Annotated in this window: 49 protein-coding genes and 1 riboswitch (1 of these 50 running past the window's edge); of the genes, 15 read left to right on the forward strand and 34 right to left on the reverse strand. The window is 73.0% G+C overall.

The annotated features are described in order from the left end of the window. Positions 1-14 precede the first annotated feature (14 nt). On the reverse strand, positions 15-938 hold the full coding sequence (gene nudC / locus QQX10_RS09060; protein WP_301119820.1) for an NAD(+) diphosphatase: 924 nt from the start codon (positions 936-938) through the stop codon (positions 15-17). Between the two features lie 94 nt (positions 939-1032). Between nudC and QQX10_RS09065 the strand changes: the two genes are divergently transcribed. Next, on the forward strand, positions 1033-1959 hold the full coding sequence (locus QQX10_RS09065) for a phosphotransferase (RefSeq protein ID WP_301119818.1): 927 nt from the start codon (positions 1033-1035) through the stop codon (positions 1957-1959). Between the two features lie 5 nt (positions 1960-1964). On the opposite strand, the gene QQX10_RS09070 is transcribed toward QQX10_RS09065, so the two are convergent. From QQX10_RS09070 to QQX10_RS09080, 3 genes are read right to left on the reverse strand one after another with little or no spacing between them, the layout of a single operon-like run. Then, a complete protein-coding gene (locus tag QQX10_RS09070; protein ID WP_301119816.1) occupies positions 1965-5207 on the reverse strand; it encodes an ATP-dependent helicase in 3243 nt (1080 codons plus the stop codon). Next, positions 5204-8371 carry a UrvD/REP family ATP-dependent DNA helicase gene (locus QQX10_RS09075; protein WP_301119814.1) on the reverse strand — a complete coding sequence of 1056 codons (3168 nt, stop codon included), beginning with the start codon at positions 8369-8371 and terminating at the stop codon, positions 5204-5206. The genes QQX10_RS09070 and QQX10_RS09075 overlap by 4 nt, the downstream gene beginning before the upstream one ends. Before the next feature lie 37 nt (positions 8372-8408). Beyond that, complete coding sequence (locus QQX10_RS09080) at positions 8409-9287, reverse strand: DUF3152 domain-containing protein (protein ID WP_301119812.1); 879 nt, start codon at positions 9285-9287, stop codon at positions 8409-8411. 50 nt (positions 9288-9337) lie between these two features. Between QQX10_RS09080 and QQX10_RS09085 the strand changes: the two genes are divergently transcribed. Beyond that, a complete protein-coding gene (locus QQX10_RS09085) occupies positions 9338-9556 on the forward strand; it encodes a DUF3107 domain-containing protein (protein WP_301119810.1) in 219 nt (72 codons plus the stop codon). Between the two features lie 198 nt (positions 9557-9754). Continuing rightward, complete coding sequence (locus QQX10_RS09090) at positions 9755-11371, forward strand: DEAD/DEAH box helicase (RefSeq protein ID WP_301119808.1); 1617 nt, start codon at positions 9755-9757, stop codon at positions 11369-11371. Between the two features lie 171 nt (positions 11372-11542). On the opposite strand, the gene QQX10_RS09095 is transcribed toward QQX10_RS09090, so the two are convergent. Next, positions 11543-12367 carry a PHP domain-containing protein gene (locus QQX10_RS09095; protein ID WP_301119806.1) on the reverse strand — a complete coding sequence of 275 codons (825 nt, stop codon included), beginning with the start codon at positions 12365-12367 and terminating at the stop codon, positions 11543-11545. Positions 12368-12424: 57 nt separating this feature from the next. Between QQX10_RS09095 and QQX10_RS09100 the strand changes: the two genes are divergently transcribed. Further along, positions 12425-13789: an aminopeptidase P family protein gene (locus QQX10_RS09100; protein WP_301119804.1), complete on the forward strand. Its 1365-nt coding sequence runs from the start codon at positions 12425-12427 to the stop codon at positions 13787-13789. A gap of 3 nt (positions 13790-13792) precedes the next feature. Here QQX10_RS09100 and QQX10_RS09105 read toward each other — a convergent pair whose 3' ends face one another. Further along, complete coding sequence (locus QQX10_RS09105; protein WP_301119802.1) at positions 13793-14659, reverse strand: DUF3800 domain-containing protein; 867 nt, start codon at positions 14657-14659, stop codon at positions 13793-13795. Between the two features lie 107 nt (positions 14660-14766). On the opposite strand from QQX10_RS09105, the gene QQX10_RS09110 reads away from it, so the two are divergent. Then, on the forward strand, positions 14767-15741 hold the full coding sequence (locus QQX10_RS09110; RefSeq protein WP_301119800.1) for an LLM class flavin-dependent oxidoreductase: 975 nt from the start codon (positions 14767-14769) through the stop codon (positions 15739-15741). Positions 15742-15750: 9 nt separating this feature from the next. Here the strand turns inward: QQX10_RS09110 and QQX10_RS09115 are convergent, their stop codons facing one another. Then, on the reverse strand, positions 15751-17151 hold the full coding sequence (locus QQX10_RS09115; protein ID WP_301119798.1) for an aminotransferase-like domain-containing protein: 1401 nt from the start codon (positions 17149-17151) through the stop codon (positions 15751-15753). A 98-nt stretch (positions 17152-17249) separates the two neighbouring features. Here QQX10_RS09115 and QQX10_RS09120 point away from each other — a divergent pair, with 98 nt between their 5' ends. The 3 genes from QQX10_RS09120 (at position 17250) to QQX10_RS09130 (ending at position 20587) form a co-directional block, all read left to right on the forward strand. Beyond that, a complete protein-coding gene (locus QQX10_RS09120) occupies positions 17250-18677 on the forward strand; it encodes a pyridoxal phosphate-dependent decarboxylase family protein (RefSeq protein ID WP_301119796.1) in 1428 nt (475 codons plus the stop codon). A 64-nt stretch (positions 18678-18741) separates the two neighbouring features. After that, positions 18742-20031 carry a magnesium transporter MgtE N-terminal domain-containing protein gene (locus tag QQX10_RS09125; RefSeq protein ID WP_301119794.1) on the forward strand — a complete coding sequence of 430 codons (1290 nt, stop codon included), beginning with the start codon at positions 18742-18744 and terminating at the stop codon, positions 20029-20031. Beyond that, complete coding sequence (locus tag QQX10_RS09130) at positions 20024-20587, forward strand: DUF1003 domain-containing protein (RefSeq protein ID WP_301119792.1); 564 nt, start codon at positions 20024-20026, stop codon at positions 20585-20587. The genes QQX10_RS09125 and QQX10_RS09130 overlap by 8 nt, the downstream gene beginning before the upstream one ends. Before the next feature lie 7 nt (positions 20588-20594). Here QQX10_RS09130 and QQX10_RS09135 read toward each other — a convergent pair whose 3' ends face one another. Then, on the reverse strand, positions 20595-21218 hold the full coding sequence (locus tag QQX10_RS09135; protein ID WP_301119790.1) for a hypothetical protein: 624 nt from the start codon (positions 21216-21218) through the stop codon (positions 20595-20597). 181 nt (positions 21219-21399) lie between these two features. On the opposite strand from QQX10_RS09135, the gene QQX10_RS09140 reads away from it, so the two are divergent. Continuing rightward, positions 21400-22524: an Mrp/NBP35 family ATP-binding protein gene (locus QQX10_RS09140; RefSeq protein WP_301119788.1), complete on the forward strand. Its 1125-nt coding sequence runs from the start codon at positions 21400-21402 to the stop codon at positions 22522-22524. Here QQX10_RS09140 and QQX10_RS09145 read toward each other — a convergent pair. Beyond that, a complete protein-coding gene (locus QQX10_RS09145; protein ID WP_301119786.1) occupies positions 22521-23099 on the reverse strand; it encodes a hypothetical protein in 579 nt (192 codons plus the stop codon). The two genes, QQX10_RS09140 and QQX10_RS09145, sit on opposite strands and share 4 nt — an antisense overlap. An 80-nt stretch (positions 23100-23179) precedes the next feature. Between QQX10_RS09145 and QQX10_RS09150 the strand changes: the two genes are divergently transcribed. After that, entirely contained in the window at positions 23180-24406 is a 1227-nt protein-coding gene (locus QQX10_RS09150) for a galactokinase (protein WP_301119784.1), read from the forward strand. Positions 24407-24410: 4 nt separating this feature from the next. On the opposite strand, the gene QQX10_RS09155 is transcribed toward QQX10_RS09150, so the two are convergent. The 5 genes from QQX10_RS09155 to QQX10_RS09175 form a co-directional block, all read right to left on the reverse strand. After that, the gene (locus QQX10_RS09155) at positions 24411-25211 is read right to left on the reverse strand and encodes an exodeoxyribonuclease III (RefSeq protein WP_301119782.1); all 801 of its coding nucleotides are present in this window, start codon (positions 25209-25211) and stop codon (positions 24411-24413) included. Positions 25212-25286: 75 nt separating this feature from the next. Next, complete coding sequence (locus QQX10_RS09160; protein WP_301119780.1) at positions 25287-26165, reverse strand: bifunctional methylenetetrahydrofolate dehydrogenase/methenyltetrahydrofolate cyclohydrolase; 879 nt, start codon at positions 26163-26165, stop codon at positions 25287-25289. Then, entirely contained in the window at positions 26165-27457 is a 1293-nt protein-coding gene (glyA, locus tag QQX10_RS09165) for a serine hydroxymethyltransferase (RefSeq protein ID WP_301119778.1), read from the reverse strand. Before glyA ends, QQX10_RS09160 begins: the two co-directional genes overlap by 1 nt. A gap of 52 nt (positions 27458-27509) precedes the next feature. Further along, positions 27510-27596: riboswitch (ZMP/ZTP riboswitch) on the reverse strand. Positions 27597-27639: 43 nt separating this feature from the next. Beyond that, positions 27640-28470 (reverse strand): hypothetical protein, encoded by an 831-nt coding sequence (locus QQX10_RS09170; RefSeq protein ID WP_301119775.1) that lies wholly within the window; start codon positions 28468-28470, stop codon positions 27640-27642. Positions 28471-28496: 26 nt separating this feature from the next. After that, positions 28497-29030 (reverse strand): GNAT family N-acetyltransferase, encoded by a 534-nt coding sequence (locus QQX10_RS09175; protein ID WP_301119773.1) that lies wholly within the window; start codon positions 29028-29030, stop codon positions 28497-28499. A gap of 98 nt (positions 29031-29128) precedes the next feature. On the opposite strand from QQX10_RS09175, the gene purU reads away from it, so the two are divergent. Further along, complete coding sequence (gene purU, locus QQX10_RS09180) at positions 29129-29974, forward strand: formyltetrahydrofolate deformylase (protein WP_367281270.1); 846 nt, start codon at positions 29129-29131, stop codon at positions 29972-29974. A 194-nt stretch (positions 29975-30168) separates the two neighbouring features. Here purU and QQX10_RS09185 read toward each other — a convergent pair whose 3' ends face one another. The 9 genes from QQX10_RS09185 to QQX10_RS09225 form a co-directional block, all read right to left on the reverse strand. Continuing rightward, a complete protein-coding gene (locus QQX10_RS09185) occupies positions 30169-31044 on the reverse strand; it encodes an N-acetylglucosamine-6-phosphate deacetylase (RefSeq protein WP_301119769.1) in 876 nt (291 codons plus the stop codon). Between the two features lie 10 nt (positions 31045-31054). Then, positions 31055-31837, reverse strand: coding sequence for a glucosamine-6-phosphate deaminase (locus QQX10_RS09190; RefSeq protein ID WP_301119767.1), 783 nt, complete (start codon positions 31835-31837; stop codon positions 31055-31057). Beyond that, positions 31830-32723: an ROK family protein gene (locus QQX10_RS09195; RefSeq protein WP_301119765.1), complete on the reverse strand. Its 894-nt coding sequence runs from the start codon at positions 32721-32723 to the stop codon at positions 31830-31832. Before QQX10_RS09195 ends, QQX10_RS09190 begins: the two co-directional genes overlap by 8 nt. 1 nt (position 32724) lies before the next feature. After that, complete coding sequence (locus tag QQX10_RS09200; protein WP_301119763.1) at positions 32725-34143, reverse strand: glycoside hydrolase family 3 protein; 1419 nt, start codon at positions 34141-34143, stop codon at positions 32725-32727. Then, positions 34140-34979: a carbohydrate ABC transporter permease gene (locus tag QQX10_RS09205; RefSeq protein WP_301119761.1), complete on the reverse strand. Its 840-nt coding sequence runs from the start codon at positions 34977-34979 to the stop codon at positions 34140-34142. The genes QQX10_RS09200 and QQX10_RS09205 overlap by 4 nt, the downstream gene beginning before the upstream one ends. Next, positions 34976-35929 carry a carbohydrate ABC transporter permease gene (locus QQX10_RS09210; protein WP_301119759.1) on the reverse strand — a complete coding sequence of 318 codons (954 nt, stop codon included), beginning with the start codon at positions 35927-35929 and terminating at the stop codon, positions 34976-34978. The genes QQX10_RS09205 and QQX10_RS09210 overlap by 4 nt, the downstream gene beginning before the upstream one ends. A 122-nt stretch (positions 35930-36051) precedes the next feature. Continuing rightward, positions 36052-37365 (reverse strand): extracellular solute-binding protein, encoded by a 1314-nt coding sequence (locus tag QQX10_RS09215; RefSeq protein WP_301119757.1) that lies wholly within the window; start codon positions 37363-37365, stop codon positions 36052-36054. Positions 37366-37421: 56 nt separating this feature from the next. Continuing rightward, complete coding sequence (locus tag QQX10_RS09220; protein ID WP_301119755.1) at positions 37422-38597, reverse strand: ROK family transcriptional regulator; 1176 nt, start codon at positions 38595-38597, stop codon at positions 37422-37424. 203 nt (positions 38598-38800) lie between these two features. Continuing rightward, a complete protein-coding gene (locus tag QQX10_RS09225) occupies positions 38801-41443 on the reverse strand; it encodes a glycosyltransferase (protein ID WP_301119753.1) in 2643 nt (880 codons plus the stop codon). A gap of 170 nt (positions 41444-41613) precedes the next feature. Between QQX10_RS09225 and QQX10_RS09230 the strand changes: the two genes are divergently transcribed. Continuing rightward, positions 41614-42306: a sulfotransferase family 2 domain-containing protein gene (locus tag QQX10_RS09230; protein ID WP_301119750.1), complete on the forward strand. Its 693-nt coding sequence runs from the start codon at positions 41614-41616 to the stop codon at positions 42304-42306. 22 nt (positions 42307-42328) lie between these two features. Here the strand turns inward: QQX10_RS09230 and QQX10_RS09235 are convergent, their stop codons facing one another. Beyond that, positions 42329-43318: a malate dehydrogenase gene (locus QQX10_RS09235; protein WP_301119748.1), complete on the reverse strand. Its 990-nt coding sequence runs from the start codon at positions 43316-43318 to the stop codon at positions 42329-42331. Between the two features lie 93 nt (positions 43319-43411). Continuing rightward, positions 43412-44629, reverse strand: coding sequence for an NADP-dependent isocitrate dehydrogenase (locus tag QQX10_RS09240; protein ID WP_301119746.1), 1218 nt, complete (start codon positions 44627-44629; stop codon positions 43412-43414). 159 nt (positions 44630-44788) lie between these two features. Here QQX10_RS09240 and QQX10_RS09245 point away from each other — a divergent pair, with 159 nt between their 5' ends. Beyond that, positions 44789-45637 (forward strand): aquaporin, encoded by an 849-nt coding sequence (locus tag QQX10_RS09245; RefSeq protein ID WP_301119744.1) that lies wholly within the window; start codon positions 44789-44791, stop codon positions 45635-45637. A 144-nt stretch (positions 45638-45781) separates the two neighbouring features. On the opposite strand, the gene QQX10_RS09250 is transcribed toward QQX10_RS09245, so the two are convergent. The 3 genes from QQX10_RS09250 to purN are packed head-to-tail and all read right to left on the reverse strand — an operon-like array spanning position 45782 to position 48248. Next, on the reverse strand, positions 45782-46042 hold the full coding sequence (locus QQX10_RS09250) for a DUF3017 domain-containing protein (protein WP_301119742.1): 261 nt from the start codon (positions 46040-46042) through the stop codon (positions 45782-45784). Between the two features lie 8 nt (positions 46043-46050). Then, positions 46051-47607: a bifunctional phosphoribosylaminoimidazolecarboxamide formyltransferase/IMP cyclohydrolase gene (purH, locus tag QQX10_RS09255; protein ID WP_301119740.1), complete on the reverse strand. Its 1557-nt coding sequence runs from the start codon at positions 47605-47607 to the stop codon at positions 46051-46053. Next, on the reverse strand, positions 47604-48248 hold the full coding sequence (gene purN, locus QQX10_RS09260; RefSeq protein ID WP_301119732.1) for a phosphoribosylglycinamide formyltransferase: 645 nt from the start codon (positions 48246-48248) through the stop codon (positions 47604-47606). Before purN ends, purH begins: the two co-directional genes overlap by 4 nt. Positions 48249-48297: 49 nt before the next feature. Here purN and QQX10_RS09265 point away from each other — a divergent pair, with 49 nt between their 5' ends. Next, a complete protein-coding gene (locus tag QQX10_RS09265) occupies positions 48298-48711 on the forward strand; it encodes a hypothetical protein (RefSeq protein ID WP_301119730.1) in 414 nt (137 codons plus the stop codon). On the opposite strand, the gene QQX10_RS09270 is transcribed toward QQX10_RS09265, so the two are convergent. The 5 genes from QQX10_RS09270 to QQX10_RS09290 all read right to left on the reverse strand — a co-directional run bounded on the left by QQX10_RS09270 (position 48698) and on the right by QQX10_RS09290 (position 54325). After that, a complete protein-coding gene (locus QQX10_RS09270) occupies positions 48698-49924 on the reverse strand; it encodes a cell division protein PerM (RefSeq protein ID WP_301119727.1) in 1227 nt (408 codons plus the stop codon). The two genes, QQX10_RS09265 and QQX10_RS09270, sit on opposite strands and share 14 nt — an antisense overlap. 182 nt (positions 49925-50106) lie before the next feature. Next, positions 50107-50988: a succinate--CoA ligase subunit alpha gene (gene sucD / locus QQX10_RS09275; RefSeq protein ID WP_301119725.1), complete on the reverse strand. Its 882-nt coding sequence runs from the start codon at positions 50986-50988 to the stop codon at positions 50107-50109. An 11-nt stretch (positions 50989-50999) separates the two neighbouring features. After that, a complete protein-coding gene (gene sucC / locus QQX10_RS09280; RefSeq protein ID WP_301119723.1) occupies positions 51000-52172 on the reverse strand; it encodes an ADP-forming succinate--CoA ligase subunit beta in 1173 nt (390 codons plus the stop codon). Positions 52173-52325: 153 nt separating this feature from the next. Beyond that, positions 52326-52973 (reverse strand): response regulator transcription factor, encoded by a 648-nt coding sequence (locus QQX10_RS09285; RefSeq protein ID WP_301119721.1) that lies wholly within the window; start codon positions 52971-52973, stop codon positions 52326-52328. Then, complete coding sequence (locus QQX10_RS09290; RefSeq protein WP_301119720.1) at positions 52970-54325, reverse strand: sensor histidine kinase; 1356 nt, start codon at positions 54323-54325, stop codon at positions 52970-52972. The genes QQX10_RS09285 and QQX10_RS09290 overlap by 4 nt, the downstream gene beginning before the upstream one ends. Before the next feature lie 237 nt (positions 54326-54562). Between QQX10_RS09290 and QQX10_RS09295 the strand changes: the two genes are divergently transcribed. Further along, positions 54563-56701 carry an MMPL family transporter gene (locus QQX10_RS09295; RefSeq protein WP_301119719.1) on the forward strand — a complete coding sequence of 713 codons (2139 nt, stop codon included), beginning with the start codon at positions 54563-54565 and terminating at the stop codon, positions 56699-56701. A 54-nt stretch (positions 56702-56755) separates the two neighbouring features. On the opposite strand, the gene QQX10_RS09300 is transcribed toward QQX10_RS09295, so the two are convergent. Then, a protein-coding gene (locus QQX10_RS09300) for an L-lactate dehydrogenase (RefSeq protein ID WP_301119717.1) crosses the window boundary here: on the reverse strand, positions 56756-56983 show its end. The gene runs 723 nt beyond the window's last position; 228 of the gene's 951 nt are visible here — the last part of the coding sequence; the start codon falls outside the window, past its right edge — the gene reads right to left on this strand; the stop codon is at positions 56756-56758.

Genomic DNA, 56983 nt, shown 5'->3' on the forward strand with positions numbered 1-56983 from the left:
GCGAGGGTGCCGGTCTAGACGTCGACCGGGCCTCCGGCGCGCGGTTCCGGAAGCGGCCCGCCGTACCACTCCTCCAGCATCCGGCGCGCGACCGAGCCCTTGGGCGCGAGCACGATGATCCCGTCGCGCACCTGGGGACCGATCTCCTCGCGCGCCACGAATCTCGCCTCCGCGATCTCGAGGCCGTCGACCTCGATCGCTGTCGTCGCGGTGCGGGCGCGGAACGCGACCATGACCGAGGCCGGGAACGGCCAGGGCTGGGAGCCGAGGTACTCGACGTCGGTCACCTCGAGCCGCGCCTCCTCCCACACCTCACGGTGGACCGCCTGCTCGAAGGTCTCACCCGGTTCGACGAATCCCGCGAGGTGCGAGAACCGTCGAGGGGACCAGTGCGCGGCATGAGCGAGGAGCAGCCGGTCGTCCGGGTCGGTGACCGCGACGATCATCGCCGGGTCGGTCCGCGGGTAGTGGTCGCGTCCGCAGGTGTCGCACCGGCGTACCCAGCCGCCCAGGGTCGGGGCGGTCGGTTCGCCGCAGAGCGAGCACCGCGGGTGGCTCGCGTGCCACTGGGAGATCGCGATCGCGGTGGTCGCGAGCTCGTGATCGCGCGCGCCCTCGGCGCCCCGGTCCCAGAAGCCCGCGAGGAGGTCCCTGAGCCCCCGCATCGTCTCCCCGCCGATCCCGTCGTGGTCCGTTCCGAACGCGGGGTCGGAGGGCACGAGCGCGACCAGGTCGCGGGTGCCGTCCCGTCCCAGGTAGACGCGCAGATCCGCGGGGGGCTGCGATGCGGGCGCGAGCTCGATGAGCCGCCCCTCCGCAGCAAGCACGCGCCCGTCGCGGACCACGATCGCGTCGCATGCGGCGAGGTCGACGGCGTCTCGGCGCTCCGCGGCGCGGTCGACGGTCGAGGGCAGGTCCAGGGGCCAGGGATTCCTCACCCGATCACCGTACCCGTCGCCTCCTCCCGGACCGTGCGGGACCCGTGCGGCGTGGAGCGTGGCGTGCACCCCGTTCACGCTCTACCGTGAGGGCGTGCCCCGCTCACCTCTCGCGCTCGCCGCCCTGGCCTCGGTCGCCGTGCCCGGGCTCGACGTCTACGACGTGCTGCGCAGCCCGCACACCGACGCCGACTTCGAGGTGGTCGTGGTGAAGGACGCCACCGGCAAGCGCTGGCTGGTGCGTGCTCCCAAGCGGGCCGCGGCGGGCGCGGCGCTCGAGGCCGAGAAGGGGCTGCTGTCCGCCCTGGCCCGGGCGAAGGAGGCCGGGCTGGTGACCTTCGACGTCCCCCATCCCGTCGGGGCGGTCGAGCTCGGTCGCGACGAAGGACGGGCCGTGGTCTACACGGAGGTGCGCGGCGCTCACCTCATGCTGGCGGCCGTGCAGCCCGGACCAGGACTGGCGGCGTCGCTCGGACGCGCGCTCGCGCAGATCCACGAGCTCCCGATCGCCGTGGTCGAGGACCAGGGCCTCGCGTCGTACTCCGCCGAGGAGTACCGCGAGCGCCGGCTCGCGGAGCTCGACGCCGGGATCCAGACCGGCAAGGTCCCGCCACGGCTCGCCGACCGCTGGGAGCACCAGCTCGAGAACGTCTCCTGGTGGCGCTTCGACCCGACCGTGGTGCACGGCGACATGGGCGAGCACCAGCTGTACGTCGCCGACGACGAGGTGGTGGGGATCGTCGACTGGATGGACGCCCGCGTCGCCGACCCGGCGGACGACCTGGCGTGGCTGGTGGCGTCCGCAGGCGAGGACGTCCTCGACTCGGTGGTCGAGGCCTACACCGTGAGCCGGCGCGAGATGCGCGATCCTCACCTGATCGACAGGGCGCGGCTCGCGTCGGAGATGGCCCTGATGCGCTGGCTGATGTACGGCGTCCGCACCGACAACGCCGACGTGATCGCCGACGGCGAGGGCATGCTCGCCGATCTCGAGGCGATGCTGTTCGACACCGAGGACTGAGCCGGTCAGCTCCTGCCGCGGATCAGGCCCTCGATCTGGTCGCGCGAGAGCAGCTGCTCCGGGAACACGGTGCGCCCGTCCCTGACGTAGTGGAAGGCCGCGTCCACGTCCTCCAGCGCCGCGCCCGTGTAGGTCGCCCAGGCCAGGCGGTAGACGGAGAGCTGCACCTCGCGTGCGGCGCGCTCGGCCGGGTCGCGCGGGGGTGCCCCCGACTTCCAGTCGACCACGGTGACGCGCTCGAGCCCGTCGCCGGGCGGGAACACCGCGTCGATCCGCGAGCGGACGGTCACGCCGGCGAGGGGGACCTCCACGTCGACCTCGATGTGGCTCGGCGTGCGGAGCCGCCACGGCGACGCCTCGAACGCGGCCTTGAGCTCCTCGATGGCGTCGTCGTCCTCGCCCGGGCCGAGGTCCGCCAGCTCGATCAGCGGCGTGTGGCCGTAGCGCGACTCGATCCAGGCGTGGATGAGGCTTCCGCGGCGGGCGGCATCGGTCGGCTCCGACGGGAGCGGGCGGCGCAGCTGGGCGGCGAACGCCTCGCGATCACGTCGGATGGACACGAGCGCGGACGTCGAGAGGTGGGCGGGCGTGCGCACGTCGCCCGCCCCGGCGCGACGCTGAGCGCGCTCGGTGAGCATGGCCTCCACCTGCGCGCCGGATGGGAGCGCGGCCCATGCAGGCGACGGGTCGCCGGACGCCCGGATGCGCTCGACGCGGCCCGCCAGCTCCCGCCTCGCGAGCTGGGCCGGGGTCGGCGGACGCGGCCACGTCTCGGGCGGCGCGTGGCGCTCGTTGCGCGCGTCGTCCGCTGGCGCCGGCGCCCACGCCGAGGTATCGATGAGGCCTGCCTCGACGAGCTCCTCGAGGTAGCTCGAGGGCCGGCGCGGCTTGACCCCGTCGGTGAACCAGGAGGCCGAGAGCAGCACGTGCGACCGCGCGCGCGTCACCGCGACGTAGAAGAGTCGGCGCTCCTCCTCGACGCGGTGGGACCCGCACTCGCGCTTGAACTCGCCGATCGACGCGGCGAACGTCTGCTGATCGATCGCCTCGCGCCACTCCCACAGCGGCAGGTCGTCCCGGTCCAGCCGGAGCTCGTAGGGGAGCTCGAGCCCCCGACCCGAGTACCAGCCGCCGTCGGAGTACCAGTCGCGGGTGGGGGTGGGCGCGTCGACGGACGGGAAGTGCCCGTCGACCAGCCCCGGCACCGCGACGACGTCCCACTCCAGACCCTTCGAGGCGTGCACGGTCAGCACCTGGACGGCGCCGGGCTCGGGCTCCTTGACCGGCAGCTCGAGCCCGGACTCCTCGCCCCGGGCGGCGTCGAGCCAGGCGAGGAAGGCCCCGAGCGTCACGTGGTCCGCGCCGGCGGCGAACTGGCGCGCGGCATCGATGAAGGCGTCGACGTTGCGCGCCGCACGACCGTCGGGGCGAGCGACGGCGGCCTCGATGTCGAGGCCCCAGGCGCGCTCCGCGGTGAGGATGAGCTCGCCGAGGGGCAGGTAGGTACGGGTGCGGATCGCGTCGATCGCGTGGTGGAGGGCGACGAGCCTGGCGCGTGCGACGACGCCGAGCTCGCGTCCGTGACGGGACCGCCAGCCCGGCGGCGGCGGCGAGGCGATCGCGTCGACGATCCCCGCCTCGGTCTCGCGCTGCTCGCGCGGGCCGGCGAGCTCCTCCGCCCAGTCATGCAGCGCCGCGAGATCTCGGATCCCGAGCGCCATGCGCTCCGACGTGAGCAGGCGCATCGCCGAGTCTCCGCGGGAGGGGTCGTGCGCGACCTCCAGGAGCGCGACCAGGTCCGCGACCTCCGGGGTGTCGACCAGCCCGCCGAGGCCGACCACCTCGTAGTCGAGCCCGGCGGCGGCCAGGGCCTCGACCACGGGCGTGAACTGCGCCTTGCGCCGGCACAGGACCGCGGCCGTGGCGGTGGCCTCGTCATCCGTCAGCTCCGCGAGGCGCGCCTTGAGCCACTCGACCATCCGCGACGCCTCGACCACGTGGTCCTCGGCGACGAGGCTCGCGACGGCGGGTGCGCGGCGGGTGGGCTCGGGACGCCCGAGCTCCTCGCCGCGCGACCGGAGCGGGTCGACGTGGACCCGTGAGGACTCACGGAGCGGTCGTGCGGCGGCGTTGGCGACGTCCAGGACCGCGCGCTCGTTGCGCCACGAGACGGACAGGCTCGCCACCTGCACCTCACCGGGGCCGCCGAACTCCTCGACGAACATCGGCAGGGCGCTCTCCGACGCACCACGGAATCCGTAGATGGCCTGGTGGGGATCGCCCACCGCCATCACGTGGTGCGACCGGCCGAACAGCCGGGCGAACAGCCGGAGCTGGCCGGGCGACGTGTCCTGGAACTCGTCGAGCAGGATCGCCCGATAGCGGCCCCTCTCGATCGCCCGGACCGCGGGCAGGCGCGACAGGTCGACCGCGAACCCGACCTGGTCCGCGAAGTCCAGCTGCGACGCCGCGCGCTTGCGCCGCTGGAACTCGGCGACCAGGTCGGCCATGCCCGCAAGGGTGCGGAACCGGGTCAGGGACTTCGCATGGGCGTTCGGCGTGCCGTTGCGGGTCACGAGCGGGCCGGGCACCGTGTCATCACCCTTCCCCGGCAGCGCCTCGATCCAGGCGATCGCCTCCCGCGCCCAGCTCCGCAGCTCGGCGGGGGTGCTCTCGTGATCGCGGAGCTGGCCCGCGAGCCTGGGGATCGCGGCCGTGAGCGTGCTCAGCGCGGCGTCGACATCGAGGTCCTCGGTCCACGAGCCGACCACGTCGTCGGCCAGCTGCCACAGCGCTGCCTGCGTCAGCGTGGCGGCGTCCGGGTCGATGCCGAGACGCAGGCCGTGCTCGGCGACCAGCTGGGCGGCGTAGGCGTTGTACGTCGAGACAGCGACCGGGGGGCGCCCGGCGTCCGCCCCGAAGACCGTGGCGATCCGCCGTTCCGCGCGTTCGGCGATCTCGGCCGCGGCCTTGCGCGTGAACGTCAGGCACAGGATCTCGTCCGGCGCGATGGGGGTGCCGAAGAGGCGCTCCGCATGGTCGAGGAGCGCGACGATCCGCATCGACAGCGTCGCCGTCTTGCCCGATCCGGCCCCGGCGACCACGAGCATCGGCTCGAGGCCCGCCTCGATCACGCGCGCCTGCTCGGCCGTGACGGAGATGTCGGGATCGACCAGGGCCATCAGCTCGGCGGCGGTGCGCGCGCGCCCGCGAACGGTCCCGTCCTCCACCGGGTCCTGGGCCGTCATCCGTCGCTCACCTGACGCCCCTCCGGCCACGCCGGGCAGCTGCGCCTCACCGGGCAGAATGTGCAGCTCGGGTTGGGCGTGGCGAGGAACTCGGGCCGCGCCATCACCTCGACCGCGTCCGCGAGGCGGGCACGCGTCGCCTCGAGATCCACGGGCGGCTGCGCGCGCTCCCCCGCCGCCTGCGCCGTCGTGCCGAGGAAGACCAGCGACGCTCCCGAGGCGGCCTCGACACCGGGGAACGCACCGTGGGCGGCGGCGAGCTGGTACATCGCGAGCTGGGCGTGATCCTCGGCCTCCTTCTGAGTCACGGGGCTCCCGGTCTTGAGGTCCACGATGCGCGCGGCGGCGTCGTCGACCTCGACCCGGTCGGCGCTGCCCGCGAGCCTCGCCCCGCCGATGTCGACGGCGAACGGCTGCTCGACGCGCACCTCGCCGGGGACTGTCGCGACATAGCCCGCGAGGCGCCTGACCATGTCCTCTGCGCGCTCGCGGAGGCGTCGATCGGGCCACGTCTCCGTCCCGGCCACGTCGCCCCATCGCTCGTCGAGCGCGTCGAGCAGCTCGACGGCGGTCCCGTGCGGGAGCTCCGCGGCGATCTCGTGGACCACCGTGCCGAGCGTCTGCTTCTCAGTCGCCGACGGCGTGCCGCCGACGCTCTGCAGGGCCCACCGCAGGGCGCACGTCTCGAGGGACTCGAGCTTCGACGGGGACACCCGCACCGGGGTGCCGTCGTCCCACATGCCGACCGAGGAGGACGTGGGCGGGACCCCGTGCCACTCGCGCGGATCGGCGCCGGCGACGTCCGCATCGGCGAGGCGCGCGACGAGCGCGGCATGCCCGTCGCGCTCCGTGGGCGCGAGGCCCGGGTCCGTCGCCGCGACACGCGCGTGAACGACCGCTCCTCGCAGGTCCGCCACGGTCACGATGTCGTCGGCACGCTCGGCTCGCACCCCGGCGGCCTCCCCGCACCAGGCGAGATAGCGCGACGGCCGGGCGTCCTCGCCCTCCTCGCACGAGAGGATCAGCATGCGACGTGCCCGGGACACCGCCACCGCGAAGGCCCGCGTCTCGTCGTCGAGCACGGCGCGGCGGGACTCCCGTGCACGGACGGCTCGGTCGCCGTCGGGGATCGGCGCGCGGTCGGCGCGACCGGCGAGCACGTCGGCGAGGTGCTGCGCGCCCAGGACCGAGTCGCGCAGCCGCAGGTCCGGCCACACGCCCTCCTCGAGCCCCGCGACCACGACCACGTCCCATTCGCGACCCGACGCGGACGCGGCCGTCGAGAACGCGACGGCATCCTCGACCCGGGCCCGCGCGCCGAGCGAGTCCGCCGCGAAGTCCTGTCCCTCGAGGTGCTCGACGAACGACGCCACCGAGGCGTGCGGCATCCGCTCGGCGAAGCCCTGGGCGGCGCGCAGCAGCGCGATCACCGCGTCGAGGTCCGCGTCGTCCCGCGCGGAGCCCGCGAGCGCGGCGGCGCGCCAGGAGTCGGCGACGCCGAGCGCGGCCCAGGCCGCCCATGCGACCGTTCCCGGTGACGCGCCCGGGAGGCGCGCGGCCTCGGTCGCGTCGGCGAGCGCGCGCGTGGCGCGCTCCGCGATCCGTGCCTCCGCGGACCTCACGGCCGCCCATCCGTCCTCGCGTGCCATCGCGTCCACGAGCAGCTCCGCGGAGCCTCGCGTGCCCTCGGACTCGCGCTCGACCCTGACGAGGGCGCGTCGCAGGCGGCGCAGCGCGACCGGGTCGAGTCCGACGATCCGCGAGGTGAGGAGCTCGACGGACTGCTCCTCGGTCCACTCGGGACGGTCGCCGCGGGCGGCGCTCGCCGCGCGTCGCATCAGCGTGAGGAGGGGCGCGACCGCAGGCTCGAGATGGAGCGCGGTGCCCTCGCCCAGCGTCTCGCACGGGATGTCGAGCGCGGCGAGGTCGGCGCGGAGCTCGCGCAGCCGCGACGTCGACCGCGCGATCACCGCCATCTCGCCCCACGGCACCGGCGGGGCCCCGTCGAGCCCGTGGCGGGCCGCACGCAGCGCGCCCGCGATCGCCCGCGACTGGGCGTGGCGATGCGCGGCGGTCACGATCCTGACAGCGCCACGCGCATCGTCGACCGTCTCGGCACGCCCGCGCGGCGACCCCTCCCCGACGGTGCGGATCCGGGCCGTCGCCGCCGCCGTCACCGCCGCGAGGGCTCCCGCCTGGCGGTGCGACGGGCCCAACCGGTGCAGGCGCGCTCCCCAGCCTCGCGGCGCCGGAGCCGTCGCATCGTCGAGGACCCGGGGCATCGCGCCGCGGTAGCCCTGCACGGACACGTCGGCGTTGCCGAGCAGGACAAGACTCGCGCCCCGCGCCGCGCATGCGCGCAGCAGGTCGACGCCTGCGGCGGTCAGCTCCTGCGCCTCGTCGACCACGACGAGGTCCCACTCCGGGGCCTCGCCGTCGGCCAGCTCCTCCCAGGACCGCAGCACGTGGGCGGCCTGCGCGACCACGACCGCCGGGTCGAAGCGGTCACCCTGATCCGGGGTGGAGGCGAAGGAGCCGAGCACCTGGTCGTACTCGCGCATGACCTCCGCGGCGGCCTCCCACTCGGGCCTGCCGACGTCGCGCCCGAGCTCGGCCAGCTCGTCGGGGATCCGCCCCGCCTCGCTGGCGCGCATGATGACGTCACGGAGCTCGTGACGGAATCCCGCGAGCGCGGTCGCCTCGGGCGGCACGAGTCCGTTCCAGTCCGGGGCGGCGCCCTCGCCGCGCGCATGCCCGTCGAGGAGCTCCCGGAGGATCTGGTCCTGCTCGGCTCCGGTCACCAGCCGGGGCGGCGGCTGGCCCCCGGCGACGGCGAGCGCGGTGAGGATCGCATGGGACGCCGAGGCGGCCGTGCGCACGACGGGGGCGCCGACCGGCCGGTCCAGCAGCAAGGAGACCCGGTCCCGCAGACGCGCGGCGCTCGCCCGCGTCGCCGCGAGGACCAGGACGCGCGCGACCGGGGTGCCCGCTGCCACCGCCTCCAGCGCGGTGGCAGCGGCCACGGTCGTGGCGCCGCTGCCCGGCTCGCCGACCACCACGTGGTGGCCTCCGTCGGCCACCGCCGCGAGCGCCGCGCGCTGGTGCGCGTCCAGCTCCGGCACGCGTGGCGGCGCGGCCGGGGGCACGAGCCGCAGCGAGGTCATGCGGCCATGGAAGCACGCGGGTCGGACATCGCGACCATCACGCGGACGCCGAGGGCTCCGGCACCGGGGCGTCCGGGAACGGCCAGGGATTCACACTGCACTCGGCCGGCATGGTCTCCTGGACCACCATCACCGAGGCCTCGCCGGACGTGCACGTCCCTGCCTCGTCTCCGAGGACGTACCCGACCGAGTGGGCGAGCTGGTACCGACGCGACCCGGTGCGGTCGTCCTCGTAGCGCGACAGCCCGGCGGCCCAGTCGTAGAGGGACAGCGGCACGATCCCCTGCGCCTCGCACGTCAGGTCCGCGGTCGACGACGGGCTCGTCGCGCCGTCCGCGTCCGCCGCGGCGTCGGAGTCGGTCGGCACGCACAGGCCGGCCGCCGTGACCGGGCTCGCGAGGACGATGCGGATGTCGGCGGCGCCGTCGGTCAGGACGAACTGCTGGCGCCCCTCCGATCCCCATCCGCGCGGGTCGTTCAGGGTGTCCATGACGAAGTCGCGGAAGGCCGTGGTGGCGACGTCGAGGCCGTCCTCGACGTCGATCCTCACGTAGCGCACGGGACCGCCCCCGTCGACCTCCGCGGTGGTGCCGGGGACGGCGGAGAAGGTGCCGTTTCCCTCGTCGGGCACCACCAGCGAGATGAGGCCCGCGAGCCCGTCCGCCTCGTCGAGCTCGCGGTCGATCGGCGCGAGGGGCCCCACCGACACGGTCGGGGTCGCGCTCGCGCTCGCCGACGGCGACGCTGACACCTCCGGCGCCGCGGTCCAGCGGGCGTAGAGGCCGGGGACCAGGCCGGTCGCGTAGCCGGCGCCGATGCCGAGGCCGAAGGCCGCGATCACCGTCACCACCGACACCCACAGCCTCGGACGGCGGATTCGCCTGCCCGCGAACAGGCCCCTGGACCCTCGCTCCATCGCTCTAGGATAGGGGCCTAGACCCCGCCTGAAGACCGAAGGAGGCCCTGATGGAGATCAGGATCGGCGTGCAGAACGTGTCCCGCGAGATCTCGCTGGAGACCGACCTCACCGCGGACCAGGTGGCTGACGCCGTCGCCGCCGCGGTCGGGGGCGGGACGCTCGACCTCACGGACACCAAGGGCCGCCGGATCGTCGTGCCCTCGGGAGCGCTCGGCTACGTCGACATCGGCGAGGAGACCAAGCGTCGCGTCGGTTTCGGCGCCTGAGGGCGACCGCCCCTATCCGCACCCGGGTGCCACCCGGTACACTTGGCCACGACCCGGGGCTGACCGGTCGTCATGTGTGAATGCGGAACCGCCTGAAGACGGCGGACGCGCGCGGCCGCTGGCCGCGACCCGGATGATTCGCGATCGGCTGCCCGCCGTACCGGCGCCTTCCCAGCGCCCCCTCTCATTCGGAGCACCATGACCGAGACGCACGCCAGCGTGCAGACGCCCGACCGGACGTTCGCCGACTTCGATGTCGACCCCCGCATCGTCCAGGCCCTCGCCGACAAGGGCATCACCACCCCCTTCCCGATCCAGGCGATGACCCTGCCCGTGGCCCTGTCCGGCCACGACATCATCGGCCAGGCCAAGACCGGCACCGGCAAGACGCTCGGATTCGGCATCCCCGCGCTCCAGCGGACCGCCGCGCCGGGCGAGCCCGCGTACGACGCGCTCGGCGACGCGCAGGGCAAGCCGCAGGTGCTCGTCGTCGCGCCGACCCGCGAGCTCGCCGTGCAGGTCGCCGGCGACCTCGAGACCGCGTCGCGCAAGCGCACCGTGCGGATCGTCCAGATCTACGGCGGCCGCGCCTACGAGCCTCAGATCGAGGCCCTGCAGAAGGGTGTCGACGTGGTCGTCGGCACGCCGGGGCGCATGATCGACCTGCTCAACCAGGGCCACCTCGACCTGCGGTACGTCAAGACCGTGGTGCTCGACGAGGCGGACGAGATGCTCGACCTGGGCTTCCTCCCCGACGTCGAGAAGCTGCTCGCGGCGACGCCCGCGTCGCGCCACACCATGCTGTTCTCGGCGACCATGCCGGGCGCGGTGGTCGCGCTCGCCCGCCGGTACATGACCCAGCCCACCCACATCCGCGCGGCCGACCCGGACGACGACGGCGCCACGGTCAAGGCGATCAAGCAGGTGGTCTACCGTGCGCACGCGCTCGACAAGATCGAGGTGCTCGCGCGCATGCTGCAGGCCGACGGCCGCGGCCTCACCGTGGTGTTCGCACGGACCAAGCGCACCGCCGCGAAGGTGTCCGACGAGCTGCGCGACCGCGGTTTCGCCGCCGGCGCGATCCACGGCGACCTGGGCCAGGGCGCGCGCGAGCAGGCGCTCCGCGCGTTCCGCACCGGCAAGATCGACATCCTGGTCGCCACCGACGTCGCGGCGCGCGGCATCGACGTCGACGACGTGACGCACGTGGTCAACTACCAGTGCCCCGAGGATGAGAAGACCTACCTCCACCGCATCGGCCGCACGGGCCGCGCGGGCAAGACCGGCACCGCGGTCACGTTCGTCGACTGGGACGACATCCCGCGCTGGTCGCTGATCGACAAGGCGCTCGACCTGGGCTACCCGGAGCCGCAGGAGACCTACTCCACGTCACCGCACCTGTACGAGGACCTCGGCATCCCCGCCGGCACCAAGGGCCGCCTGCCCAAGGAGGCGCGCACGCGTGCCGGCCTCGAGGCCGAGGTGCTCGAGGACCTGGGCGAGACCGGCAAGCACACCGGCGCGCCGTCGCACGGCGGTCGCGACGGTGGTCGCGGCGGCCGTTCGGGTGACGATGCGGGACGTTCCGGCGGGCGCGGCCGTGGTCGCGGCGGACGCGGCGGCTCGGGCCGGGGCGGCCAGGGCGGTCGCGGCCAGGGCGGCCAGGGCGACGGCGCACCGCGCGAGCCCCGCGTCGAGGGCGGCGCCGGAGCCGACGGCGAGGCCAAGCCGCGCCGGAACCGCAACCGCCGTCGCCGCCGCTCGGGCGGCGCGGGCACGGGCGACGCCGCGCAGGCGCAGCCGGCCGGCGAGTAGCACACGCACCAGCAGGGGCGGGATCCGTACGGGTCCCGCCCCTGCGGCGTCTGCGCCGACACGTATCTCTTCAGGGGGCGCCGCGGGCGCGCGAGATCGACACGATCCGCTTCATGGGACGAGGCCGGAGGCGCGAGGGCGCGGATCCGGGGCGGGCTCGGGTCGCGGACCCTAGCCCCGCTGGGCTCGCAGCGCCTCGTATGCCTCCGGTGACGTGAGGTTCTCCCCGAGCCGGTTGAGCTTGCCGTCGCCGTGGTAGTCCGAGGAGCCGGTGGGGACCAGTCCGTGCTTCGCGGCCAGGTCGTGCAGCCGGGTCCGGGAGGCGTCGTCGTGATCGCGGTGATCGATCTCGAGGCCCGCGAGGCCCGCGGCGGCGAGCGACCGGATCACCCGGTCGGGCACCACCTTGCCGCGCGCGTGCGCGGCCGGGTGGGCGAACACCGGCACCCCGCCCGCGGCGCGGATCACGCGCACCGCGTCGTGGACGTCGGGCGCGTAGTGCGGCACGTAGTAGGCCGAGCCGTTGTGCAGCACGTCGGCGAACACCGCGTCGCGGGACGGGAAGCACCCCCGCGCGACCAGCGCGTCCGCGATGTGCGGCCGTCCCACCGTCGCGGCGTCGCCCGAGAACTCCATCACGTCGTCCCAGGTGATCGGGTAGTCGGCGGCGATGAGCCCCACCATCTCCCGCGCCCGGGTCAGCCGGGCCGCGCGCGTGCGGGCGAGCATCGCCACCAGGTCCTCGTCGAAGGGACGGGGCCACAGCGCGAGCATGTGGATCGAGACCCAGCGGTCCTTGGCGGAGATCTCGATGCCCGGCACGAAGCCGAGCCCGAGCCCCGACGCGACCTCGGACGCCTCGCCCCAGCCGTCGATCGAGTCGTGGTCGGTGAGGGCCACGATGTCGAGCCGCGCCTCGTACGCCTCGTGCATCACCTGCTCGGGCGTGCCGGTCCCGTCCGACACGGTCGAGTGGGTGTGGAGGTCGATGCGCACGGCTCCAGCGTAGGCGCTCGGACCTGGGGCCGGTCCCGCTCGTGCGACCATGTCCGGGTGAGCGACAAGGACCAGACGAACAAGGCCCGCACCGGGCGCCCCACCACCACGGAGTTCAAGGACTTCATGGGAGCGCACTGGGCGCCGCACGAGGACGTCGAGGTCACCAGGATCGCCGCGGCGCCCTACGCCGCCGCCCGTCGCGAGCGCCTCAGCGCGCGCTTCCCCGGCGAGCGCATCGTCGTGCCGGCGGGCACCCTGAAGACGCGCTCCAACGACACGGACTATCGTTTCCGCCCCTCCTCGGACTTCGCGTACCTCACCGGTCTGGGCGTGGACCACGAGCCCGGCGCGATCCTGGTGATGGAGCCGCGTGAGGCCGGCGGGCACGACTCGACGCTGTACCTGGTCCCGCCCGCGCAGCCCGGCGACGAGGGCTTCTACTCCGACCCCGCCGCGGGCGAGTTCTGGATCGGGCGCCGCCCGGGCCTCGAGGAGTTCGCGGCCATGACCGGGATCGCGACGGCGCGCCTGTCCGAGCTGCCCAAGATCCGCACCGCGAGCCAGCCGCACAAGAAGGTCCGCGTCGCGCTCGCCGAGATGCGGTTCGTGAAGGACGAGTACGAGGTCCAGCAGCTGCGCGACGCCGTGGACGCCACGGTCGCCGGCTTCGAGCGCGCGATCGGACAGCTGCCCCGCGCCATCGCCCACAAGCGCGGCGAGCGGGTCATCGAGGCGACCTTCGACGGCCATGCTCGCGAGGAGGGCAACGCGGTCGGCTACGAGACCATCGCCGCGGCCGGACCGCACGCGACCACCCTGCATTGGATCGCGAACACCGGCCAGGTGCGCGAGGGCGACCTGCTGCTGCTCGACGCGGGTGTCGAGGTCGAGAGCCTCTACACCGCCGACGTCACGCGCACGTTCCCGATCGGGGGCGAGTTCACGCCGCTCCAGCGCCGCGTCTACCAGATCGTCCTCGAGGCGGCCGACGCGGCGTTCGCCGCGGCGCGCCCCGGCGCCCGGTTCCTCGACGTGCACTTCGCCGCGGTCGAGGTGATCGAGAAGCGCCTCACGGAGTGGGGCATCGCCCCCTCATCCGAGGACCCGGAGTCGAAGCTGTTCCGGCGCTGGATGGTGCACGGCACCTCGCACCACCTCGGGATCGACGTCCACGACTGCGCCGAGGCGAAGCGCGAGCTCTACATGGAGGGCGTGCTCGAGCCGGGCATGGTGTTCACCATCGAGCCGGGCCTGTACTTCCAGGAGGGCGACCTGGCCGCCCCCGAGGAGCTGCGCGGGATCGGCATCCGCATCGAGGACGACGTGCTCATGACCGAGGACGGTGTCGAGAACCTGTCCGCGGCGCTGCCGCGCGACCCCGATGCCGTCGAGGCGTGGATGCGGAGCCTCCGCGGCTGACGGTCACGCGACCGGCGGGTAGCGCCCCGGGTCCGGATGCACGATGATCCCGCCACGCTGCACCTTGGTGGTGTTCCAGTGCTCGGCGAAGCATGGCTCGATCTTGTCCCACAGGAAGTTCGCCCCCTGCGGCGGACCCCCGACCTTGTACCACTCGTAGGTCGCGTAGGCCACCAGGTCGGGGAGCTGGATCAGCTCGCGGTCCCACGTCGACAGCGACGAGTCGATCCACACGGGCTTGTCGATGAGGAGCCGGAAGTTGGGCTTGGTGCTGCGGCGTGCGGCGAGCCCGTCGAGGTCGCCCTTCATGGCACCGGACCTGAAGTACGCCTCGTGCTCGTCCTGCTGGTCGGCCACGAAGAGCCCGCCCTCGCCCTCGTTGACCTGGTCGAGGGTGAGGGCGACACGCTCGTAGAGCCGCGAGTAGGCGGCGCCGATCACCGTCGACGTGTCCTCCCGCTCGACCATCGCGAGCTTGTCCACCACCGTCGCGAACACCAGCGGACGGAACTTCGCGAAGATCTGTCCCAGGTTGTGGAGGAGCTCGTCCACCTTGTCGCGCGCCAGCAACGCCGAGTAGCCCGCGGGGAGGCGGCCCATCCGCTCGCCGTCGCGGTGGCGCACCACGTGCGCGAGGAACGTGCCCTTGAGCTCGGTGTCGTTCCACGGCCGGTCCATCGCGCCCTCGCCGAAGCAGCGGTACTTCGCCTCCCGCAACTCGAGCGCGAGCCGCGCGCGGGACGAGTCGTGGATGCCCACCGCCGCGAGCACGAACAGGTCGCTCGAGCCCTGCGGCCGCGTGCGGCCGTGCCGCGGGGTGGTGAAGCTCATCGACGTCCCGCCGGACTCGTCCACGTAGAACAGCAGCATCGTCAGCCCTCCTTCTCGCACGCTACCCGCACGGCGGGATCGGGCGCGCGGTGACGATGCTCCGGCCGCCCGGGCATAGCCCGCGCCGGGCGGGCGTTGGGCCGGGCATGCCCCGCCTCTCCATGCTCGACCTCGCCTTCATCCCGCCCGGCGGCTCCGCCGCCGCCAGCCTCGCCCACTCGGTGGACCTCGCCCGGGTCGCCGAGCGCGCCGGCTACACGCGCGTCTGGTACGCCGAGCACCACGGGATGGCGACCATCGCCTCGTCCGCTCCGGCGGTGGTCATCGCGCACGTCGCGGCGCACACCTCGACCATCCGCCTGGGGGCCGGAGGCGTGATGCTGCCTCACCACTCGCCGCTCGTGATCGCCGAGCAGTTCGGCACGCTCGCCGAGCTCCACCCCGGGCGCATCGACCTCGGGCTGGGGCGCGCGCCGGGCGGCGATCGCGCCGTGTACACGGCGCTGCGACGGTCTCCGGAGGCCTCGGACCGCTTCCCCGCGGACGTGGTCGAGCTGCAGGGGCTACTCGCGGGCGACGACCGTTCGGACGGCGTCCGAGCCACCCCAGGCGCCGACACCCGCGTCCCGCTGTACGTGCTCGGATCCTCGCTGTTCGGCGCGCAGCTCGCCGCCCGGTTGGGCCTGCCGTACGCGTTCGCCTCGCACTTCGCGCCGCAGGCCCTCACCGAGGCCGTCGCCCTGTACCGCGGCACCTACCAGCCGTCGCCCGCGCATCCGGCGCCGTATGTGATCGCCGGGGTCAACGTGGTCGCCGCCGAGGACGGGGACGATGCGCGGGAGCAGCTCGCAGCCGCCCGGCGCCAGCGGGTGCGCTCGATGATCGCCCGCGGCCCCGTCGCGAGGGACCACAGCGACCAGGAGATCGACGCGTTCCTCGCCACACCGCAGGGCGCGTCCATCGCCACGATGATGTCGAAGGCGGCGGTCGGGACCCCCGCCGAGGTTCGCGCGAGCCTCGAGTCGTTCGCGGAGGAGGCCCGCGCCGACGAGCTCATCACCGTGCACCCGTCGCTCGACCCGGCGGCACGGCTGCGGTCCGTGGAGCTCGCCGCGGCGTGAGGCCGGACGTCAGGCCGCGCGCTCCGCGAGGGTCTTGATGCCGAGCCGCATCTGCTCGGGCGGCAGGTAGAACGGCAGCCGGAAGCGGTCCGATCCCTGACCAGGCACCACGCAGAAGGCAGCGCCGGCGACCACGGGGACGCCCGCGCGCTCGGCGCGCTCGGCGAAGCGCTCGGCGGAGACGCCGGGCATCCGCACCCACAGGCTCGGACCCCCCGCGGGCCGCACGTGCTCCCAGTCGAGTCCGGCCTCGCCTATCGCGGCCTCGGTTGCCGCGAGCGACTCCCGCAGGCTGTCGAGGCGCCACGCGAGCGCCGCGTCGAAGTGCTCGCGCAGCAGCACCGCGCCCATGCGCTGGAACATTGCCGGGCTGCCGAGATCCATCGCCGCGCGCCGATGACGCAGCTGCGCCGCCAGGGTCGCGTTCGTGTGCAACCAGCCGATCCGCAGCCCTCCCCAGAACACCTTCGACATCCCGCCGATGGTCACCACCGACGCACGCGTGCCCAGCGAGGCGAACGGGCGCCGCCGACGTCCGTCGAGGGCGAGCTCCCCGATGGTGCGGTCGTCGATCACGGTGGTCTCGCTCGCCGCGGCGGCCTCGAGCAGGCGGACGGCCTGCTCCTCGGCGAGAGCCGTCCCGGTCGGGTTGTTGAACGTGGTGACGTACGCGACGTCGGGCAGCGCCGCACGGAGCATCTTGACCGCGCCGTCGACGTCGAGCCCCCGCTCCGTCATCGGCAGCGCGAACGGGCGCGAGCCGGCCGCGGCGATGGCGTCGAAGACCCCGGGGTAGGTCACCCCCTCGAGCGCGACCGGCGTGTTCGGCCCGGCGAGCGCCGTGAGCGCCAGCCACAGCGCCTGCTGCGCGCCCGCGGTCACCACCACCTCGTCGGGCCGCGCGGGGACGCCCGACGCGCGCAGGTGGTCGGTGATCGCCAGGGTGAGGTCGCGGTCCCCCAGCGCCGCATAGCCGTTGCCGATCGCGGCCAGCCCTCCGAGGAAGGCCTCGGGGCGGGCCAGCGCCTCGGCGACCACCGGGGCGGGCGGCGGCGAGGCGGTGTTGAGGGCCACGAGCGGCTCCTGCTGGCCCACGAGGATGCGCGAGAAGCGGTCCTGCGCGGTGAGCGCGGAGACGCCGCGCGACCGCGTGCCCAGGCGAGGCGCGGAGCCGGGGGACGCGTCGAGCCATCCCTGGTCACGCAAGCGCTGGTACGCGGCGGTGACCGTGTTGCGGGAGAGGTGGAGGCGGGTCGCTAGCGCGCGCTCGGACGGCATCCGCGCGCCGTGCTCGAGCGAGCCGGCCTCCGCGAGCGCCACGATGGCGTCCGCGAGCTGCTGGTAGAGCGGGCCCGTGCCCGAGCGCCAGTGGTCGAGGACTCCCGAGAGCTGGTCGGCGGTGGTGCGCATGGGTCCATCACAGCGCGAAGTGGCCCCCGAGAACAAGGGCCAGGACCTTTGGTTCTGGCCCTGGAGCAGCGGTGCCACCGCAGGCATACGATCGGGAGATGGACGCCCCGGAACCCACCGTCGCCGCCGTGCCCGCGAGTCTCGCCGCACGCGCCACGCTCGTCTCCGATGCCGCGCGCCGCGCGAGCGCGTACCTGACCGGCCTCGAGCATCGTCCCGTCGCCCCGCCCGCCGATGCGGTCGCGGCGCTCGCGGCCTTCCGCCGACCTCTCCAGACGGCGCCGCGCGACGCCCGCGACGTGCTCGCGGAGCTCGACGCGCTCGGCTCCCCGGCCACGATGGCGCAGGCGCGCGGACGGTACTTCGGGTTCGTCAACGGCGGCGTCGACGCCGCCGCGGGCGCCGCCTCCGTCCTCGCCGGACAGTGGGATCAGAACGCCGCGCTCCCGGTGATGTCACCGGTCGCCGCGGTGCTCGACGAGGTCGCCGCCGCATGGGTGGTCGACCTGCTCGGACTCCCGGCCGGGGCGACCGCGACGTTCACCCCGGGCGCGACCCTCGCCAACCTCACGGGGATCCTCGCCGGCCGCGACGCGCTCCTCGCCCGCGCCGGCTGGGACGCGTCCGCGCAAGGACTGTTCGGCGCGCCCCCGATCCGCGTGATCACCGGCGAGGAGTGCCACGTCTCGGCGCTCAAGGCGCTGCGCCTCGCCGGGCTCGGGGTGGACCGCGTGGAGCGGGTCCCCACGGACGCGACCGGAGCGGTGATCGCCGATGCCTTCCCCGGGGACACCGACCACCTCACGCTGGTGGTGCTGCAGGCCGGCAACGTCAACACAGGCGCCTCGGATCCGTTCGCGCGGATCATCCCCCGGGTTCGGGAGCGCGGCGGCTGGGTCCACGTCGACGGCGCCTTCGGCATGTGGGCAGCCGTCGCTCCGGGGCTGCGAGACGCCGTCGCCGGCATGGAGCTCGCCGACTCCTGGGGCACCGACGCCCACAAGTGGCTGAACGTGCCGTACGACTCGGGCATCGCGATCGTCCGCGAGCGCGCCGACCTCGAGCGCGCGATGTCGATGCGTGCGGCCTACCTCCCGGAGACGGGCGACCGGGAGGCCATGCATCTGGGGATGCAGATGTCGCAGCGCGCCCGCGGGATCGAGACGTGGGCGATGCTCGCCGCGAACGGGCGCGACGGCGTCGCCGACCTGATCGGGCGCACCTGCGCCCATGCGCGTGACCTGGCGGCGCTTCTCGAGGCTGGCGGCGCGGAGATCCTGGCGCCGGTCGCGCTGAATCAGGTGCTGGTCGCCTTCGGCGCCGCGACGGGCGGCACCGGTGACGATGCGGTGACGGACGCGGTCATCGGCCTCGTGCAGCAGGAGGGCGCCCTGTGGGCCGGAGGCACGGTCTGGAAGGGTCGCCACGCGATGCGACTGTCCGTGTCGGACCAGGCGACCACGCGCGACGACGTCCACGTGAGCGCCTCCGCGATCCTCGACGCGTGGACCCGGGTGCGCGGCTGACGCGCGCGTCCGGCCCCGCGCCGGGGTCCCCGGTCGTGCCGGATCGCGGGACTACGCTGGGCGCATGAGCACCGCAGTCGACCGCGTCTACGTCGCGCGTCTCGCGGGCACCCCGGTCTTCGATCCCATCGGCGACGCGGTGGGCCGCGTCCGCGACGTCGTCGTCGTCGTCCGGCGCACCGGTGGCCAGCCGCCGACGGCGGTCGGCCTGGTGGTCGAGGTGCCGGGTCGCCGGCGCGTCTTCATGCCGCTCACCCGCGTCACCTCCATCTCCCCGGGCCAGGTCATCTGCACCGGGGTGGTGAACCTGCGCCGCTTCAAGGCCCGCCAGGGCGAGTCCCTCGCGATCGCGGAGCTGTTCGAGCGCTCCGTGAAGCTCAAGGAGGACCGCTCGACGGCGTACATCGAGGACATCGCGATCGAGCAGGACAAGCTGAAGACCTGGCGCGTCACCAAGCTCTACGTGCGCCGGGCGGAGCGGCGCAGGGGCGTCCTCGGCTTCTCGCGCCGTGGCGAGTCCCTGGTGGTCGATGCCGACCAGGTGACGGGTCTGTCCGTGCGCGACAAGAACCAGGGCGCCGCGCTGGTCATCGAGGCGTTCCAGGACCACAAGCCCGCCGACCTCGCGGCCGCGCTCATGGAGATGGCGCCGTCCCGCTCCGCGGAGATCGCCGCCGCTCTCGACGACGAGCGGCTCGCCGACGTGCTCGAGGAGCTGCCCGAGGAGGACCAGATCACGCTCCTCTCGACGCTCAAGTCCGAGCGTGCCGCGGACGTGCTCGAGGCCATGGACCCCGACGACGCGGCGGACCTCCTCGGCGACCTGCCGGCGGCCAAGGCGGCGGCGCTGCTCGAGCTGATGGAGCCCGAGGAGGCCCGCAACGTCGAGCAGCTCCTGGGCTACGAGGACGACACGGCCGGCGGCCTCATGACGACCGAGCCCGTCCTCGTGGGTCCCGAGACCTCCGTCGCCACATGCCTCGCGCTGGTGCGCAAGCAGGAGCTGGCGCCCGCGCTCGCCTCCATGGTGTTCGTGGTGCGGCCGCCCCTGGAGACCCCCACGGGTCGGTACATCGGGATGGTGCACATCCAGCGCCTGCTCCGCGAGCCGCCGCATGACCCGATCGGCAACTTCGTCGACCCGGCGATCGCACCTCTGCACCCGGACGACCGTCTGTCCAACGTCGCCCGCCGCATGGCCGCGTACGACATCCTCGCGCTGCCCGTGGTGAGCGACGACCACCGCCTCGTCGGCGCCGTGTCGATCGACGATGTGCTCGACCACCTGCTGCCCAGCGACTGGCGCGAGCACATGGACGAGGACGAGCCCGCGGCGGGAGGTGCCCGTGGCTGACGCACGTCTCGACCGCCCCAAGGGCGCCGAGCGCGGCCTGTTCCGGCGCCGCTCCAGCAACTCCGACCGCGTGGGCGTGGTGTCGGAGGGCATCGCGCGCTTCCTCGGCACCCCCCGCTTCCTCGTGTACCTCACGGTCTTCTGCGCCGCGTGGCTCGCGTGGAACACGTGGGCGCCCGAGGGCCTCCGCTTCGACTCGGCGGAGTTCGGCTACACCCTGCTCACCCTGATGCTGTCGCTGCAGGCGTCCTACGCCGCCCCGCTCATCCTGCTCGCCCAGAACCGGCAGGACGACCGCGACCGCGTCGCGGCGGAGCAGGACCGTCAGCGGGCCGAGCGCTCCCTCGCGGACACCGAGTACCTCGCCCGCGAGGTCGCGGCGCTCCGTCAGGCGATCAACGAGACCGCGACCCGCGACTTCGTGCGCTCCGAGCTGCGCGCGCTGCTCGAGGAGCTCCGCGCCGAGGACGAGGCGGAGGAGGACGCCGGGGAGCGCCCCGAGCCCGCGCGCAAGCCGGCGCGACGTACCAAGGCCACGCCGACGCGCCCCTCCTGAACCGCGCTCAGCCCCGCCGACGCTCGCTCACGAGCTGGGCGACCACCACCGGCAGCACCGCGATCACGAGGAACACGTAGGCGACGGGCTGCGAGAACCAGTCCGCCACCAACGCGTGCACCTCCATCCCGGTGACCTGGACGGCCCCGTCCGCGACGCGCCCCGCGGCCGCGCTCGCGGCGAGCGTCGAGGCCCACAGCACCGCGACGCCGTACTCGAGGGCCGCGATCGCGCCGGCCGCGAGACCGAGCCGAGCCGGCATCGCGCCGACCACCCCGGTGACGCCGAACCCGACGGCCGCCCCGATCAGCGGCGAGACCGCTCCGCCGATCGTCGTGTCGACCACCAGGACGAGGCCCACCACCGCGGCGGCGACGAGCCCCAGACCCGCACCGGCGAGCAGGCCGGCCCCGGGCGCGCGCCGGGGCTGCGCAGGCTCCGCCACCACCGCCTCCGGGAGCCGCGGAGACGAGTCGATCTGCAGCTGCACCGCGTCCCACGCGGGCGGCATCGACCGGATGCCCGGCTGCTCGTCCGGCAGCTCCTCGGGCATGAACAGGCGCGGCGGGCGTTCGCGCGCAGGCTCGGCTGCGCGCGCGCTCGCAGGCGCGACGGAGTGATGCTCCGACATGTGGTTCCCCCCAGCATGGTGACGCCACGATGCGTACGACGTGCCCCCTCAGGCACTTCTCGCACCGTATCGTCCCGCGACGTCGTGCGCGAGCATCCTGTGACGAACGCCGCATCGGCGCGTCGTCGACCGCCGCCCGGTCCGCACCGGAGCCGGGCGCGCACGGCCTACGATGGACGCCATGCCTACCGCCGATCTCATCCGCGACGCCCTCGCGACGGTCATCGACCCGGAGATCCGCCGGCCCATCACGGAGATCGGCATGGTCCGCTCCGTCGAGGTCGACGGCTCCACCGCGGTCATCGGTATCGACCTCACCACCCAGGGCTGTCCGATGCGCGACCGGATCACGGGCGACGTCGACGCCGCGGCGCGCACGGTTCCCGAGGTCGTCGACGTCCGCATCGAGCTCGGCGTCATGAGCGACGAGCAGCGCCAGGGGCTGCGCGCGCAGCTCCGCGGCGGCAAGCCCGAGCCCGTCATCCAGTTCACCCAGCCGGGCAACATGACGCGGGTCTACGCGATCGCCTCCGGCAAGGGCGGCGTCGGCAAGTCGACCGTGACCACCAACCTCGCCGCGGCCATGGCGCAGGACGGCCTGAAGGTGGGCGTGCTCGACGCCGACATCTTCGGGTTCTCGATCCCCGGCATGCTCGGGGTGACCGGCCAGCCGACCCGGCTCGACGACATGCTCCTGCCGCCCATCGCCCACGAGGTGAAGGCCGTCTCGATCGGCATGTTCGTGCCCGAGGGCCAGCCCGTCGTGTGGCGCGGCCCGATGCTGCATCGCGCGATCGAGCAGTTCCTCGCCGACGTGTACTGGGGCGACCTCGACGTCCTCCTGCTCGACCTGCCGCCGGGCACCGGCGACATCGCGATCTCGACGGCGCAGCTGCTGCCGCACGCGGAGATCGTCGTGGTGACCACGCCCCAGTCGGCCGCGGCTGGCGTCGCCGAGCGAGCGGGCGCGATCGCGACCCAGACGTCCCAGAACGTGGTCGGCGTGATCGAGAACATGGCCTGGCTCGAGCAGCCCGACGGCTCGCGCCTCCACCTGTTCGGCGAGGGCGGCGGCTCGACGGTCGCCTCGCGCCTGTCGAGCGTGCTCGGAACGCAGGTGCCGCTGCTCGGGCAGGTCCCGCTCGACATCGCGGCCCGCGAGGCCGGCGACGCAGGCACCCCCGTGGTGGTGTCCGACCCCGACTCGACGGCCGCCCAGGCCCTCCGCGGCGTCGCGCGCACCCTCACGTCGCGCCGTCGCGGCCTCGCGGGACGCTCGCTGGGCGTCACGCCCGTGAGCCGCTAGGAGTCGTCGTCGCGCGGGCCCCAGCCCGCGATGATCGCGGCCACCAGTCCCGCGAGCACCCCGCCCGTCGACACGGCGGGCGTCGCGAGCGCGGCGAGCAGCGCATCGTCGAAGCCGGGTCCGCTCAAGCCGATCATGTCCAGCAGGCGGCCCGCGCCGATGCCGTCGACCGCGCCGGTCACGGCCATCACGTGGATCCCGACCACCGTGCCCACGAACGCGACCGCCTGCGCCCCGATCCCGCGCGAGCGCGAGAGGTAGCGCACCGTGAACCCCACCGCGGCGGTGATCAGCACGCCGAGCACCACCATCGCGTAGAGGTTCGGCTCCGACGGCACGAGCACCGCGAGCAGCAGCCCCACCGCGATCCCGACGACCAGGGCGGCGACCAGCGACCCCATGCGGTTGCGGCGCATCCGCTCCAGCACGGAGGGCGCGGCGGCGGCCGGGATCGCCTCGGTGGGCGCGGGCGGCGCCGGAGGCACCGTGGGCGGCAGGTCCGGGGCAGGATCGGCGGCCGCCTCGAGCGGGGCGGCGTCCTCCGGATCGACCGGCTGGGCGGGCTTGCGTGGCATCGGGACCTCCTCGCGCGAACGCCTTCATCATGTCACGGCGCCCGCGCCACCCCAGCGTCCCTGCTGGCACAATTGGCCGCGTGAGGGACGCCGCCACCTCCGCCGACGAGCCCGTCTGGCTCGAGCCCTGGTCGCTCGACGAGGGCTCCGACCGCGTGCGCGCGCTCTTCGCCGATGCGTTCGAGGGCGATCCCGACGCGGTCGCGTCCTCGCCCGGCCGGGTCACCGTGATCGGCGACCACACCGACTACACCGAGGGCCTGTCCTTGTGCGTCCCGATCGCGCACCGTACGTTCGTCGCCGTCCGCCGCCGGCACGACCAGGCGCTGAGGATGGTGTCAGGCAACCCGCCGCCGACCGAGCCGCGCCGGTGGGAGGGTGCGGTCGAGGCTCTCCACCCGGGGTCCGGCATCGACTGGCCCGACTACGTCTCCGGCGTGATCTGGGCCATGGTGGAGCGCGGGTACCCGGTCAGCGGTCTCGACATCGCGATCGTGGGCTGCGTCCCGCTCGAGGCGGGCCTCGGCTCCTCCGCGTCGCTCACGACGGCCGTCGCACGCGCGTGCGACGAGGCCTGGGGCCTGGCGCTCGACAGCGAGGCGGGCGCGATCGAGCTCGCCGAGCTCTGCTGGGAGGCCGAGAGCGCGTACGTGGGCTTCCCCTGCGGCAGGCTCGACACGCACACCGTCCTCCGCTGCTCGGCGGATGAGGCGGTGGTGCTCGACTTCGCGACGGCGCCGCCGACGCTCACCCATTACCCGCTGTACTTCCACGACTACGGCCTGCGCCTCCTCGTCATCGACACGGGCGAGCGCCGGGACGACTGGATGGACGCGTTCAAGCGTCGCAGCCGGGACGCGGCGCTCGCGGCGGAGGCGCTCGGCGTGCGGTCGCTGAGGGAGCTCGCCGACGCCCCGGACGGCGTCGAGCGCGTGGCCGGCATCGAGGACCCGGTGGTGCGCCGCCGCGCGCGGCACGTCATCACCGAGGACCGCCGGGTCCAGGAGGCCGCGGCGGCGCTCGGCGGCCTGGGCCCCGCGCACGACCGGTTCACCGAGATCGGGACGCTCATGCTCGCGTCGCATCGGTCCCTGCGCACCGACTACGAGGCGTCGACCCGGCAGCTCGACGCGGCCGTCGACATGGCGTTCGCCGCGGGCGCGCTCGGCGCCCGCACCATCGGCGTCGGCTTCGGCGGCGGGGCGCTCGCGCTGGTCCGGGCGACCGACGCCGACCGGGTGGCCGACCTGGTCGACGCGGAGTTCGTGCGCCAGGGCTTTGCGCAACCCACGTTCGTCCTGGTGTGACGGTCTACAGGGCGTAGTCGACGACGAGCGGCGCGTGGTCCGTCCAGCGCGAGTCCCAGGACTCCTGCCGGTCGACCCGCACCGCCGTGGCGGCCTCGGCGAGGACGGGCGAGGCGAACTGGTAGTCGATCCGCCATCCCGCGTCGTTGTCGAAGGCCTGACCGCGCATGGACCACCAGGTGTACGGGCCCTGACGGTCGCCCTCGAGGGTCCGGTGGATGTCGACCCACCCGGCCTCGGCCCAGCGGGTCAGGTACGCGCGCTCCTCCGGCAGGAAGCCCGCCGACTTGAGGTTGCCCTTCCAGTTCTTGATGTCGCGCTCGTCGTGCGCGATGTTGACGTCGCCCATCACGACCACGCGGTCGAACTCCTCGCGGAGCGCCTCCATGCGCGCCGTCGCGGCGTCGAGCAGCGCGTACTTCTGATCCATCTTGGGCGTGCCGGCCTCGCCCGAGTGGTGGTAGACCGACACCACCCTCACGGGGCCCGCCGGGGACTCGACGGTGGCCTCGATCCAGCGCCCCGTGTGGACTGGCTCCCCCATCTCGCCACCGAGGGCGTCGACCCCCGCGAGCACACCGTCGAGCGGCGTGCGCGACGCGATGGCGACGCCCGCGCGGCCCTTGATCTCGCAGGCCTGCTCGACCACGTGCCAGCCCTCGCCGAGCAGGCCCGCGGTGATCTCGAGCGGCGCCCGCACCTCCTGGAGGCACACGACGTCGCAGCCCGCTGACGCGAGCCACTCCCCCATGCCCTTCTTGGCGGCGGCGCGGACGCCGTTGACGTTGACGGAGGCGATTCTCATGGCCTAGAACCTACCCGGTCCCACCGACGGCGGACGCCCGCGCATCGTCCCGCCCGCGCGGGACGATGCGGCGGTTCAGGCGAGCGCCCGCTCCGCGCTCTCGACCACGTTCGCGAGCAGCATGGCGCGGGTCATCGGGCCCACGCCACCGGGGTTCGGCGAGTACCAGGACGCCTTCTCACGGGCCTCCGCGGCGATGTCGCCGGCCACCTTGGACCTGCCCGTGACCGGGTCGGTGACGCGGGACACGCCCACGTCGATGAGCACGGCCCCGTCCTTCACCATGTCGGGGGTGACGATGCCGGGCACGCCGGCGGCGGCGACGATCACGTCCGCCCCCCGGGTGTGAGCGGCGAGGTCGGCGGTGCCGGTGTGGCACAGCGTCACCGTCGCGTTGACGTCCTTGCGGGTGAGGAGCAGGCCGATGCTGCGCCCCACGGTGGTGCCGCGCCCGATGACCACGACCTCCTTGCCGCGCAGGTCCACGCCGTGGCGCGTGATGAGCTCGATGATGCCCTTCGGCGTGCACGGCAGGCTGGACTCGACTTCTTCGGAGATGCGCAGCACCAGGCGACCGAGGTTGGTCGGGTGGAGGCCGTCCGCGTCCTTGTCGGGATCGATCAGCTCGAGCACCCGGTTGGTGTCGATGCCCGCGGGCAGGGGGAGCTGCACGATGAAGCCGGTGCACGCGGGGTCGGCGTTGAGACGCGCGACGGCGGCCTCGATGTCCTCCTGGGTGGCGCTGGCGGGAAGGTCCTCGCGGATCGACGCGATGCCCACCTCGGCGCAGTCGGCGTGCTTGCCGTTGACGTACCAGGTCGAGCCGGGGTCCTCGCCCACGAGCAACGTGCCCAGGCCGGGCACGACGCCGCGCTCGCGCAGCGTCGTGACCCGGTCCGTGAGCTCGGCCTTGATGGCGGCCGCGGTGGCCTTGCCGTCGAGGATCTGCGCCATTACTGGGCGAGGCCCTCGTACAGCGGGAACTCGTCGGCCAGCTTCGCGACGCGGGCGCGCAGCGCGTCCACGTCGGCGCCGCCCTTGAGCGCCGTGGCGATCACGTCGGCGACCTCGGTGAACTCCTCGGCGCCGAAGCCGCGGCTCGCGAGCGCGGCGGTGCCGATGCGGACGCCGGAGGTCACCATCGGCGGGCGGGGGTCGAACGGGACGGCGTTGCGGTTGACGGTGATGCCGACCTCGTGGAGGAGGTCCTCCGCCTGCTGGCCGTCGAGCGGCGAGTTGCGGAGGTCCGCGAGCACCAGGTGCACGTCGGTGCCGCCGGTGACCACGTTCACGCCCGCCTCGATCGCGTCCGGGGACGTGAGGCGCTCGGCGATGATGCGCGCGCCCTCGAGGACGCGCGCCTGGCGCTCCTTGAACTCGTCGCCCGCCGCGGCCTTCAGGGCGACCGCCTTCGCCGCGATGACGTGCATGAGCGGGCCGCCCTGCTGCCCGGGGAACACCGCCGAGTTGAGCTTCTTCGCCAGCACGGTGTCACGCGCGACGATCATGCCCGAGCGGGGGCCGCCGATGGTCTTGTGGATGGTGGTCGACACCACGTCCGAGTGCGGCACCGGGCTCGGGTGGAGCCCCGCGGCGACCAGCCCGGCGAAGTGCGCCATGTCGGTCCACAGCTTGGCACCCACCTCGTCCGCGATCGCGCGGAAGGCGGCGAAGTCGATGTGGCGGGGGTACGCCGACCAGCCGGCGATGATCACGTCGGGGCGCTCGGCGAGGGCCTGCTCGCGCACCTGCTCCATCTCGATCCGGTGGGTCTGCTCGTCGAGACCGTAGGCGGCGACGTCGTAGAGCTTGCCGGAGAAGTTGAGCTTCATGCCGTGCGTGAGGTGGCCGCCGTGGGCCAGCGACAGGCCCATGATCTTGTCGCCCGCGTTGATGAGGGCGTGCAGCACGGCCGCGTTGGCGGTCGCACCCGAGTGCGGCTGGACGTTCGCGTACTCCGCGCCGAACAGCGCCTTCGCGCGCTCGATGGCGATGCTCTCCGCGACGTCGACCTCCTCGCAGCCGCCGTAGTAGCGGCGGCCCGGGTAGCCCTCGGCGTACTTGTTCGTCAGGACGGAGCCCTGCGCCTGCAGGACCGAGCGGGGCACGAAGTTCTCGGACGCGATCATCTCAAGGTAGTGCCGCTGACGGTCGAGCTCGCGGTCGAGGACCTGGGCGATCTCGGGGTCGAAGTCCTGCAGCGTGGCGTTCATCACCGCTGCGGTGGCGCTGGAGTCGGTGCTCATGGTGGCCTCTCTCATCACGCCGGCGGGTCGCCGGCATCCCTACGTTCCGGTGACCAGTGGCCCAGGCGTGCGACCAAGAGTCGAGGTGCTGCTCGCCGCTCCCTGTGGGTGACCCACTGCGCCAGTCGCGACGAGGGAGAGTGTACCAACCGCCGCCTCTCGCGCCACCGGTCCGGGACGCGTCAGCGGGCGTCGGGGCCGCGAGGCGCACGAGGCACGTCGCCGGGCGCGTCCACCGTGGCATGGACGATCTCGTCATGCACCAGCCGATCCATCGCAGCGGGCACACGATGCCCGTGCGCACCCCCGATGCGGTCGCGCAGCCGATCCCACCGCGCCTGATACTCATCGGAGAAGCGGTGCAGGGCACGCGTCATCTTCGCCTCGCCGTAGAAGCGCCGGGCCCAGAACGAGGTGGGCTTCGCCAACCGGAGACCGCACACGAGCGAGACCAGCGGGACGACGATGCCGATCAGGCCGAGGTGCCGCTTGCCCTTGAGGAACGCGACCACCACCCACGTCAGATGCAGCGCGACCGCGACAAGGTAGACCGCGACGCTGCCCGCGTCGTCGGGAGCGATCCCGATCGGGCTGACCTGCACCAGGAACGCGGCACCGACCACTGCTGCCACGAGGATCGCGTCGATGGACTTCCGGCCCTCCGCGGACCAGTAGACGTCCTCGAGGTGCAGCCAGAGCGCGAACTCGTCGAGGGCGAGCGCTGCGCCCGCGCCGAACAGCGCCGCGAGGATCTCCTGCCATGGCGAGCCGGGAGCGAAGCGGAAGGCGAGCAGGCCGGTCACCAGCACCAGCAGGATGCCCCACACCTGGTGGTGGACGTGGACGCCGCCGATGTGGATGTTCGAGACCACCCCGCCCCCGCCGGAGGCCTCACGGGTGCGGATGCGCCGGGTCACCCAGCGTGTCGCGGCGAAGGTGGCCAGGAAGCCGATCAGCAGCCAGAGCGCGGGCGCACGGCCGGTGTCGACCACCAGGTCCTGGTACCAGGACATGACCCACGCCTCCCCGCGTGGCGGCCTCAGTTCTCGCCGCGGCCGACCTCGTCCTCGCCCTCGTCGTCGACGATCGCGCCGGATTCGAGCACCTTGCGCAGGTAGGCGTACGTCAGGTCGCCGGCGACCTGGTCGAACTGGTGCTCGTAGCCGTTGTCGTTGTACAGGGCGATGTTGTGCTTCGAGTTCTGGCCCGTGAACGCCCAGACCTCCTTGACACCCTCGGGCAGGAAGCGGAGCACGGCGAACAGCAGCTGCGTGCCGATGCCCTTGCCCTGCAGGTCGGGGGTGACGGCGAGGCGGCCGATGGTCGCCTTGTCGTCCTCGATGCCGACCCGGATGGAGCCGACCAGCCGGTGGCCCTGCCACGCGCCGAGCGTCACCACGTCCTCGGACTGCAGGTCGACGACCAGCTCCTCGAGGGTCTGCGTGAGCGCGGGGATGTTGGGGTCGTTGAAGATCTGCGCCTCGGAGACGAACGCCGCCCGGCGCACGGTCAGCAGCTCGCCCGCGTCCGCCGCGGTGATCACGTCGATCCGGATCTGGTCGCCCTCGCTCATGCCCCTATCGTGGCATGCCGCGCGCCGGACCCGGGCGTCCGACGCGGAAACGTGACCCGCGCATCGTCCCTGCCATGCGCCTCGGTACCCTTGTCCGCATGACGTCGTCCTGGGTCCTCAGCCTGTCCTGCCCCGACCAGCCCGGAATCGTGCACGCGGTGTCCGGCGCGCTCGCGGAGCACGACGGCAACATCACGGAGTCCCAGCAGTTCGGCGACCCGGACACCGGGCTGTTCTTCATGCGCGTCGAGTTCGCCTCGGCCGCACCCCAGGGCGAGCTCGAGACCGCCATCGGGCGCGTCGGCGACCGCTTCGGCATGACCTGGCGCCTCGACGTCGCGGGCCGGCGGATGCGCACCATCGTGATGGTCTCGAAGTCGGCGCACTGCGTGAACGACCTGCTGTTCCGCGAGCGCGCCAAGACCCTCCCGGTCGACATCGTCGCGGTGGTCGGCAACCACCCGACGCTGCAGGACCTGGCCGCGTTCTACGGCAAGCCGTTCCATCACATCCCCGTCACCGCGGACAGCAAGCCCGACGCCGAGGCGGCGCTGCTGTCGCTGGTCGAGGAGCTGGACGCGGAGCTGGTCGTGCTCGCGCGCTACATGCAGATCCTGTCGCCCGACCTGTCGGAGGCGCTGCGCGGACGCGCGATCAACATCCACCACTCGTTCCTGCCGAGCTTCAAGGGCGCGCGCCCGTACTTCCAGGCGCACGACCGCGGCGTGAAGCTGATCGGCGCCACCGCGCACTACGTGACGTCCGACCTCGACGAGGGGCCGATCATCGAGCAGGACGTCGAGCGCGTCGACCACACCTACACGCCGGAGTCGCTCACGGCGATCGGCGCGGACGTCGAGCGGCGCGCGCTGGCACGCGCGGTCCGCTGGCACGCGGAGCACCGGGTCCTGCTGGACGGCCACCGCACCATCGTCTTCAAGTAGGCGGGCCCACCCACACCACTCCGCATCACCAGGCATCCCGGACGCTCAGCACCTACCGCCCCGCCTGCGCCGACCGCCGGATGCGATCTACCAGCCATGCCGTTCCGCACAGCGAGCGGAAGAGCTGCCCGGATCTGGAGCGGTAGGTGCTGGTGGTCCGGGGCTGTGGAGCCGGTCGGTGCCGGCGGTCCGGGTCAGAGGCCGATGACCCGCGCCGGGACGGATGATGCGGCGGCGACCGCGTCCTCCCGCGCGACCCCGGCGGCGACGCACACCTCGACCGCACGGTCGAGCGTGAGGGTCGAGCCGGCCAGCGTGTCGGTGCCCGCGAGCACCGCCCGTCCGTCCGACGTGACGTCCACGTCGAGCCCGCCCAGCAGGTAGCGGCCCGGCGCGGCCGCGGCGGCGCTCATCGCGTCGGTCACCAGCACCACCCGCCCTGGGGCCGCTCGGAACAGCGTCGCGATGTTCGCCGGCGCCACGTGGATGCCATCCGCGATCACCTCGATCGACACGCGCGGGTCCTCGATCGCGGCGCCCAGCGGCCCCGGCTCGCGCCCCGCGATGGGCCTCATCGCGTTGAAGCCGTGCGTGATCAGCGACGCGCCCGCGTCGAACGCGGCGCGCGCCTGGTCCGCGGTGCACTCGGTGTGCCCGACGGCGACGACCACGCCGGCGTCGACCAGCGTCCGGATCGCCTCGACCGCGCCCGGGAGCTCCGGCGCGACGGTGATCTGCCGCAGCGTGCCGTCGCACGCGTCCAGCAGTGCGGCGACGGCGGCCGGCGCCGGCGCCGCCAGCGCCGACGGGTCGTGCGCGCCCTTCCTCGCGGGCGCCAGGAACGGGCCCTCGAGATGGATCCCGACCAGCGCATCGTCGAGGCGCATGGCCTCGCGGATCACAGCCGCCGCTCGCGCGACGCCCTCGATCGGCATCGACACCAGGGAGGCGACGATGCGCGCGGTCCCGTGGGCACGGTGCGCGTCCACCGCGGCGAGCGTGCCGTCGACGGTGTCGCCGAAGTCGTGCCCACCGCCGCCGTGGCAGTGGATGTCGACGAGCCCGTCCATGGTCACGACCCTAGATCCCCTGCCACTCCGGCTTGTTGTCCTGGGCCCAGCGGTAGTACTCGCGGAACCGCAGGCGCGACGCGGCGGCGGGGTCGACCACCACGGTGACGCGGGGATGCAGCTGGATGGCCGAGCCCGGCATCGAGGCGGAGACGGGTCCCTCGACGGCGGCTGCGAGGGCCTCGGCCTTCCCCTCGCCGAAGGCGAGCAGCACCAGGTGGCGGGCCCGCAGGATGGTGCCCAGCCCCTGGGTCACGCAGTGGATCGGCACCTGGTCGATCGAGTCGAAGAATCGGGCGTTGTCCTCGCGCGTGCGCTCCGTGAGCGTCTTGACGCGCGTCAACGACCCGAACGACGAGCCCGGCTCGTTGAACCCGATGTGGCCGGTGGTGCCGATCCCCAGCAGCTGGAGGTCGACGCCGCCGTGAGCCGCCAACGCGGCCTCGTACCGGTCACCGGCGGTCTCGATCCCGTCGAGCGCGCCGTCGGGCACGTTCACCCGGGCCGGATCGAGCCCGAGCGGGACCGTGACCTCGCGGTCGACCACGGCGCGGTAGCTCTCCGGGTGGCCCGCGGGCAGCCCGACGTACTCGTCCAGCGCGAAGGCCGTGATCCGCGCGAAGTCGGTGCCCGCGGCGGCCTGGGCGCGCAGGCCCTCGTACACGGGCAGCGGGGTCGAGCCCGTCGCGACGCCCAGCGTGAACTCCGGCCGGGCACGGACCTCGGCGGCGATATGCGCCGCCACGAACGCGCCGGCAGCGGCCGGCGACTCCAGGACGATGACCTCAGCCATGTCCACCTCCTCGCATCGCGGCGCCGATCGCGGCGACCGGCACCTCCAGCTCCAGCGGCCGCATCCGGGCGGCCAGGTCGAGCGACGCGAGGAACGGGCTGGTCGCCGCCCACGCGTCGAGCAGGCGTCGGGCCCCGCCGATGAGCTCGTCGCCCCAGGCGGTCATGCCGCCGGCGACGACGACCTCATCGACGTCGAGCGTCAGCACCAGGACGCGGACCGCCGAGGCGAGACCGAACATCGCGCCGTCGCAGATCGCCCGCGCACGGGCGTCGCCCGCGGCGGCGGCGGCGACCACGTCCGCCCCCGAGGCGCCGTCGACGCCCCACTGCAGGGTCAGTCCCGCGCCGGACGCATAGGTCTCGAGGCCGCCGGGAAGGCCATCGGAGCCGATCGGTCCCGCCGGGTCGACCGAGACGTGCCCGATCTCGCCCGCCGCCCCGCGGGAGCCTCGCCAGAGCCGCCCGTCGAGGACCAGCCCCGCCGCGAGCCCGGTGCCGAGGTTGAGGTACGCCATGGAGCGCTCGCCCCCGCCGGCGAGCAGGTACGCACCCAGCGCGGCCGCGTTCACGTCGTTGTCGACGGTGGGCCGCGCCCCGAGCGCGGCCTCGATGGCGCCGGCCAGGTCCAGGCGGTCGACCTGGAGGTTGAGCGCGTGGCTCACCACCCCGTCGACCACGGTGCCAGGCGTGCCGATGCCGATGGTCAGGGAGGCCGGCTCCACGCCCACCTGGGCGCAGGCGTCGCGCGCGGCCTCGAGCGCCGCCGCGATCACCGCGGCGGCGCCCCGCCCCGAGGGCAGCGTCCGTCGCGCGCGCACCGCGCCGTCGGCGTCGACCACGACCGCGTCGGTCTTGGTCCCGCCGATGTCGATCCCGAGATGCATGTCAGCGTCCGATCAGCTCGAGGAGCGCGCCGCCCACCAGGCGCGACGCTCCGTAGGTGGCGACGTCCGCCCCGGCCTCGCCGGGCCAGCCCATGTCGACGGCGACCACGTCAGCCCTCGCGCGGACGGCGTCCAGCGCCGCCAGCGCCCACGGGTGACGATGCGTGTCCTTGCCGACCACGACCGCCAGCGCACCGTCGGGGACGGCCGCGGCGAACGATGCGGGGTCGCCCTCGGGGCCCAGGGTCGCGACGGCGTCCACGCCCGCGGCGAACGGGCCCCACGGGGAGGCGCCGACCGCGATGTTGGCGGTGGGCTCGAGGCGCAGCCAGGCCCGCGGCCGGTCGCCGGCGAGCAGCGCCCGTGCGCGGTCCGAGACGGCGAAGGTGGTCGCCACGGTGAACGCGTCCATGATCGGAGGCGCGTCCACGACCCGCGACCGCCGCACCCGCTCGTGATGCGCGCCGAGCGCGGCCACGCGGGTCCCGGCGTCGCGCAGCCGCGCGGCCGGAAGCGTGCCGTCCGCGACGGCGGCGTCGATGGCGGCGACGATCGCGCCGAGCTCATCGTCGGGGTTGTTCGACCCCAGGCACAGCAGGTCGGAGCCGCCCGCGAGCGCCATCACGGCGGCCGCGGGGATCCCGCGTCCCTCGGACGCTCCCTTCATGTCGAGCGCGTCGGTGACGACGACGCCCTGGAAGCCCAGCCCCTCGCGCAGCAGGCCGCGCAGGATGGTCGGCGAGAAGGTCGCGGGGAGCTCGGGGTCGAGCTCGGGGACCAGGATGTGGGACGTCATGAGCGTCGCGGCTCGCGCGCGGATGGCCGCGACGAACGGCGGGAGCTCGCGGACGCCGAGCGTGGCCTCGTCCGCGTCGACCCGAGGCAGCGCCAGGTGCGAGTCCTGCGCGGTGTCGCCGTGGCCGGGGAAGTGCTTGGCGCAGGCGGAGACGCCGGCGCTCTGCACGCCCCGCACCCAGGCGGCGGTGTGGCGCGACACGAGCGCGGGGTCGGCGCCGAAGCTGCGCACGCCGATCACCGGGTTGAGCGGATTCGAGTTGACGTCGGCGTCGGGCGCGAGGGTGAGGTCGACGCCCACCGCCCGCAGCTCGGCGCCGACCCGTGCGGCGACGGCCTCGGTGGCCGCCGCATCGTCCAGCCGTCCGAGCACGGCGTTGCCGGGGAACGGCGATCCCTCGTGCTGGTAGAGCCGGCTGACGTCGCCGCCCTCCTCGTCGATCGCGATGATCGCGCGGGGGTTGGCGGCGTGGATCGCGTCGCACAGGACCCGCAGCTGCGACGGGGACTCGACGTTGTGGCCGAACAGGCACACCGAGCCGAGACCGTCGCGCAGGCGGGTCTCGAGCCAGCCGGGGAGGGTCGTGCCGACGAACCCTGGCATGAGCACGGCGAGCGGATTCATCCCTTCACCGCCCCGCCCACCATGCCCTTGGTCATGCGGGACTGGACCACCAGGAAGAAGATGATGACCGGCACCGCGACCAGGGTCGACGCGGCCATGACCTGACCCCACTCGATCTGGCCGAACGCCGACGACTGCGAGAAGTTGCGCAGCCACAGGGGCAGCGTCTCGGTGGCGTCGGAGGTCAGCAGGATCGAGGCGAGCGCGAACTCGTTCCACACCTGCAGGAAGGCGAACACCCCGGAGGCGACCAGCCCAGGCGCGAGCAGCGGGAAGGTGATCCGCATGAAGGCGCCGAACCGGCTGCAGCCGTCGATCATGGCGGCCTCCTCGAGGTCCGCCGGGACGCCCGCGACGAAGCCGCGGAGCATCCACATGGTGAACGGCACCACCATCGCGACGTAGATGATCGACACACCGGCGATGGTGTTGAGCAGGCCGAGTCCGGAGATCATCTTGTACTGCGCGATGAACATCGCCTCGGCCGGCAGCATCTGCACCAGGATCACGGCGACGACGAGCGACTTGCGCCCGCGGAAGCGGAAGCGCGAGATCGCGAGGGCGCCCAGGAAGGCCACGACGATGCACACGACCAGCGCGATCGCCGTCACCACGAGCGACATCCTGAGGGCGCCGACGAAGCCGGAGTCTCCGAGCACCGCGGCGTAGTTGGCGGTCGAGCCTCCGAAGGGGCTGAAGGTCGGCTCGAGCTTCGAGATGGTCGCGGCGGACTGGAACGAGCTGTTGATCATCCAGTAGACCGGGAAGGCCCAGGCCACCGCGAGGACGAGCGCCACCACCGATCCGACGGTGCGCAGGGGGCGCGTGCGGGTCACGACTTGTCCTCCTTCAGGAGCTCGCGCACGTAGACCCACGACAGCGCGATGGTGAAGAGCATGACGAGCATCGCGGCCGCGGCGGCGACGCCGAACTTCCCCTGGCCCACGCCGAGGGAGTAGATGTACGTGCCCAGCAGGTCGTACTTCGAGCCGCGGGCGCCGAAGCCCTGCAGCAGCTCGATCTGCGCGTAGACCCGCAGGTCCCAGATCATCTGCAGGAGCAGGAGGATCACGAGCACCGGGCGCAGGATGGGCATGATGATGAGCCGCAGCTGCTGGAAGCCCGTGGCGCCGTCGAGGGAGGAGGCCTCGAGCACCTCGTCCGAGACCTGCGTGAGGCCGGCGTAGACGGACAGCGCGACGAACGGCACCGAGGCCCAGGTGATGATGACCGAGGCGACGGCGAAGAAGCTCAACGGCTCGACCAGCCAGTTGTGGCCGATCATGTCGACGCCGGGAAGCAGCGACAGCAGGTGGTTGATGACGCCGTTGCGGGCGTTGATGAGCCAGTTCCACACCGTCATCTGCGCGACGATCGGCATCGCCCAGGCGAGCAGCAGGGCGATCTGGAGGACCACGCGCGCCCAGCCGTGGATCGCCTTCATGAGCAGGGCGACGCCGATGCCCAGCGCCATGGTCGCGAGCGCGGTGACCGCCATGAAGACGATCGACTTGGCGAGGACGGCCCAGAAGCCGGTGTCGGTGAGCAGCTGGATGTAGTTGTCGAGGCCCACGAACGTGGGGTCCTGGCCGAACTGCTGGGCCAGGCCGTACTCGCGGAACGAGTTCCAGACCTGCCACACCAGCGGGTATCCCATGCCGGCGATCAGCACCAGGACCGCGGGGATGGAGAGCCAGTACGGGAGCGGCGAGCGTCGGCGGCGGCGGCCGGGCGGCTCGGGCGCGCGCTGGGCCGCGGCGGCGGGCGCGGGCGCGATGGTGGACATGCGGAACCTCTTACGTCTCTCGGGTGGGAGTCTCCCCCATGGGCAGGCCCGGGCGCTCGGGGGGATGAGCGCCCGGGCCTGCGTGCGGGGTCAGGACCCCGGGTGATGTGGTGACGGGAGGATCAGCCGTTGATGAGGGCGTTGATCTTCTCGTCGTACTCGGCGGCGAGCGTCGCGACGTCGCCACCCTCCGCCACGGCCTGGAAGTACTGCTCCATCAGCGTGGCGTTCTCGACGGCCGCCCAGCCCGGCGCCGCCGGGGTCAGCTTCGAGCTCGACGCCGCCTCGAAGGCCAGCGCGTTCATCGGGCTCTGGGAGGTGTACGCGTCGGCGTAGTCGAGGTTGCCGGGACCCATGCCCGCCTCGGCCAGCATGCCCTGGTAGTCCGCGGAGAACAGGATGCGCATGAGCTCCTTGGCGCCCTCGGGGTGCGTGGTGGTCGCCGAGATGGCGATGTTCGAGCCACCGGCGAAGACCGGGGCCGCGCCGCCGTCGACGCCGGGCAGCACGAACGCGCCGAACTTCTCGTCGTTCCAGGTCACCGTGTCGTCGTCGGCGATGTCGCCGAGGCAGCAGGCGGCCCAGCTCGGCGCGAGCGTGGTCGCGGCGGGGATGCCGGGGAGGAACTCGTCGTTGATCGCGAGGTACGAGTTCGCGTCGGTGTCGGTCGCGGTGGCCACCGACGACTCGACGAACAGCTCCTGCCACATCTCCATGCCGGCGACCGACTCGGGCGAGGACAGCGACGCGGTCCACGCGGAGCCGTCGAACGTCGCGATGTCGCCGCCGTTCGCGAAGATCCACGCGATGCCCGAGCGCCAGTCCTGACCCGGGGTGTAGGAGCCGCCGACGCCGGCGTCCTTGAGCGCCTTGTTGACCTCGGTGAACTCGGCGAGGGTGGTCGGGACCTCCTGGCCGCCCGCAGCGTAGATGTCCTTGCGGTAGAACGCGAGGCGCGAGCCGAAGTAGTACGGGAGGGCGTAGGCGGTGTCGCCGACCGAGCCCGCCTCGACGAAGCCCTGGAGCAGCGAGTCGCCGCCCAGCTCGTCGTACATGTCGGAGATGTCCATGAACGCGCCCACCGTGGTGAAGGTCGCGGCCTGGGTGTTGCCGATCTCCGTGACGTCGGGCGTGTTCGCCGAGTCGGGCAGCGCGGTGGTGAGCGACGCGATCGCATCGCCCCAGCCGATCTGCTCGACGGTGAGGGTGCCGCCGTTCTGGTCCGCGTAGGTGGTCTTCAGGTAGTCGATCAGGTCGTCGGGGGTGTCCGTGCCCATCAGCCACAGGGTGATGTCCTCGGCGCCCGCACCCGTGGCGGAGCCGCCGGTGGTGGGCTCCGCCGAGGAGGCGGTCTCGTCGCCGGACGACGAACAGCCCGCGAGGGCGAGTGCGCCGGCAGTCGCGAACGCGACCATCCCGAGCATCGTCTTCTTCATTGCCAGTTCCTTTTCTGTGTGGGGTGCTGGGCCGGGGCCGCAGCGGGTTCCGGGGCCTACGAGACCCCGAGCTGTCCGGTGAGGACCATGACCGCGGCGCCGAGCACGACGATGTCGCGTCCCAGCGTGGTCATCCGCACCGTGGGACCCCCGTGGGAGTCGGCCATGGTGCGGGCACGGATGGTGTCGGCGGTCGCCGCGAGCAGCGTCCCGTCGAGCGTGTCGAGGGGTCCCGACAGGACCACCTCGGCAAGGTTGAGCGCGCCCACCACGGGCGCGAGGGCGATGCCGAGCCGCTCCCCCGCCGCGGCGAGCGCGACGGCGCGGGCCGCATCGTCCGCCACGCCCTCGAGACGCGACTGGAGGCGCGGGATCGCGAGCCAGGTCTCGAGGCAGCCCACCTTGCCGCATGCGCACAGCTCGCCGCCGTCGGTGCCGACCACCACGTGGCCGAGCTCGCCCGCCGCCGAGTGCGCGCCCTGCACCAGGGTGCCGCCGACGATCAGGCCGGAGCCGACTCCGCGGCCGACGCGGACCAGGATCGAGTCGTCCTGCACGCCGCCGAACGTGCGCTCGGCGAGCGCGGCGGCGTTCGCGTCGTTCGCGACCGTGACGGGCAGGCCGCTGCGCTCGGCGAGGATCGTCTGCAGGGGGAGGTCGGACCAGCCGAGGTTGGGGGCGGAGAGGACGGTGCCGCCCTGGTCGACGATGCCGGGGCTCCCGACGCCGACGCCGAGGATCGCGGCGGGGGCGCGGTCGGCCAGGCGGGCGAGGAGCTGGGCGACCGCGTCGACCGCCGCGTCGCCGGTGACGCCGGGAACGCTCAGCTGGTCGCGCACCAGCACCACGCCGTCGAGGTCGGTGACCACGCCGCGGAACAGGCTGTCGTACGACAGGTCGAGCGCGACGATCGAGAAGCCGGAGCGGTTGATGTCGAGCAGGGTCGCGGGCTTGCCGGGACGGGAGTCGGCGCGCTGGCCGAGCTCGACGACCAGGCCCTCCTCGATGAGGTCCGCGACCAGGTCGGAGATGGTGACGCGGGTGAGACCCACGGCGCGGGCGAGGTCCGCGCGGCTGAGGTTGCCCGGGCGGTACAGCTCCTGGAGCACGAGGGCCCGGTTGTGGCTGCGGGCGCGCTCCGGCGTCAGCCGCGCGTCCTGGCGAGCGACGGAGGCGAACCGTCGCTGGCGGGCGGGCGACGGCTGCGTCGCGGGGGTGACCTCAGGAGCCATGTTTGTTAGTAAAGAGTACTAACAATCAAAAGACAAGACCTGAACGGCAACTTTCGGGATCGTTACCGCTCCGTGACCTAGGGCCCAGGTCGACGCGATCCGGCGTCCGCACCGCCAGGAGCGAGGCCCGCGACCTCAAGCGTCGACCGGACGCCCCTGGCGCGCGCACGATCCTGGGGGCGACAGCCGAGCCGCTCGGTGCCCTACGCGGAGGTCGGCTCGAAACGGTCGGCGACGAACTCCCACATGCCGGTCGCGGAGTAGAACTCTCGCAGGCACTGCCGGTTGTAGCTGTCGTAGTCGAACGGCGCCGACGGGACCTTCCCCTCGAGGTAGGCCAGCATCCCCTCGGCGAGCGCGCTCGCGTCCTGGTCGACGATCAGGCCAAAGCTCGAATCGACGGCGGAGTCGGCGGACGAGAATCGCGTCGTCACCACCGGCAGCCCGAGGACTCGCGCCTCGAGGATCACCATCGGCTGCCCCTCGTGGTCGGAGCTCATCGTGAGGCAGCCCGCGTTGGCGATGTAGGCGAACGGGTTGGACGTATGCCCGACCATGTCGACGTGCCCGACGAGGCCGAGCCCGCGCACGAGTCCGCGAATCGTGTTGCGGAGCGGGCCGTCGCCGACGATCACCAGGCGGCTGTCAGGATGCCGGGCGACGACGATCGAGAAGGCCTCGAGCAGACGGGCGTGGTTCTTCTCCGTGCTCAGCCTCCCGACCGACACGAACACCTTGCGCCGGTCGACTGGCGCGAGCGCTCGCTCCCGGGCCGCAAGGACCCGACGGGGAAGGCCCGCGGCGCTCGACGCCTCGACCTCCGCCCTCACGGCGTCCGGACCCGCTCCGGCGAGGATGCGCTGCGCATCGATCACGTTGTGGGCTGCGAGGAACCGCCGCCGGGTCGCCGGCGTCCCGAGCGACTCCCTGTTCACCTCCGCGAGAGCGTCGGAGACGGAGACCAGGCTGTCGTAGTGCGGATAGAGGCTGATCGTCTGCGCGAGGCTCACGTAGTGAGGCTGCTTTCCCAGCACGGTCCTGAGCTGATCCGCTGCGATGTCGTTGTGCAACCAGATGCTGGTGCGGCCGCCCGGCGCGCCGAGCATCAGTCCGGCGTGGCGCGGCGAGTACCCCGAGAAGTCGACCACGGCGTCGAACTGGGCGTCTCCGAAGATGCGCCGCCACTCGGCCGAGAATGCGCGTGTGACGCGCGCGCGCCTCGGCGGCGAGCCGAACGGGACCACGCGACGGCGGAGGCGGCGCAGCGGCACGCGGTACGGCTCCTCCGCCACCCCGTCGAAGGTGAACACGATCCTGGCTCGAGGATCGATCCCGCGGATCAGCTCCTCCTGGCTCTCGCCCTTGGGCCACGGCACGTTGACCGTGATGTCGAAGGTGTCGTAGTCGAGGTTGCGGACCAGGTTGAGAGCCGACGCGGTGATCCCGTTGGGCAGCATCCCCCCGAGGTGGATCATCATGCGCGGCTTCGTTCGTCCGGCGGTGACCAACGCGCCCACGTCGAGCCGCTTCGCTCCCCCGAACACCACATCGACCACACGGGACGAGGCGTCGCCGTCCTCGTAGGGAGCGAACCGGTCCGCGAAGTCCTCGAGGCCGGGGGCCAGCGCGGGCTCGGTGACTGCGTCACGCACCGCGCCGGCAAGATCCTCGAGCGTCGACACCGTGCTTCCGGGAAGCGACTCGACCGGGAGGTAGGTGCCACGCCCACGCTGGTAGTCGTCCGAGTCGGGCACGAAGAAGACGAGCGGGCGGCGAAGCGGAAGGTAGTCGAAGAAGATGGACGAGTAGTCCGTCACGAGGACGTCGGCGGCGGCGAGGGCGCCGGCTGTCGGCGCATCGTTGCCCACCAGACGTCCGACCAGGTCGGGGAGCGCCGCGACGCCGTCCGCGACCTGCGGGTGCACCTTGAGCATGACGAAGAAGTCGTCACCGAGGAGCTCCTGCAGCTCGAGCACCGTGTCCGCGACCTCCTCCGCGTCGTCCTGCGGCGAGCTGAACGACGCGCCTCGCCACGTCGGCGCGAAGAGCACGGTCGTCGGACCATCGGGACACGCGACTCCGAACTGCTCCAGCCACTCCCGCGCCGACCGCCTGTCGTCGGCCATGCGCAGCGACCGGTCGACCCGCGGGTAGCCGGTCTCGATGATCGTTCCGGTGAACACGCCGTCGAGGCGATAGGCGTCGAGGTACATGCGGCGGGTCGTGTGCTCGTTCGGCGAGACCAGGTAGTCCGCCATGAGGAAGTTCCGCAAGGTGTTGGCGGACTGGAGCGCACCGTCCGGCATGTCGTAGCCCATGTGCTTGAGCGGCGTGCCGTGCCAGGTGTTCACATAGACCTGACCGGGCCGCTTGGAGAAGTGCGTCGGCCACGTCGAGTTATTGACCAGGTAGCGCGAGCGGTACATCTCACGGATGTACTCCCAGGAGCCGTAACGGACGAACCGCACCCGCGGGTCGGACGCGAACTCCTGCTGGACGCCACGTGCGGTCCGCCCGTTCTTCAGCACCCACACGTGCGACAGTCGGCCGTACGCCGGGTCCGCGTGCAGCGTCCGGAAGATCGCCTCCGGGTTGCAGAGCACGCCGGCCCCGTAGTTGCTCTCGTAGATCACCTGGTCGCGCAGCGGCAGCGACCGGAGCTTCGCCCGGACCTGAGCCCGGCGACGCGCCCTGCGCGTGGCGCGTCTCGGCCGCTCGATCAACCAGTCCCGGCGGGCCCGGCGCTTGGCCTCGGACAGCTGGGTGCGCGTGCTCGCGGGCAGCCGGTGGAGAAGGCGCCGGAGGAGGCTGGGAGTGGATCTGATCCGCTGCAGGCCGAAGGACATGCGGGCAAGTCTACGGAATCCGGATACCCCGGCGGTCGGCTCACGGGGACTCCCCGACGCCGGTGACGCGCGTCGGAGACGGCTAGAGTGGACGCGTCCGCCGGCGCCGACCTGAGCCGTGCGACCTATCCCCATCGCCGGCGGCGGTTCCCGCCGAGAGAGGTCAGGACATGCCACTGCTGCGCAAGGATGGAGCTGGGATCTTCTTCGTCCACATCCCGAAGAACGGCGGCGGTTCCGTCGAGGACGCGTTCCGCAGCTCCGGCTGGAGCGTGGGGATGCTCGACGGCAACATGCGCCGCGGCTCGGTGAACTACTACCGCCGCACCACGCCCCAGCACATCGAGGCCGCGGTGATCGAGGCGACCTTCCGACTCGATCGCTTCGACGCCGTCTTCACCTTCGTGCGCGACCCGCTGTCCCGCATGGTCTCCGAGTACATCTGGCGCAACCGGAGCGCCGACGAGATCGACCCCGGCGCCAAGGCCTTCGAGGGCTGGCTCCGCTCCGCCATCGAGGGCGCCCACGCCAACCCGTACATCTTCGACAACCACATGCGTCCCCAGCACGAGTTCATCGTCCGGGCGTCGCGCGTCTACCGGCTTGAGGACGGCGTCGAGGCGGGTCTCGCCGATCTCGCGGGCCTGACCGGTCTCGAGCTGCCGACCGAGATCCCCCAGGCGCACGCGGGCTCCGACGTCGGAGGCGTCCGCAGCTCCGACATCGAGGTCAACGACTCCGCGCGCAAGCTCGTGGCCGACTACTTCGCCGAGGACTATCGGATGTTCGGCTACGAGCGGCCCGACGCTGCGCCTGGCGCGGCCCGCTCGGGTTTCTTCGCGCCGCGGTCGCGGGCGCGCTGACGCCCGCGACCCGCACGCTCCGCTAGATCAGCCCGAGCTCCTTGACGGCGTCGCGCTCCTCGGTCAGCTCGCCCACGGACACATCGATCCCCGCCTGAGCGGTCTCGGAGACGGACAGGCCCTGCACGATCTCCCACGCGCCTCCCGTCGACACCGCGGGGAAGCCGGAGATGAGGCCCTCGGGCACGCCGTACGAGCCGTCGGACACCATGCCGACCGACGTCCACTCGCCCGCGGGCGTCCCGAGCACCCAGTCGCGCACGTGGTCGATGGCCGCGTTGGCGGCGGAGGCGGCTGACGAGGCGCCGCGGGCGTCGATGATCGCCGCGCCGCGCTTGGCGACGGTCGGGATGAAGGTGTCCGTGACCCACGCGTCGTCGCCGATCACCTCGGGGGCCGGGCGGCCGCCGATGGTCGCGTGCGCCACGTCCGGATACTGCTTCGCGGAGTGGTTGCCCCAGATGGTGACGTTCGTGACGTCGGCCACGCCCGTGCCGGTCTTCTGCGCCAGCTGCGCGAGCGCGCGGTTGTGGTCGAGCCGCATCATCGCGGTGAAGCGCTCGGTCGGCACGTCGGGGGCGCTCGACGCGGCGATCAGCGCGTTCGTGTTCGCCGGGTTGCCCACGACGAGCACGCGCACGTCGTCCGCCGCGCCCGCGTTGATGGCCGCCCCCTGCGGGCCGAAGATCCCGCCGTTGGCCGCCAGCAGGTCACCGCGCTCCATGCCCGGGCCGCGCGGGCGCGCGCCCACGAGCAGCGCCACGTTGACGCCGTCGAACGCGGCCGTCGCATCGTCGAAGATGTCCACGCCGTCGAGCAGCGGGAAGGCGCAGTCGTCGAGCTCCATCGCGGTGCCCTCGGCGGCCTTCACGGCCTGCGGGATCTCCAGGAGGCGCAGGCGGACCGGGGTGTCCGGCCCGAGCATCGCACCCGAGGCGATGCGGAACAGGAGGGCGTAGCCGATCTGGCCTGCCGCTCCGGTGACGGTGACATTGACAGGGGTGGTGCTCACGTCGTCGTGACTCCTTGCGTCGGGGATGAGGTGGGACGATGCGCCGCCTCGGTGGTGGACGATGCGCCGGCGGCGGGCGCATCGTCCCGCCTGCTAGGCCAGGCGCGCCGAGAGGTTCGCGTCGAGCGTCGCGAGGAACTCCTCGGTGGTCTGCCACTCCTGATCGGGGCCGACCAGCAGGGCGAGGTCCTTGGTCATCGCGCCGCCCTCGACGGACTTCACGATCACGTCCTCGAGGGTCTCGGCGAAGCCGATCACCTCGGGGGTGCCGTCCAGCTTGCCGCGGTGCTTGAGGCCGCCGGTCCACGCGAAGATCGAGGCGATCGGGTTGGTGGAGGTGGGCTTGCCCTGCTGGTGCTGGCGGAAGTGGCGGGTCACGGTGCCGTGCGCGGCCTCGGCCTCGACGGTCTTCCCGTCCGGCGTCATCAGCACCGAGGTCATCAGGCCCAGCGAGCCGAAGCCCTGCGCGACGGTGTCGGACTGGACGTCGCCGTCGTAGTTCTTGCAGGCCCAGACGTAGCCGCCCTCCCACTTCATCGCCGCCGCGACCATGTCGTCGATCAGGCGGTGCTCGTAGGTGATCCCGGCCGCGTCGAACTGCGCCTTGTACTCCTTCTCGAACACGTCCGCGAAGATGTCCTTGAACTGGCCGTCGTAGGCCTTGAGGATCGTGTTCTTGGTCGACAGGTACACCGGGTAGCCGCGCTGCAGGCCGTACGCGAAGGAGGCGCGCGCGAAGTCCTCGATGGACTTGTTGAAGTTGTACATGCCCATCGCGACGCCGCCGTCCGCACCGTAGTTGGCGACCACGTGCTCGATCGGCTCCGAGCCGTCCTCGGGGGTGAAGGTCACGGTGAGCTTGCCGGCGCCGGGCACCTTGAAGTTCGTGGCCTTGTACTGGTCGCCGTGCGCGTGACGGCCGATGACGATCGGCTTGGTCCAGCCGGGCACCAGGCGGGGGATGTTCGAGATGATGATCGGCTCGCGGAACACCACGCCGCCGAGGATGTTGCGGATGGTGCCGTTGGGGCTGACGTACATGCGCTTGAGGCCGAACTCCTCGACCCGCGCCTCGTCCGGCGTGATGGTCGCGCACTTCACGCCGACGCCGTGGTTCTTGATGGCGTTGGCCGCGTCGATGGTGATCTGGTCGTCGGTCGCGTCGCGCGACTCGATGCCGAGGTCGTAGTACTCGAGGTCCACGTCGAGGTAGGGGTGGATCAGGCGGTCCTTGATGAACTGCCAGATGATCCGCGTCATCTCGTCGCCATCGAGCTCGACGACCTTGCCTTCGACCTTGATCTTCGCCATGCGCTGTCCTCACAACCTAGATGCGGTGCTCCTTAGGCTAGTCCACCGCGGGAGGACCAAGGTCCCCGATCCCGCGGGTCGCCGAGCGACCCGCGCGACGTCGTGCCACGATGCGACTGGTGCGCATCGTCCGGATGCGCCGGAGCCCTGGGAGGACCCATGAGCAACGCGCCCATCGACGACGACGACACGATCTTCCACGAGGACCTCGACCTGGCCGCTCCCGAGGTGGAGCCCGCCGGCCCGAGCCTCGTCACCCGCATGGTGCTCGAGGCTCTCGGCACGTTCCTGCTCGTCACGCTGTCGCTGGGGGTGGCGCTGTTCACCTCGGCGTTCTCCGAGACCCGCATCACGGTGGGCGCGGCGTTCGGCTTCTCGCTGTGGGTGATCATCGTCGCGATCGGGCGCACCACGGGCGGCCACGTGAACCCGGCGGTGACCCTGGCCGCCTGGATCGCCGGCCGCTTCCCCGGCCGCGACGTCGCCCCGTACATCCTGGCCCAGGTGGTGGGCGCCTCCGCGGGCGGCGCGACCCTGTGGGCCCTCATCTCCGCGAACCCGAACGTCTCCGACGGGCGCGCGCTGATGGACACCGTCGCGATCGGCTACGGCGAGCACTCCCCGACCCAGTTCGGCCTCGGGGCCGGGCTCATCGCCGAGGTGCTCGGCACCGCGGTGTTCGTGGGTGTGATCCTCGCCGCGACCTCCGCGCGCTCGACCAAGAACCTGGCGCCGGTCAGCATCGGCATCGCGCTGTTCCTCATGATCATGTGGACCATCCCGTTCACGAACGCCGCGCTCAACCCCGCGCGCGCGAGCGGGATCGCGCTGTTCTCCGACACCTGGGCGCTGACCCAGCTGTGGGCCTGGTGGCTCGGGCCGCTGGTGGGGGCCGCGATCGTGGGCCTGCTGTTCCGCGCCTTCGGCCCCGAGGAGGACCTGCTGAGCCACCAGCAGGCGATGGTGGTCGAGGAGATCGAGGTCGTGGAGATCATCGAGGAGCGCTGACGCGGCGGCCACCCCAGGGCGACCCTGGTTCGCCGAAATGGAGAACGGGTGCCCGAAACCGAGAGGTTTCGGGCACCCGTTCTCCATCTCGGAGCCCGGCGCGCGCGGCGCGGGACGATGCCCGGGCCGGGCCGCCGTGCCGGTTCAGGCGAGCGGCGTGGTGAACCCGAGGAAGGCGAGCCCGATCGCGAGGAACGCCAGCACGGCGACGTCGATCGCGCGCCGCCGCACCGCGAACGCGCGCCCCATCGGGGTCACGACCCGCGCGACGGCACCGGCGGCGGCGAAGGCCGCGAGCGCCAGCACCGCGAGGTCGACACCGATCACCAGCCCCGACAGCGCGATGAGCACGCACGCGACCGCCGCCGTCACGGCGACGCGCACGGGGGCGAGCGGCTCGGACATCGCGGCTCCTAGTGGAAGAAGTGCCTGGTACCGGTGTGGTACAGCGTGATCCCCGCAGCCTCGGCGGCGGCGATGACCTCGGCATCCCGGACCGATCCGCCCGGCGAGGCGACCGCGCGGACACCGCCGTCGATGAGCACCTGCAGGCCGTCGGCGAAGGGGAAGAACGCGTCGGAGGCGGCCACCGCGCCCGTCGCGCGCTCCTCGCCCGCGCGGCTCACCGCGAGCCGGCACGAGTCGACGCGGTTGACCTGCCCCATGCCGATGCCGACGGCCGCGCCGTCCTTGGCCAGCAGGATCGCGTTCGACTTGACCGCTCGGCAGGCCCGCCACGCGAACTCGAGGTCCGCGAGCGTGGCCTCGTCGGCGGCGGGGCCCGCGACGTGCTGCCACGTCGAGGCCGGGTCGCCCGGCGCGTCGATCGCGTCGGCCGCCTGCACCAGCAGGCCGCCGCTCACGCGCCGCCACTCGGCCACGAGCGGGACGGGATCGATCTCGAGGATCCGCAGGTTCTTCTTCTTGGCGAGGATCTCGACGGCCTCGTCCTCGTACGACGGCGCGACCACGACCTCCGTGAAGATCTCGGCGATCTGGCGCGCGGCATCGGCCGTCAGGGTGCGGTTCGCGGCGATCACTCCCCCGAACGCGCTGACCGGGTCGGTCGCGTGCGCCTTCGCGTGCGCCTCGGCGATCGACTCCCCCACCGCGATGCCGCACGGGTTCGCGTGCTTGATCACGGCGACCGCGGCGCCGTCGTGGTCGTAGGCGGCACGCACGGCCGCATCGGCGTCCACGTAGTTGTTGAACGACATCTCCTTGCCGTGGAGCTGGCGCGCGCCCGCGATGCCCGCGCCGGAGCCGTCGGCGTAGAGCGCCGCGCTCTGGTGCGGGTTCTCGCCGTAGCGCAGGGCGGCCTGGCGGGTGAACGATGCGCCGATCCAGCCGGGCAGGCCCGTCCCCGCATCGTCCGGCGCCTGGGTGCTGCCCAGCCAGGACGCGACCTGGACGTCGTACTCGGCGGTGTGGCGGAAGGCCTTGACCGCGAGCTCGGTGCGCTCGGCGAGGGTGAACCCGCCGTGGCCGACCGAGTTCGCCACGTGCTCGTAGTCCTCGGGATCGACCACCACGGCGACGCTCGCGTGGTTCTTGGCGGCGCCGCGCACCATGGACGGCCCGCCGATGTCGATCTGCTCGACGATCGCGTCGGGCTCGGCCCCGGAGGCGACGGTCGCGGCGAACGGGTAGAGGTTCACCACCACCAGGTCGAAGGCCTCGATGCCGAGCTCGGCGAGCTGGGCGACGTGAGAGTCGAGCCGACGGTCGGCGAGGATGCCGGCGTGGACGTTCGGGTGGAGCGTCTTGACGCGGCCGTCGAGGCACTCGGGGAAGCCGGTGAGCTCCTCGACGGGGGTGACATCCACGCCCGCCGCCGCGATGCGCTGCGCGGTCGAGCCGGTGGAGACGATCTGGACGCCCTCGTGGGCGAGCGCGGTCGCGAGCTCATCGATGCCGGTCTTGTCGTACACGGAGATGAGGGCGCGCCGCACGGGCTGACGCTCGGTCATGAGTCCTCCTGGGACGTGGGGGTTCCGATGCGGACGGTGCGTCCGCTCACAGTCCAGCCCTCGCGGGCCATGCGCCCGACGGTGTCAGCCACCAGTCGGCGCTCGACGGTCTTGATGCGCTCGTGCAGCGTGGCCTCGTCGTCGTCGGCGGCGACCTCGACGGGTGCCTGCGCGACGATCGGCCCGGTGTCGACCCCGGCGTCGACGATGATCACGGTGCAGCCCGTGACCTTCGCGCCGCCGGCGAGCGCGTCGCGGACCGCGTGGGCGCCCGGGTATGCCGGCAGGAGCGCGGGATGCGTGTTCACCATCCGGCCGCCGAACCGCTCGAGGCTCGGGGCGCCGACGATCCGCATGAAGCCGGCGAGCAGCACCAGGTCCGGGTCGAACGAGCCGATCGCGCGGGCGAGAGCCTGGTCCCACGTCGCACGATCGGGGAAGTCCGCCATCTTCACCACGGCGGTCGCAAGCCCCGCGGCGTGCGCGATCTCCAGCGCACCCGCATCGTCCTGATCCGTGATGACGGCGACCACACGCGCGCCGTAGGCCTCGTCCGCGGCCGCCTCGAGCACGGCGCGCAGGGTGGATCCGGCACCGGAGGCGAGCACCACGACTCGTCGGGGCCGGGTCGGGTTTGTCACAGGCCGAGCCTATCGGCATGCTGGTTCCCACCACGACCCGAGGAGACCGATGCCGGACCGCAGCCCCGCCGCCCCACCCGAGGTGGGAAAGGGCGCCCGTCGGGCGGTCCGTTGGAGCCTCGGGCTGCTCGCGGTGACGATGCTCGTCCTGCTCCTCGGACCCACCTGGGCGCTGGCGACGCTGCTGCTCGCCCCCGCCACCGCGGCGGCCATGGTGGTCGCCCTGGTGATGCTCCGCAGCACCCGGCTGGTGGGGCTCAAGGTGATGCTCGCGATCGGGATCGGGGTGTCCGCGATCGCGCTGCTGTACGGGGTGGTGCTGCTCGTGTTCCACGGACCCGTCGACGCGTACACGGAGTGCCAGGCGCGAGCGATCACGCATCAGGCGCAGCGCCAGTGCGAGCAGGACTACGAGGACGCGATCGTCTCGCTGATGGAGCGGTTCGGCCTCACGACGCCGTAGTGCCGGCCCTCGCCGGCTCGTGCACCACCGGAGCCGGGGCTCCGGTGCGTGCGCGGACCCACCGCCACAGCAGCATCGTCCCCCAGACCGCGGCGTAGCCGAGCGCGGTGAGCGATGTTCCCAGGATCACGACGGGCACGGGCTCCGCTCCCGCGACGTCGAGCGGAGGGGCGCCGAGCGACCCGCGCGACAGCACGGTCACCGCGGTCAGGCCGACGGCGACCGAGGCCAGCGCCACCCCGCCCGCACGCGCCGAGGCCCAGTCGATCCCCAGCCGCCACCGCAGCGCGATCCTCACGATCGCTGCGATCACCACCACGCCGACCGGCGCCCACGCCCACCAGCCGCCGGCGACCGTGGGGAGCGCGCCGAGCAGCGGCACGTCCGGCACCGCGCCCGCGGTGAGCGTGTCGGGCGCGTAGAGCGACCCGGCGCCCACGACGAACCCGGGCCCGATCAGCCACGTCAGCCCCCAGGCGACCATGGTCGGCACGTAGGCGAGCTCGGCGATCGCGAGCGCGCCCGCACCGAGGGGGTCGAGGCCCAGCCCGGTCGCCATCTCCGCGATGCCGACCCGTCCGAGCACCGCGAACGCGGCGGACAGCGCCCCCGCGGCCAGCCACAGCAGCCCGAGCGTGGCGAGGCCGAGCCGCAGTCCCCCGCGCACCTCCCCCGGAAGGCGGTCGAGCAGGTGGAGGCGTGCGCCGTAGGCGCGCCAGATGCCGATCGCGACCGCGGGCGCGGCGATCACCGCGGCCACCGTCGTCGCGCGCGCCACGGAGTCGCCCGTGGTGTCGGTCGCGGCCGTCGCGAGCCCGGCGATGAGCCCCGCGGACGATGCGAAGGACGCGCAGGCCAGCGCCCAGCTGATCCAGGACTTGGTCGCGAAGCGCCGCGCGACACCCGCGAGGATCAGCCCGCTGAGCAGCGGCAGGCCCAGGGGCACGAGGGAGACCGTGACCCCGCCCGCCACCACCGGCACGCCGTGGCCGAGCAGCCACACGTGGGTCGCCACCGTCGAGGCGCCACCCCAGTCGACCGTCGCGGAGCCGTCGAGGCTCGGGGCGCCGGCGATCGCCGCGAGGGCGGGCGCGAGGACCACCAGATAGGACAGCACCGCGCCCTGGACGCCCGTGAGGAGGCCGCCGGCCCAGCCGGGCAACGCGTCGCGCAGCCGCTCGAGGCGCGAGGGGGCGGGTGCGTCGGCGGGCATGGCACCCATGGTCGCGCGCGTCGAGGACGATGCGGCGGACCGCCGCGCGGCGGCGATCCCGCGAAATGGAGGATCGGTGCACAGAACTCGACGGTTCTGTGCACCGATCCGCCATTGCAGCGCAGGGACGCGAACGGGGGCCGGACGCGTGCGCGCCCGGCCCCCGCATCGTCCACCCGTGATCAGGCGGTGAGGATCTCCCGCATCAGGCGAGCGGTCTCGGACGGCGTCTTGCCGACCTTGACGCCGGCGGCCTCGAGGGCCTCCTTCTTCGCCTGCGCCGTGCCGGCGGAGCCCGACACGATGGCGCCGGCGTGGCCCATCGTCTTGCCCTCGGGCGCCTCGAAGCCCGCCACGTAGCCCACGACGGGCTTGGTCACGTTGGCCTTGATGAAGGCCGCCGCCCGCTCCTCGGCGTCGCCGCCGATCTCGCCGATCATGACGATCGCGGCGGTGTCGGGGTCGTTCTCGAAGGCCTCGAGGCAGTCGATGTGGGTGGTGCCCACGATCGGGTCGCCGCCGATGCCGACCGCGGTGGTGAAGCCGATGTCGCGCAGCTCGAAGAGCATCTGGTAGGTCAGGGTGCCGGACTTCGACACCAGGCCGATCTTGCCGGGGCCCGTGATGGTGGCCGGCGTGATGCCCACGTTGGACTGGCCGGGCGTGATGAGGCCCGGGCAGTTCGGGCCGATCAGGCGCGTGCCCTTCGCCTGGGCGTAGGCGAAGAACTCCGCCGTGTCCGCGACCGGGACGCCCTCGGTGATGATCACCACGAGCGGCATGCCGGCGTCGACGGCCTCCATGACGGCGGCCTTGGTGAACGGCGGCGGCACGAACAGCACGGAGACGTCCGCGCCCGTGGCTGCCATCGCCTCGGCGACGGTGCCGAACACCGGCACGGTCACGTCGGCGGGGAACTCGACCTCGGTGCCCGCCTTGCGGGGGTTGACCCCGCCGACGATGGTGGTGCCCGACGCGAGCATGCGCTGCGTGTGCTTCATGCCCTCGGAGCCGGTCATGCCCTGGACGATCACCTTGGACTCTGCGGTGAGGAAGATGGCCATTGCGTTGCTCCTTAGGATGCCGCGGCGGCGAGCTCGGCGGCCTTGGCCGCGGCGCCGTCCATGGTGTCGACGATGGTCACGAGCGGGTGGTTCGCGGCGGCGAGGATCGCGCGCCCCTCCTCGACGGCGTTGCCGTCGAGACGGACCACCAGCGGCTTCGAGGCCTCGTCGCCGAGCGCCTTCAGCGCCCCGACGATGCCGTCGGCGACCGCGACGCACGACGTGATGCCGCCGAACACGTTCACGAACACCGACTTCACCTGCGCGTCGTGGAGGATCACGTCGAGGCCGTTGGCCATCACCTCGGCCGAGGCGCCGCCGCCGATGTCGAGGAAGTTCGCGGGCTTCTGGCCGCCGAACTGCTCGCCCGCGTACGCGACCACGTCCAGGGTGGACATCACGAGGCCCGCGCCGTTGCCGATGATCCCCACGGAGCCGTCGAGCTTCACGTAGTTGAGGTTCATGTGCTTGGCCTTGGCCTCGAGCGGGTTCGCCGCGGCCTTGTCCTCGAGCGCGGCGTGGTCCTCGTGGCGGAACTCGGCGTTCTCGTCGAGGGTGACCTTGCCGTCGAGGGCGATGATCGACCCGTCCTCGGTGCGCACCAGGGGGTTGACCTCGACCAGGGTCGCGTCCTCGTTCTTGTACACGTCCCACAGCCGGGAGATCACGTCGGCGACCGGCGCCTTCAGGTCCTCCGGGAAGCCCGCGACGTCGACGATCTCGGCGGCCTTCGCGGCGTCGATGCCGACCAGCGGGTCCACGGCGACCTTCGCCAGCGCGTCGGGCCGCTCGACCGCGAGCTGCTCGATCTCCATGCCGCCCTCGACCGAGCACATCGCGAGGTAGCGGCGCTCGGCGCGGTCCAGCAGGACGGAGAAGTAGAACTCCTCGGCGATCGCGGCGCCCGCGGCGATCATCACCCGGTGGACGGTGTGACCCTTGATGTCCATGCCGAGGATCGCGGCGGCATGCGCCTCGGCCTCCTCGGGCGAGCGGGCGAGCTTGACGCCGCCGGCCTTGCCTCGCCCTCCGGTCTTGACCTGGGCCTTGACGACGCAGACGCCGCCTCCCAGCTGCTCGGCCGCGGCGCGTGCCTCGGCGGGGGTGGTGGCGACGATGCCAGGGAGCACGGGGACCCCGTGCTTCTCGAACATGTCGCGCGCCTGGTACTCGTACAGGTCCATGCACTGTCCTCACGCGAGAGTGCGCGCCCGCGTCGGCGCGCGTCCGATGGTGCGTAGGTCAGCCTACCCATGACCGGCGACGCTTCGGGACCATGGTCCCGAAAAATGTCGACAAAATTGTCGCCAAAGGTGGGCGACGATGCGGTGGACAGATCAGCCCGCCGTCTCCCCGGGCGCGACGAAGCCGGTCTCGTACGCCGCGATGACCGCCTGCGTGCGGTCGCGCACGCCGAGCTTGGTGAGGATCGAGGCGACATGGGACTTCACCGTCTCGACGGACACGAACATCTCGGAGGCGATCTCGCCGTTGGACAGTCCGCGCGCCAGCGCGCGCAGCACATCCTGCTCGCGATCGGTCAGCTCCGGCAGCGTCCCGCCGGGCTCCCGCGTGGCGAAGCGCTCGATCACGGAGCGGGTCGATGCGGGGAACAGCAGGGACTCCCCCGCGGCGACGACGCGGGCGGCCTCGATGAGCTCGGCGGGCGGCACCCGCTTGAGCACGAACCCCGACGCTCCCGACCGCAGCGCCTCGAAGACGTACTCGTCGACCTCGAAGGTGGTCAGCACCAGGACCGCGACGCCGGGGACCGAGGCGAGGATCCGGCGCGTCGCCTCGAGCCCGTCCATGCCGGGCATCCGGATGTCCATGAGCATGACGTCGGGCCGCGTCTGGGCCGCCAGGGCCACCGCGGCGGCACCGTCGCCCGCCTCACCCACGACCTCCCACCCCGGCTCGGACCCCATGATCGCGCGCAGCCCCATCCGCACCAGCGGGTCGTCGTCCACGATCGCGATCCTCATGGCGCCACCTTGGCACGCAGCCCCGCCCACGGCGACCCGGGCTCGCCGGCCCCGATCTCCGTGCCGAGCGGCAGCAGCGCGCGGACGGCGAAGCCGCCAGCCTCGGGGCCCAGCGCGGCGACGCCGCCCATCAGGCCCACCCGGTCGCGGATGCCGGCGAGGCCACGCCCGCCCGCCGCCCGGTCGCGCGGCGCGGGCACTCCGGCGGCGGGGCCGTTGACCACCGCGATCCCGAGAGCGTCCCCATCCCGCGCGACCAGCACGTCGACCGGCGCGCCCGGCGCGTGCCGCGCGGCGTTGGTGAGCGCCTCCCGGACCACGGCGTACGCGGTCCGGCCCAGGGCGCCGGCGATCCCGTCCGCATCGACGCGGCACGTCACCGTGGCCCCGGCGCGCCTCGACGCGCCCGCCAGCTCCTCGATCTGCTCGACGGAGGGCAGCGGGGCGAGCGGCGCATCGTCGCCACGGATGGTCGCGATGATCCGGTCCAGCTCGCCCATGGCGGCACGCCCGCGCTCCTCGATGTTCTGCAGCGCGCGCCTGGCGAACTCGGGGTCGGAGTCGAACACGTGGGCCCCGGCCCCGGCCTGCACCACGTTCATGGTGATCATGTGGCCGATGCTGTCGTGCAGCTCCTGGTCGATGCGGACCTGGGCCTCCGCCCGCTCCGCGCGAGCGGTGGCCTCACGTGCGGCCGCGCTCACGCGCGGGCCGAGCGCCCAGCGCGCGAGAGCACGGTGGAGGGAGGCGAAGGCGCGCGCCGCGAGCGTCAGCGCGGGCGTGATCAGGAGCGCGAGCGGCAGGGCTGCGTAGCCCCAGCGCCACCCGCCCGCGTCGAGCGCGGCCTCGGCGGTCGCCTCGGTCGAGACGTCGATCCAGCCGACCTCGTAGCCGAGCACCAGCCCGAAGGCCACGACGAGCGACAGCGGCAGCACCACGGCGACCAGGGCGATCGCGAACCCGACCGGGCCGGTGACGATCCGGACGGACACCCACGCGAGGACGCGCCACGCGGCGGCGTCATGAGCGAGCTCGAGCGTGTACCTCGCGGCCCTGGCGCCCGCCGAGACCCGGGCGTCGGAGCGCGGGCGGGCGTCGGGGGGAGGGATGCGCACGCCGAGCAGCCCGTTCACCTGGGCGCGCTCGACCGCCCCGATCCACCGCATCGACACCTGGGTCGCGACGAACACCGCGAAGCCGACCCAGACGATCAGCAGGCTCAGCGACACCGCGTACATGGTGATCGCGTAGACGAACCAGACCACCCCCATCGGCAGTCCGAGCAGCAGGAACCCGAGCTCGCCGGCGGTGCGGGACGAGTAGGGCGCTGCGAGGTACCTCAGGAAGCTCATGTCCTCATCGTGCCTGGTGCAGACCTTCATCACCACGCCCGCACGGCGGATCCCGACTCCCCCGTCCGGGGGATCCCCGAGGGGTGCTCCCCCGCGCGCACCGGGGACGAACCCCCCTCGCGGGGCAGCGATCTCGCTCTCGAGCGGGCTGTGCCCGACCCCGTCGGCGCGGAACCGTGGAGACAGCGGCGCACCATGACTCCGACCGGCGCCGCGGGGCCGAAGGGGGACTCCATCATGACCATCGCACTCACCGGGCGGATCGCCCGGGCCTCGGCCTCACGGCCCTGGCTCACCATCCTCGGATGGGTCGTGCTCATCGCGGCCTCCGTGGTCCTCGCGGGAGGGCTGGGCGACGCGCTCACCCAGGCCGACCGCAACCTCGTCACCACCGAGTCGGACACGGCGGCGGCCATCGACTCACGCGAGCGCGGCGACGGCACCGGCCCGATCACCGAGACCGTCGTGGTGCAGGCCGACGACCCGGCGGCGCTCGCGGCCGGCGCGGACGCCGCGGCCGACGCGACGGCCACCGTCGCGGGTGTCGACTCGGCGACCGTGCTGCCCGCGCCCTCGCAGTCGGGCCGCTCCGCTCTGGTCCAGATCACGGTCGACCGCGATCACCCCGAGGCCACGGGCACCGACCTGCTCGCGGCGGTCGACGGCCTGGCCGTCGACGGCGCGACGTTCTCCAGCTACGGCCCCCTCACGGGAGAGGCGATGTTCGACGGGCTCGCGGAGGACACGCTGGTGCGCGGCGAGCTGATCGGCATCGGCGTCGCCGTGCTCATCCTGCTCGTCGTCTTCGGCGCGCTCGTCGCGGCCGGCATCCCGCTGCTGGTGAGCCTGGTGGCGATCACGACCGCGGTCGGCGCCACCGCCGTGGTGGGGGCCGCGTTCGACCTCTCCTTCTTCATCGTGAACATGATCACGATGATGGGCCTCGCCCTCGGCGTCGACTACACGCTGGTGACCGTGCAGCGCTTCCGCGAGGAGCTCGGTCACGGCCGCAGCCCGCTCGACGCGGTGACCGTCGCGGGCTCGACCGCCAACCGCGCGGTCCTGTTCTCGGGCCTCACCGTCCTGGTCTCGCTCGCCGGCATGCTGCTGGTGCCCAACACGCTGATGCGCAGCCTCGGGGCGGGCGCGATGCTCGCGGCGATCATGTCGGTCGTCACGGCGCTCACGCTCCTGCCGGCGGTCCTCCGCCTGCTGGGGTCCCGCGTGAACAAGGGCCGCATCCCGCTCAGCCGCGCGGGGCGCGAGCCGCGCGCGTGGCGCGGGATCGCCCGCGTGGTGACGGGCCGCCCGGTGGCGAGCCTCGTGACCGGGCTCGTGGCGCTCGTCGCGCTGGCGGCGCCGATCGCGGGCATCCGGCTCGCGTTCCCCGGCCTCGAGGCGCTGCCCGCGGACAACGAGTTCCGCGTCGCGTCCGAGGTCCTCGTGGAGGACTTCGGCTTCGGCGGGGAGTCCACGGTCGTCGCCATCGAGGGCGCCTCCTCCGACCCGGCCGCCGTCGAGGAGCTGGCGGCGTGGATCGAGGACTCCCCGGGCTTCGCCGAGACCACGGTCGACGTGCGAGGTGACGCGGCGTTCATCGACACCAAGGACGTCTACGGCGGGGCCGACCCGCGGGCGGAGCAGGCGATCGTCGACCTGCGCGACCACATCGCCGGGACCGGCCTCGACGCCTACGTCGGCGGCGACCAGGCGGGCGGCCTGGACTTCACGGGGCTGATCACGGAGGCGACGCCGTGGGTGCTCCTCGCGGTGCTCGGCGCGTCGTTCGTCCTGCTGCTGATCGCGTTCCGCTCGATCGTCATCCCCGCGACGGCGATCCTCCTGAACCTGCTCAGCGCAGCGGCCGCGTACGGCCTCATGGTGATCGTGTTCCAGTGGGGCCTGGGCGCCGAGCTGCTCGGCATGCCGCACACCGAGGCGATCGCGCCGTGGATCCCGCTGTTCCTGTTCGCCGTCCTGTTCGGGCTGTCGATGGACTACCACGTGTTCCTGCTGACACGCATCAAGGAGCGTCACGACGCGGGCGACACCACCAAGGCGGCGGTCGTGCACGGGGTCAGCCGGACGGGGTCGCTCATCACCGGCGCGGCCCTCATCATGGTCGCGGTGTTCGCGGGCTTCGCCCTGGGCGACCTGGCCGAGTTCGCGCAGATGGGGTTCGGGCTCGCCGCGGCGGTCATCATCGACGCGACCGTGGTCCGCACCGTCCTGGTGCCGTCCCTGATGACGCTGCTCGGCCGCTGGAACTGGTACCTGCCGCGCGGCCTCGGGTGGCTGCCCGAGATGCGCATCGAGGCCGAGCCCGCCCCGGTCCGGCCGGAGCGCGAGCCCGCGCTCGTGCCCGTCGCGCGCTGAGGACCAGGCAGCCCCGGACCGGTCATCCGGTCCGGGGCTGCGATGCGCGGTCCGTCAGACGGCGAAGCGCTCGAAGGTCTCGCGGATCGAGCGCGCCGACGCCTCCAGCGCCGCCTCCTCCGAGGCGTCCATGGGCACGGTCGCGTGGTGCTCGATCCCGTTGCGGCCGATCACCGCGGGCAGCGACATGCAGACCTCGCCGACGCCGGGGTAGTCGATGAGCGTCGAGACGGGCATGATCCGGCGCTGGTCGCCGAGCACCGCCTCGACGATCCGCGCGCC

The organism is Demequina lignilytica, assembly GCF_030418305.1.
Classification (GTDB): Bacteria; Actinomycetota; Actinomycetes; order Actinomycetales; family Demequinaceae; genus Demequina; species Demequina lignilytica.

What these genes read in the sequence shown, in the direction of transcription:
- QQX10_RS09070 (WP_301119816.1), bottom strand. Translation starts at nt 5,207, where the DNA reads ATGACGGCCCAGGACCCGGTGGAGGACGGGACCGTTCGCGGGCGCGCG.
- QQX10_RS09075 (WP_301119814.1), bottom strand. Translation starts at nt 8,371, where the DNA reads ATGACCTCGCTGCGGCTCGTGCCCCCGGCCGCGCCGCCACGCGTGCCG.
- QQX10_RS09080 (WP_301119812.1), bottom strand. Translation starts at nt 9,287, where the DNA reads ATGGAGCGAGGGTCCAGGGGCCTGTTCGCGGGCAGGCGAATCCGCCGT.
- QQX10_RS09085 (WP_301119810.1), top strand. Translation starts at nt 9,338, where the DNA reads ATGGAGATCAGGATCGGCGTGCAGAACGTGTCCCGCGAGATCTCGCTG.
- QQX10_RS09090 (WP_301119808.1), top strand. Translation starts at nt 9,755, where the DNA reads ATGACCGAGACGCACGCCAGCGTGCAGACGCCCGACCGGACGTTCGCC.
- QQX10_RS09105 (WP_301119802.1), bottom strand. Translation starts at nt 14,659, where the DNA reads ATGCTGCTGTTCTACGTGGACGAGTCCGGCGGGACGTCGATGAGCTTC.
- QQX10_RS09110 (WP_301119800.1), top strand. Translation starts at nt 14,767, where the DNA reads ATGCCCCGCCTCTCCATGCTCGACCTCGCCTTCATCCCGCCCGGCGGC.
- QQX10_RS09115 (WP_301119798.1), bottom strand. Translation starts at nt 17,151, where the DNA reads ATGCGCACCACCGCCGACCAGCTCTCGGGAGTCCTCGACCACTGGCGC.
- QQX10_RS09120 (WP_301119796.1), top strand. Translation starts at nt 17,250, where the DNA reads ATGGACGCCCCGGAACCCACCGTCGCCGCCGTGCCCGCGAGTCTCGCC.
- QQX10_RS09125 (WP_301119794.1), top strand. Translation starts at nt 18,742, where the DNA reads ATGAGCACCGCAGTCGACCGCGTCTACGTCGCGCGTCTCGCGGGCACC.
- QQX10_RS09135 (WP_301119790.1), bottom strand. Translation starts at nt 21,218, where the DNA reads ATGTCGGAGCATCACTCCGTCGCGCCTGCGAGCGCGCGCGCAGCCGAG.
- QQX10_RS09140 (WP_301119788.1), top strand. Translation starts at nt 21,400, where the DNA reads ATGCCTACCGCCGATCTCATCCGCGACGCCCTCGCGACGGTCATCGAC.
- QQX10_RS09145 (WP_301119786.1), bottom strand. Translation starts at nt 23,099, where the DNA reads ATGCCACGCAAGCCCGCCCAGCCGGTCGATCCGGAGGACGCCGCCCCG.
- QQX10_RS09155 (WP_301119782.1), bottom strand. Translation starts at nt 25,211, where the DNA reads ATGAGAATCGCCTCCGTCAACGTCAACGGCGTCCGCGCCGCCGCCAAG.
- QQX10_RS09160 (WP_301119780.1), bottom strand. Translation starts at nt 26,165, where the DNA reads ATGGCGCAGATCCTCGACGGCAAGGCCACCGCGGCCGCCATCAAGGCC.
- glyA (WP_301119778.1), bottom strand. Translation starts at nt 27,457, where the DNA reads ATGAGCACCGACTCCAGCGCCACCGCAGCGGTGATGAACGCCACGCTG.
- QQX10_RS09170 (WP_301119775.1), bottom strand. Translation starts at nt 28,470, where the DNA reads ATGTCCTGGTACCAGGACCTGGTGGTCGACACCGGCCGTGCGCCCGCG.
- QQX10_RS09175 (WP_301119773.1), bottom strand. Translation starts at nt 29,030, where the DNA reads ATGAGCGAGGGCGACCAGATCCGGATCGACGTGATCACCGCGGCGGAC.
- purU (WP_367281270.1), top strand. Translation starts at nt 29,129, where the DNA reads ATGACGTCGTCCTGGGTCCTCAGCCTGTCCTGCCCCGACCAGCCCGGA.
- QQX10_RS09185 (WP_301119769.1), bottom strand. Translation starts at nt 31,044, where the DNA reads ATGGACGGGCTCGTCGACATCCACTGCCACGGCGGCGGTGGGCACGAC.
- QQX10_RS09190 (WP_301119767.1), bottom strand. Translation starts at nt 31,837, where the DNA reads ATGGCTGAGGTCATCGTCCTGGAGTCGCCGGCCGCTGCCGGCGCGTTC.
- QQX10_RS09195 (WP_301119765.1), bottom strand. Translation starts at nt 32,723, where the DNA reads ATGCATCTCGGGATCGACATCGGCGGGACCAAGACCGACGCGGTCGTG.
- QQX10_RS09200 (WP_301119763.1), bottom strand. Translation starts at nt 34,143, where the DNA reads ATGAATCCGCTCGCCGTGCTCATGCCAGGGTTCGTCGGCACGACCCTC.
- QQX10_RS09210 (WP_301119759.1), bottom strand. Translation starts at nt 35,929, where the DNA reads ATGTCCACCATCGCGCCCGCGCCCGCCGCCGCGGCCCAGCGCGCGCCC.
- QQX10_RS09215 (WP_301119757.1), bottom strand. Translation starts at nt 37,365, where the DNA reads ATGAAGAAGACGATGCTCGGGATGGTCGCGTTCGCGACTGCCGGCGCA.
- QQX10_RS09220 (WP_301119755.1), bottom strand. Translation starts at nt 38,597, where the DNA reads ATGGCTCCTGAGGTCACCCCCGCGACGCAGCCGTCGCCCGCCCGCCAG.
- QQX10_RS09225 (WP_301119753.1), bottom strand. Translation starts at nt 41,443, where the DNA reads ATGTCCTTCGGCCTGCAGCGGATCAGATCCACTCCCAGCCTCCTCCGG.
- QQX10_RS09230 (WP_301119750.1), top strand. Translation starts at nt 41,614, where the DNA reads ATGCCACTGCTGCGCAAGGATGGAGCTGGGATCTTCTTCGTCCACATC.
- QQX10_RS09240 (WP_301119746.1), bottom strand. Translation starts at nt 44,629, where the DNA reads ATGGCGAAGATCAAGGTCGAAGGCAAGGTCGTCGAGCTCGATGGCGAC.
- QQX10_RS09245 (WP_301119744.1), top strand. Translation starts at nt 44,789, where the DNA reads ATGAGCAACGCGCCCATCGACGACGACGACACGATCTTCCACGAGGAC.
- QQX10_RS09250 (WP_301119742.1), bottom strand. Translation starts at nt 46,042, where the DNA reads ATGTCCGAGCCGCTCGCCCCCGTGCGCGTCGCCGTGACGGCGGCGGTC.
- purH (WP_301119740.1), bottom strand. Translation starts at nt 47,607, where the DNA reads ATGACCGAGCGTCAGCCCGTGCGGCGCGCCCTCATCTCCGTGTACGAC.
- QQX10_RS09265 (WP_301119730.1), top strand. Translation starts at nt 48,298, where the DNA reads ATGCCGGACCGCAGCCCCGCCGCCCCACCCGAGGTGGGAAAGGGCGCC.
- QQX10_RS09270 (WP_301119727.1), bottom strand. Translation starts at nt 49,924, where the DNA reads ATGCCCGCCGACGCACCCGCCCCCTCGCGCCTCGAGCGGCTGCGCGAC.
- sucD (WP_301119725.1), bottom strand. Translation starts at nt 50,988, where the DNA reads ATGGCCATCTTCCTCACCGCAGAGTCCAAGGTGATCGTCCAGGGCATG.
- sucC (WP_301119723.1), bottom strand. Translation starts at nt 52,172, where the DNA reads ATGGACCTGTACGAGTACCAGGCGCGCGACATGTTCGAGAAGCACGGG.
- QQX10_RS09285 (WP_301119721.1), bottom strand. Translation starts at nt 52,973, where the DNA reads ATGAGGATCGCGATCGTGGACGACGACCCGCTGGTGCGGATGGGGCTG.
- QQX10_RS09290 (WP_301119720.1), bottom strand. Translation starts at nt 54,325, where the DNA reads ATGAGCTTCCTGAGGTACCTCGCAGCGCCCTACTCGTCCCGCACCGCC.
- QQX10_RS09295 (WP_301119719.1), top strand. Translation starts at nt 54,563, where the DNA reads ATGACCATCGCACTCACCGGGCGGATCGCCCGGGCCTCGGCCTCACGG.